The 57,145-nt window shown below is 72.3% G+C and carries 50 protein-coding genes; 26 read left to right on the plus strand and 24 right to left on the minus strand.

The window, feature by feature from the left end; genetic code table 11:
- Positions 1-84: 84 nt before the first annotated feature.
- Positions 85-2,082 carry a beta-L-arabinofuranosidase domain-containing protein gene (locus tag ABZU32_RS00005; protein WP_354914914.1) on the minus strand — a complete coding sequence of 666 codons (1,998 nt, stop codon included), beginning with the start codon at positions 2,080-2,082 and terminating at the stop codon, positions 85-87.
- Between the two features lie 295 nt (positions 2,083-2,377).
- Between ABZU32_RS00005 and ABZU32_RS00010 the strand changes: the two genes are divergently transcribed.
- Complete coding sequence (locus ABZU32_RS00010; protein WP_354914917.1) at positions 2,378-3,427, plus strand: LacI family DNA-binding transcriptional regulator; 1,050 nt, start codon at positions 2,378-2,380, stop codon at positions 3,425-3,427.
- 32 nt (positions 3,428-3,459) lie between these two features.
- On the opposite strand, the gene ABZU32_RS00015 is transcribed toward ABZU32_RS00010, so the two are convergent.
- Both ABZU32_RS00015 and ABZU32_RS00020 read right to left on the minus strand, forming a co-directional pair.
- Positions 3,460-5,070 carry a sulfatase-like hydrolase/transferase gene (locus tag ABZU32_RS00015; protein WP_354914920.1) on the minus strand — a complete coding sequence of 537 codons (1,611 nt, stop codon included), beginning with the start codon at positions 5,068-5,070 and terminating at the stop codon, positions 3,460-3,462.
- A 408-nt stretch (positions 5,071-5,478) separates the two neighbouring features.
- The gene (locus ABZU32_RS00020) at positions 5,479-6,348 is read right to left on the minus strand and encodes a CDP-alcohol phosphatidyltransferase family protein (protein WP_354914923.1); all 870 of its coding nucleotides are present in this window, start codon (positions 6,346-6,348) and stop codon (positions 5,479-5,481) included.
- A 106-nt stretch (positions 6,349-6,454) separates the two neighbouring features.
- Here ABZU32_RS00020 and ABZU32_RS00025 point away from each other — a divergent pair, with 106 nt between their 5' ends.
- From ABZU32_RS00025 to ABZU32_RS00045, 5 genes are read left to right on the plus strand one after another with little or no spacing between them, the layout of a single operon-like run.
- Positions 6,455-7,441 (plus strand): zinc-binding alcohol dehydrogenase, encoded by a 987-nt coding sequence (locus tag ABZU32_RS00025; protein WP_354914926.1) that lies wholly within the window; start codon positions 6,455-6,457, stop codon positions 7,439-7,441.
- Between the two features lie 31 nt (positions 7,442-7,472).
- On the plus strand, positions 7,473-7,871 hold the full coding sequence (locus ABZU32_RS00030; RefSeq protein WP_354914929.1) for a 6-carboxytetrahydropterin synthase: 399 nt from the start codon (positions 7,473-7,475) through the stop codon (positions 7,869-7,871).
- The gene (locus ABZU32_RS00035; RefSeq protein WP_354914932.1) at positions 7,868-8,995 is read left to right on the plus strand and encodes a glycosyltransferase family 4 protein; all 1,128 of its coding nucleotides are present in this window, start codon (positions 7,868-7,870) and stop codon (positions 8,993-8,995) included. The genes ABZU32_RS00030 and ABZU32_RS00035 overlap by 4 nt, the downstream gene beginning before the upstream one ends.
- A complete protein-coding gene (locus ABZU32_RS00040) occupies positions 8,992-10,005 on the plus strand; it encodes a class I SAM-dependent methyltransferase (RefSeq protein ID WP_354914934.1) in 1,014 nt (337 codons plus the stop codon). The genes ABZU32_RS00035 and ABZU32_RS00040 overlap by 4 nt, the downstream gene beginning before the upstream one ends.
- A complete protein-coding gene (locus ABZU32_RS00045; RefSeq protein ID WP_354914937.1) occupies positions 10,005-11,051 on the plus strand; it encodes a lysylphosphatidylglycerol synthase transmembrane domain-containing protein in 1,047 nt (348 codons plus the stop codon). The genes ABZU32_RS00040 and ABZU32_RS00045 overlap by 1 nt, the downstream gene beginning before the upstream one ends.
- Here the strand turns inward: ABZU32_RS00045 and ABZU32_RS00050 are convergent.
- A complete protein-coding gene (locus tag ABZU32_RS00050; RefSeq protein WP_354914939.1) occupies positions 10,965-11,690 on the minus strand; it encodes a creatininase family protein in 726 nt (241 codons plus the stop codon). The two genes, ABZU32_RS00045 and ABZU32_RS00050, sit on opposite strands and share 87 nt — an antisense overlap.
- 84 nt (positions 11,691-11,774) lie before the next feature.
- Between ABZU32_RS00050 and ABZU32_RS00055 the strand changes: the two genes are divergently transcribed.
- From ABZU32_RS00055 to ABZU32_RS00070, 4 genes are all read left to right on the plus strand, one after another.
- Positions 11,775-12,428, plus strand: a complete 654-nt coding sequence (locus tag ABZU32_RS00055; RefSeq protein WP_354914942.1) for a GTP cyclohydrolase II — start codon at positions 11,775-11,777, stop codon at positions 12,426-12,428.
- A gap of 1 nt (position 12,429) precedes the next feature.
- Positions 12,430-13,236: an inositol monophosphatase family protein gene (locus ABZU32_RS00060; RefSeq protein ID WP_354914945.1), complete on the plus strand. Its 807-nt coding sequence runs from the start codon at positions 12,430-12,432 to the stop codon at positions 13,234-13,236.
- Between the two features lie 93 nt (positions 13,237-13,329).
- Positions 13,330-13,848 carry a hypothetical protein gene (locus ABZU32_RS00065; RefSeq protein ID WP_354914948.1) on the plus strand — a complete coding sequence of 173 codons (519 nt, stop codon included), beginning with the start codon at positions 13,330-13,332 and terminating at the stop codon, positions 13,846-13,848.
- 303 nt (positions 13,849-14,151) lie between these two features.
- Positions 14,152-15,582 carry a serine hydrolase gene (locus ABZU32_RS00070; RefSeq protein ID WP_354914950.1) on the plus strand — a complete coding sequence of 477 codons (1,431 nt, stop codon included), beginning with the start codon at positions 14,152-14,154 and terminating at the stop codon, positions 15,580-15,582.
- Between the two features lie 110 nt (positions 15,583-15,692).
- Here ABZU32_RS00070 and ABZU32_RS00075 read toward each other — a convergent pair whose 3' ends face one another.
- On the minus strand, positions 15,693-17,180 hold the full coding sequence (locus tag ABZU32_RS00075; RefSeq protein WP_354914953.1) for a hypothetical protein: 1,488 nt from the start codon (positions 17,178-17,180) through the stop codon (positions 15,693-15,695).
- The gene (locus ABZU32_RS00080; RefSeq protein ID WP_354914956.1) at positions 17,177-17,530 is read right to left on the minus strand and encodes a hypothetical protein; all 354 of its coding nucleotides are present in this window, start codon (positions 17,528-17,530) and stop codon (positions 17,177-17,179) included. Before ABZU32_RS00080 ends, ABZU32_RS00075 begins: the two co-directional genes overlap by 4 nt.
- 157 nt (positions 17,531-17,687) lie before the next feature.
- Here ABZU32_RS00080 and ABZU32_RS00085 point away from each other — a divergent pair, with 157 nt between their 5' ends.
- Entirely contained in the window at positions 17,688-19,562 is a 1,875-nt protein-coding gene (locus tag ABZU32_RS00085; RefSeq protein WP_354915823.1) for an N-6 DNA methylase, read from the plus strand.
- 163 nt (positions 19,563-19,725) lie between these two features.
- Here the strand turns inward: ABZU32_RS00085 and ABZU32_RS00090 are convergent, their stop codons facing one another.
- The 8 genes from ABZU32_RS00090 to ABZU32_RS00125 all read right to left on the minus strand — a co-directional run bounded on the left by ABZU32_RS00090 (position 19,726) and on the right by ABZU32_RS00125 (position 29,866).
- Positions 19,726-20,292, minus strand: coding sequence for a hypothetical protein (locus ABZU32_RS00090; protein WP_354914959.1), 567 nt, complete (start codon positions 20,290-20,292; stop codon positions 19,726-19,728).
- Positions 20,293-20,508: 216 nt separating this feature from the next.
- A complete protein-coding gene (locus ABZU32_RS00095) occupies positions 20,509-21,309 on the minus strand; it encodes an AfsR/SARP family transcriptional regulator (RefSeq protein WP_354914962.1) in 801 nt (266 codons plus the stop codon).
- Positions 21,310-21,639: 330 nt separating this feature from the next.
- A complete protein-coding gene (locus ABZU32_RS00100) occupies positions 21,640-24,255 on the minus strand; it encodes a glycoside hydrolase family 2 TIM barrel-domain containing protein (RefSeq protein WP_354914965.1) in 2,616 nt (871 codons plus the stop codon).
- Between the two features lies 1 nt (position 24,256).
- On the minus strand, positions 24,257-25,144 hold the full coding sequence (locus tag ABZU32_RS00105; RefSeq protein WP_354914968.1) for an ATP-binding cassette domain-containing protein: 888 nt from the start codon (positions 25,142-25,144) through the stop codon (positions 24,257-24,259).
- Positions 25,144-26,091: an ABC transporter ATP-binding protein gene (locus tag ABZU32_RS00110; RefSeq protein WP_354914971.1), complete on the minus strand. Its 948-nt coding sequence runs from the start codon at positions 26,089-26,091 to the stop codon at positions 25,144-25,146. Before ABZU32_RS00110 ends, ABZU32_RS00105 begins: the two co-directional genes overlap by 1 nt.
- Positions 26,088-26,981 carry an ABC transporter permease gene (locus ABZU32_RS00115; RefSeq protein ID WP_354914974.1) on the minus strand — a complete coding sequence of 298 codons (894 nt, stop codon included), beginning with the start codon at positions 26,979-26,981 and terminating at the stop codon, positions 26,088-26,090. Before ABZU32_RS00115 ends, ABZU32_RS00110 begins: the two co-directional genes overlap by 4 nt.
- A 49-nt stretch (positions 26,982-27,030) precedes the next feature.
- Positions 27,031-28,026 carry an ABC transporter permease gene (locus tag ABZU32_RS00120; protein WP_354914977.1) on the minus strand — a complete coding sequence of 332 codons (996 nt, stop codon included), beginning with the start codon at positions 28,024-28,026 and terminating at the stop codon, positions 27,031-27,033.
- A 70-nt stretch (positions 28,027-28,096) separates the two neighbouring features.
- Positions 28,097-29,866: an ABC transporter substrate-binding protein gene (locus tag ABZU32_RS00125; protein WP_354914980.1), complete on the minus strand. Its 1,770-nt coding sequence runs from the start codon at positions 29,864-29,866 to the stop codon at positions 28,097-28,099.
- Between the two features lie 470 nt (positions 29,867-30,336).
- On the opposite strand from ABZU32_RS00125, the gene ABZU32_RS00130 reads away from it, so the two are divergent.
- The 6 genes from ABZU32_RS00130 (at position 30,337) to ABZU32_RS00155 (ending at position 36,512) form a co-directional block, all read left to right on the plus strand.
- The gene (locus ABZU32_RS00130; RefSeq protein WP_354914983.1) at positions 30,337-31,227 is read left to right on the plus strand and encodes a helix-turn-helix transcriptional regulator; all 891 of its coding nucleotides are present in this window, start codon (positions 30,337-30,339) and stop codon (positions 31,225-31,227) included.
- Positions 31,224-31,637: a VOC family protein gene (locus ABZU32_RS00135; RefSeq protein WP_354914986.1), complete on the plus strand. Its 414-nt coding sequence runs from the start codon at positions 31,224-31,226 to the stop codon at positions 31,635-31,637. Before ABZU32_RS00130 ends, ABZU32_RS00135 begins: the two co-directional genes overlap by 4 nt.
- A 52-nt stretch (positions 31,638-31,689) precedes the next feature.
- A complete protein-coding gene (locus tag ABZU32_RS00140; protein WP_354914989.1) occupies positions 31,690-32,634 on the plus strand; it encodes an acyl-ACP desaturase in 945 nt (314 codons plus the stop codon).
- Positions 32,635-32,830: 196 nt separating this feature from the next.
- Positions 32,831-33,133, plus strand: coding sequence for a hypothetical protein (locus tag ABZU32_RS00145; protein ID WP_354914991.1), 303 nt, complete (start codon positions 32,831-32,833; stop codon positions 33,131-33,133).
- A gap of 185 nt (positions 33,134-33,318) precedes the next feature.
- Positions 33,319-34,173 carry a hypothetical protein gene (locus ABZU32_RS00150; RefSeq protein WP_354914994.1) on the plus strand — a complete coding sequence of 285 codons (855 nt, stop codon included), beginning with the start codon at positions 33,319-33,321 and terminating at the stop codon, positions 34,171-34,173.
- A gap of 203 nt (positions 34,174-34,376) precedes the next feature.
- The gene (locus tag ABZU32_RS00155) at positions 34,377-36,512 is read left to right on the plus strand and encodes a tetratricopeptide repeat protein (RefSeq protein ID WP_354914997.1); all 2,136 of its coding nucleotides are present in this window, start codon (positions 34,377-34,379) and stop codon (positions 36,510-36,512) included.
- A gap of 64 nt (positions 36,513-36,576) precedes the next feature.
- Here the strand turns inward: ABZU32_RS00155 and ABZU32_RS00160 are convergent, their stop codons facing one another.
- From ABZU32_RS00160 to ABZU32_RS00170, 3 genes are all read right to left on the minus strand, one after another.
- Entirely contained in the window at positions 36,577-37,680 is a 1,104-nt protein-coding gene (locus ABZU32_RS00160) for a carbohydrate kinase family protein (protein WP_354915000.1), read from the minus strand.
- Complete coding sequence (locus tag ABZU32_RS00165) at positions 37,677-38,333, minus strand: hypothetical protein (RefSeq protein ID WP_354915003.1); 657 nt, start codon at positions 38,331-38,333, stop codon at positions 37,677-37,679. Before ABZU32_RS00165 ends, ABZU32_RS00160 begins: the two co-directional genes overlap by 4 nt.
- A gap of 70 nt (positions 38,334-38,403) precedes the next feature.
- Entirely contained in the window at positions 38,404-39,906 is a 1,503-nt protein-coding gene (locus ABZU32_RS00170) for a hypothetical protein (RefSeq protein ID WP_354915006.1), read from the minus strand.
- Between the two features lie 230 nt (positions 39,907-40,136).
- Between ABZU32_RS00170 and ABZU32_RS00175 the strand changes: the two genes are divergently transcribed.
- Positions 40,137-43,283: a tetratricopeptide repeat protein gene (locus ABZU32_RS00175; protein ID WP_354915009.1), complete on the plus strand. Its 3,147-nt coding sequence runs from the start codon at positions 40,137-40,139 to the stop codon at positions 43,281-43,283.
- Positions 43,284-43,912: 629 nt separating this feature from the next.
- The gene (locus tag ABZU32_RS00180) at positions 43,913-44,626 is read left to right on the plus strand and encodes an SDR family oxidoreductase (RefSeq protein WP_354915012.1); all 714 of its coding nucleotides are present in this window, start codon (positions 43,913-43,915) and stop codon (positions 44,624-44,626) included.
- A gap of 206 nt (positions 44,627-44,832) precedes the next feature.
- Here the strand turns inward: ABZU32_RS00180 and ABZU32_RS00185 are convergent, their stop codons facing one another.
- Together ABZU32_RS00185 and ABZU32_RS00190 are read right to left on the minus strand one after the other, a co-directional pair.
- Positions 44,833-45,453 carry a TetR/AcrR family transcriptional regulator gene (locus ABZU32_RS00185; RefSeq protein WP_354915015.1) on the minus strand — a complete coding sequence of 207 codons (621 nt, stop codon included), beginning with the start codon at positions 45,451-45,453 and terminating at the stop codon, positions 44,833-44,835.
- A gap of 93 nt (positions 45,454-45,546) precedes the next feature.
- Positions 45,547-46,008, minus strand: a complete 462-nt coding sequence (locus tag ABZU32_RS00190; RefSeq protein ID WP_354915017.1) for a nuclear transport factor 2 family protein — start codon at positions 46,006-46,008, stop codon at positions 45,547-45,549.
- 89 nt (positions 46,009-46,097) lie between these two features.
- On the opposite strand from ABZU32_RS00190, the gene ABZU32_RS00195 reads away from it, so the two are divergent.
- The 3 genes from ABZU32_RS00195 (at position 46,098) to ABZU32_RS00205 (ending at position 47,863) form a co-directional block, all read left to right on the plus strand.
- Positions 46,098-46,817: a TetR family transcriptional regulator gene (locus ABZU32_RS00195; protein ID WP_354915826.1), complete on the plus strand. Its 720-nt coding sequence runs from the start codon at positions 46,098-46,100 to the stop codon at positions 46,815-46,817.
- The gene (locus ABZU32_RS00200) at positions 46,792-47,298 is read left to right on the plus strand and encodes a GNAT family N-acetyltransferase (protein ID WP_354915020.1); all 507 of its coding nucleotides are present in this window, start codon (positions 46,792-46,794) and stop codon (positions 47,296-47,298) included. The genes ABZU32_RS00195 and ABZU32_RS00200 overlap by 26 nt, the downstream gene beginning before the upstream one ends.
- 151 nt (positions 47,299-47,449) lie before the next feature.
- Positions 47,450-47,863: a CoA-binding protein gene (locus ABZU32_RS00205; protein WP_354915023.1), complete on the plus strand. Its 414-nt coding sequence runs from the start codon at positions 47,450-47,452 to the stop codon at positions 47,861-47,863.
- Here the strand turns inward: ABZU32_RS00205 and lepB are convergent.
- From lepB to ABZU32_RS00230, 5 genes are all read right to left on the minus strand, one after another.
- Positions 47,799-48,296 carry a signal peptidase I gene (gene lepB, locus ABZU32_RS00210; protein ID WP_354915026.1) on the minus strand — a complete coding sequence of 166 codons (498 nt, stop codon included), beginning with the start codon at positions 48,294-48,296 and terminating at the stop codon, positions 47,799-47,801. The genes ABZU32_RS00205 and lepB overlap by 65 nt on opposite strands.
- A 169-nt stretch (positions 48,297-48,465) precedes the next feature.
- Entirely contained in the window at positions 48,466-50,301 is a 1,836-nt protein-coding gene (locus tag ABZU32_RS00215; protein ID WP_354915028.1) for an ABC transporter ATP-binding protein, read from the minus strand.
- Positions 50,298-50,972 carry a TlpA disulfide reductase family protein gene (locus ABZU32_RS00220; RefSeq protein ID WP_354915031.1) on the minus strand — a complete coding sequence of 225 codons (675 nt, stop codon included), beginning with the start codon at positions 50,970-50,972 and terminating at the stop codon, positions 50,298-50,300. Before ABZU32_RS00220 ends, ABZU32_RS00215 begins: the two co-directional genes overlap by 4 nt.
- A complete protein-coding gene (locus ABZU32_RS00225) occupies positions 50,969-51,151 on the minus strand; it encodes a hypothetical protein (protein ID WP_354915034.1) in 183 nt (60 codons plus the stop codon). Before ABZU32_RS00225 ends, ABZU32_RS00220 begins: the two co-directional genes overlap by 4 nt.
- Positions 51,152-51,223: 72 nt before the next feature.
- Positions 51,224-51,388: a hypothetical protein gene (locus ABZU32_RS00230; RefSeq protein WP_354915037.1), complete on the minus strand. Its 165-nt coding sequence runs from the start codon at positions 51,386-51,388 to the stop codon at positions 51,224-51,226.
- A gap of 163 nt (positions 51,389-51,551) precedes the next feature.
- On the opposite strand from ABZU32_RS00230, the gene ABZU32_RS00235 reads away from it, so the two are divergent.
- From ABZU32_RS00235 to ABZU32_RS00250, 4 genes are all read left to right on the plus strand, one after another.
- Positions 51,552-54,494 (plus strand): BTAD domain-containing putative transcriptional regulator, encoded by a 2,943-nt coding sequence (locus ABZU32_RS00235; RefSeq protein ID WP_354915040.1) that lies wholly within the window; start codon positions 51,552-51,554, stop codon positions 54,492-54,494.
- 66 nt (positions 54,495-54,560) lie between these two features.
- On the plus strand, positions 54,561-55,262 hold the full coding sequence (locus ABZU32_RS00240; protein ID WP_354915043.1) for a hypothetical protein: 702 nt from the start codon (positions 54,561-54,563) through the stop codon (positions 55,260-55,262).
- 16 nt (positions 55,263-55,278) lie between these two features.
- Positions 55,279-55,950 (plus strand): response regulator transcription factor, encoded by a 672-nt coding sequence (locus ABZU32_RS00245; RefSeq protein ID WP_354915046.1) that lies wholly within the window; start codon positions 55,279-55,281, stop codon positions 55,948-55,950.
- A gap of 44 nt (positions 55,951-55,994) precedes the next feature.
- The gene (locus ABZU32_RS00250; RefSeq protein WP_354915049.1) at positions 55,995-57,062 is read left to right on the plus strand and encodes a HAMP domain-containing sensor histidine kinase; all 1,068 of its coding nucleotides are present in this window, start codon (positions 55,995-55,997) and stop codon (positions 57,060-57,062) included.
- The last annotated feature ends 83 nt before the right edge of the window (positions 57,063-57,145 follow it).

The raw sequence follows: 57,145 nt of genomic DNA on the forward strand, positions 1-57,145 counted from the left end.
CCCCAACCCCCCGGGGGGGGGGGCCCCCCGGGGGGGGGGCCGGGGGGGGGGGGGGGGGGGCCCCCCCCCCCCCCACCCCCGCGGTCATCCGGTGGTGGCGAGCGGAATCCAGACCCGCATCGGGCCCTCGGTCCGGTTGCCCCACAGGAAGTACGGCACCGCCGTGAGCGTGAGCGGGGTGTTCGGCCGCTCCCGCGAGGCACCGGAGGTGTAGAGCGGGTCGTGCGCGTCGGCGAGCACGCCGCGTGCGCTGAGCACGACCGGGGCGCCGGGAAGGTCGTCCCGGTCGGCCGCCGTGATGGGCGCGGCGGGGTCCAGCCGCACGTCCTCCAGGACGACGCCGGGTGGCAGGTCAGCCTGCTCCAGGCAGTACACCAGGGGCCCGCGCGCCAGGGTGACGCACCCGCGCACCGCGTCGACCCTCGGATGCGCGCTCACCTGCCGCACGGGCATGTCCAGGTCGAGGACGACCTTCGTTCCCGGCGTCCACACGCGGGTGAGCCGCACGTAGCCGTCGGGTGACGGCGCCCGCACCGTCTCGTCGCCGATGCTCACCGAGTACGCCTCGCACCAGGACGGCACGCGGAGCGCGAGCGTCCAGGGCCCGCTCTGCCCTGCCTCGCCTCCCACCGTCAGCTCGACCCGGCCCTGCCATGGATAGTCGGTGCGCATCGAAAGCCGGACCGGTCGCCCCGCCACGGCGGCGGTGAGGGTGGCCTCGCCGTACAGGTGGACCTGCAGTCCCCCTTCGTCGGCGGTCGCCAGGTATCCGGGCAGCGAGGCCATGAGCCGCGCGATGTTGGGCGGGCAGCAGGCGCACGAGTACCAGGGCAGGCGGCGGGCGGCCTCCTCCTCGCCGGAGCCGACGTGCCCGGTGCGCAGGTGCAGGGGGTTGGAGTAGAAGAAGCGCCTGCCGTCGGCCGACACCGCGGCGGCGACCGCGTTGTACACCGCCCGCTCCATCTCGTCGGCGTAGCGCGCGCGGCCGGTCGCGAGCAGCAGCCGCCAGTTCCACTGGAAGCTCGCGATGGCCGCGCAGGTCTCGGCGTACGCCCGGTCGGGCGGCAGCTCGTACGGGTCGCCGTACGCCTCGTCCCGGTGGCGCGAACCGTGCGCGCCGGTGACGTAGGTCCGCGTGTGGAAGGCGTCGACCCACAGCCGCTCTGCCGCGTCCAGCAGCGGCAGGTCGCCGGTCTCCACCGCCACGTCGACCATGCCGGCCAGCAGGTACAGCTGGCGCACGGCGTGCCCGGCGACCTCGCGCACCTCGCGTACCGGCTGGTGGTCCTGGTGGTAGCGGGGGCCGAACCGGCCACGGCCGAGCAGGCCGTGCCCGCGCAGGTCGAGGAACCGCCGCGCCAGATCCAGGTACGGCCGGTGGCCGGTCAGCCGGTAGAGCTCGGCGAGGGCGGTCTCGATCTCGGGATGACCGCACACCTCCTCCACCCCGTCCGGCCCGAACCGCTCGACCAGCAGGTCGGCGAAGCGGCGGGCGACGGACAGCAGGACGGGGTGGGCGCCGACGCGGCCGCCGGCGACGGCCGCCTGGATGAGGTGGCCCGCGCAGTACAGTTCGTGGGCCCAGTCGGGCCTGCGCCACCGCTCCTCGGGAGCGGCCACCGTGAAGTAGGAGTTCAGGTACCCGTCGGGCTGCTGGGCCCGGGCCAGCAGTGCCACGGTGTCCTCGACGAACGCCTCCAGAGAGGCGTCACCGGGGGAGGTCCCCAGTTCCCACAGGGCGGCCTCCAGCGTCTTGTGGACGTCGGAATCGGCGAACCACATGCCCGTGAAGGGCTGCTCGCCCTCTCCCGCGGCGGCCTGGAGGTTGCCGATGTTGCCGCTGCCGCGCAGGTTGTCCACACAGTGCGGCAGCGTGTCCTCGGCGTTGCGCCGCCGCCAACCGCCCAGCAGTCCCTCGGGGTGCAGCCGGACCTGGTCCACGCCGAGCGGCCGAAGTGCGGCGATGGCCTCCGGCCCGGGGACGGCCGGCCCCGCGGGACCGCCAAGGCCGGACGGGGCCGGTTCCGCGGTCCTGTCCATGCCGGGGCCGGTCTGCGTGTCTGACAGCTTCTGCTCGGTCATTCCGGTCTTTCGTGTGGGGATGCGGAGGTCTCTCGCGCGGCCGCGGGGGCTTCGTCCCCCGGCGAGCGGGCCGTTCGGACCGCCTGGGCCGGTCGCCGGGAACAACCGCAGGTAAGGAGGACAGAACGGGGGGCACAGCCGATGAGGAAACCTAGGAAAACGATTGCCGTCACGTTACCAACGCCGCCGGGGAGGGTCAACAGTACGTTTCACCGCGGTTACATGGGCGTGCAGGGACGCGACAAGTCGCGCTATACAGTGGACAGGGCAACGACCACCGAAAGCGGAGGGAAACGTGGGGAGACTGGAGCGTCACGCCACCATCACCGACGTCGCGGCGCTGGCCGGCGTGTCGGTGGGCACGGCCTCCAAGGCCCTCAACGGGCGCGGATCGCTACGCGAAGAGACCCGCAGGCGCGTCCGGGAAGCGGCCCGGCAGCTCAATTTCGAGGCGAACGCCGGCGCGCGCAACCTGCACTCGGGCCGCACCTACACGGTGGGCATGATCACGACCGACACGATCGGCCGGTTCAGCATCCCCGTCCTGATGGGCGCGGAGGACGCGCTGGGCGCCGGAGAGATGTCGATCTTCCTTTGCGACGGCCGGGGCGACCCGATCCGCGAGCAGTACTACGTCAAGACCCTGCTCAGCCGGCGGGTCGACGGCATCATCGTGACCGGCCGGCGCACCGAGGCACGGGCCCCCATCGGCGTCGGCCTCCCGGTGCCCGTCGTCTACGCCTTCATCAGCTCGGCCGACCCCGACGACTGCTCGGTGGTCCCCGACGAGGCGGGCGGCGCCCGCAAGGCGATCGACCATCTGCTGGCCATAGGGCGTGGCCGCATCGCGCACATCACCGGCCCCGACCACCACAACTCCGCCCGGGTGCGCGCCGCGGCGACGACGCGGCGACTGGCCGAAGAAGGGCTTTCCCTGGTCGCGCCGCCGCTGTTCGGCGGATGGAGCGAGGCGTGGGGAGGGCAGGCCGCCGGCATCCTTCTGGGGAGCGGGACGGAGTTCGACGCCGTCTTCTGCGGCAGCGACCAGATCGCGCGCGGGGTCGGCGACGCCCTGAGGGCCGCGGGGCGCCGCATCCCCGACGACGTCGCGCTCGTCGGGTTCGACAACTGGGACGTCATGATCGAAGGCGCCAAACCCCCGCTGACCAGCGTCGACATGAACCTCCAAGGGCTCGGCCGATCGGCCGCCGAACGGCTCCTCGCCGCCATCAACGGCTCCCCCTCCCCCGGCGTCCACGCCCTTCCCTGCCACCTGGTGGTGCGCGAATCGACAACGGTGCCCCTGCGATCCCCTCAGGCGTCACCGCCCGGCCCGGCGGGTTGAGCGACCGGCCGGCCTGCCCGCGACGAACGCGGTCATCGCGGTGCCGGGGCCGAGGGTCGAGTGGGCTGGGGGTGGGGACCGAAGGCGGTGAGGAAGCGGTCGCGGAAGGCGTCCATCCGCCAGACCGGGGCCGTGGGGCCGGGCCTCAGGCCGTCCTGCCAGCCCCAGCCGGAGACCCGGTCCAGGACGGCCCGGTCGCGGGCGACGATGGTGATCGGCACGTCGCGGCTCGCGTTCTCGCCGGTGACGATCGGGGCGGGCTGGTGGTCGCCGAGGAAGACGAGCACGAGATCGTCGTCGCCATAGGTCTCCACGTAGGAGATGAGGGCGCTCAGCGTGTACTCGATGGAGCGCCGGTACTCGGTGCGCACGCGGGTGGCGTCGCGCCACACGGCGTCCGGCGACTCCCCGGCGGCGGCCATGGGACCGAAGACCGAGCCGTCACCGACGGCGTTCCAGTCGGTGAGGCTGGGGATGGGCGCCCAGGGGGCGTGGCTGGAGACCAGGGGCATCTCCACCATCATCGGGGCGTGGCCCGGCTTCGCGCGTTCGAGCCGCTGGAAGGCCGACAGGGTGTACTGGTCGGGCATGGTGCCCCAGTTAAAGCCGGGGCCGCGATACCCGAGGTTGTGGGAGTCGTACACGCGGTCGTAGCCGTAGAACGCCCCTTCCGGCCAGGCCTTGGTGTTGCCCGGCATGACGGCGACCGTCCGCCAGCCCGCGCGCCGGAACAGGCTTGGCATGGTCAGGCGGTCGCCGGCGACGAGGTCGCCGTGGCGCTGCTGGTTGTTCACCCACAGCCCCGAGAGCAGCGTGGCGTGGGCGAGCCAGCTGCCGCCGCCGTACGTCGGTGAGGTGAGGAAGGCGCTGCGGGAGGCGAACCCGTCCGCGCGCAGCCGGCGGCTCCCCGCGTCGAGGACCGCGTCGACCTGCGGCGCGAACTCCGGGTCCTCGACGGCGTCGCGGCCGTAGCTCTCGATGAAGGAGAAGACGACGTCCTTGCCACGCAGCGCGGTCAGCAGATCCCGGCCGGGGGTGTCGCGGAAGGCGTCGACGGCGGCCTGTGCGGCGAACACCCGCTGGTCGCGCAGACCGGCGCCGATCTGCTGTACATGGTCGTGGACGAGGGCGGCCGCGGGCGCCTCTGGGGTGATCTGCACCCCGAACAGGGAGCAGACGAGCCAGGCGGCCCCGAGCGTCCCGGCGGCGCCGGTCGCCGGGGTGCGGTGCCGGGCCACGACCCGGGCCAGGCGCATGACCGACAGCGTGACGAGGACGAGCACGCCCGCGATGAGGACGGCGACCGCGACGACGGCGGCGACCGCGCCGGCCCCGCCGAACGACGCCGTGAGGAAGTCCACGGCGTTCCCGAGGAAGGCCCAGTCGAGCAGCAGGTCGAAGGGCCGTTGGAGGGTCGCGTAGAAGCCCAGGTCGGCGAACTTCACGATCGTCACCAGGGCGAGGGCCACTCCGGCGAGGGCCGCCGCCACCCGTCTGGGCTTCGGCGGCAGGACGAGCACGAGGGCGACGCCGAGGAGTCCTTCCAGCGGGACGCGGGCGAAGGCCCACGGGGTGAGGTGACCGATCTGGTCGGGGGCGTTGAGGGCGAACAGCACGAGCAGGAAGGCCAAGGCGGTGGTCACCGGCCCGGCGACCGGGTGCCTCCGGGGACGGCCGGCGGGTCCGGCCGCGCCGGCATCGCCTGAGTCGTCCTCCGAAGCGTCCTTCGAGTCGTTCTCCAAGGCGTCCTTCGAGGCGTTCTCCGGAGCATCCTTCGGGACGTCTTTCGAAGCATCCTTCGAGGCGTTCTCCAAGGGGTCCTTCGAGATGTCCTTCAAGGGGTCCTTCGAGACGTCCTCCACGACGTCCTCGGGGGCATCCTTCGCGGGCGTCCCTCTCTGGGACGACCGGCGAAAGCGGATGATGGACGACAATCCGCAGGTCCTTCCATGCCGAGCCCGGTGACGCCGGTCACCGTCGCGGTGCCGGGCGATGCCGCCGGCCCGGGCCGGCGGCATCGTGTACGTATACGGCCCGGGGCCGCCGATGGTTCAGGCGGAACCGACCAGGCTCGGCTCGTCCACCACCGCCTCGCGGGCGATCTCACCCGCCGTGCCCTTGGCCTCGCGGCGTGCCCGCCATCGGCCGAGGTGCCGGTCGTGGTGGGCGGCGGGCCTCGGCTCCCACCTCGATCGCGACCGGCCGGTGTACCGGCTCCGCCACAGCCACCGGACGTCCCGGCCGAACGACCACACCAGCGACGCCAGTGCCAGCCCGGCCAGGCCGGTGGCGACGGGAGGCGGGGCCACCCCGGCGCTCACGATGACCAGGATGATCCCCTGCAGCGCGGCCACGGCCTTGCGGGCGAAGCTCGGTCGCAAAGGCGCCCGCAGCCAGGGCGCCACCCAGGCCGCCGCGACGAAGACGTACCGCATGGCGCCAATCGCGAGCACCCACGCGCCGGTGGACCCGGCCACGTGGACGCTGAGCACCAGGATGAGGAAGGCGTCGGTCTCCATGTCGAAACGCGCCCCGAGCTCGGACACCGTCCCGGTGCGCCGCGCCACGTACCCGTCCACCCCGTCGAGGATCAGTGCGACGGCGGCGAGCGCGACCAGCGAGGCGACCGGCACGTCTCCGCCGGTCAGGCCGGTCGTCACCATCGCCGTGACGCCTCCGGCCAGCTCGGCGCGGGCCAGGGTGACCAGGCCGGCCGGTCCCAGCGAGTGGATCCCGGATCGGCGCATGGAGCGGGTGAGGACGGCCGACAGGATCACGGCACTTGCGACGCCGGCCAGGCAGCCCGCCGGGCTCAGGCCCGCGTCGGCCCAGAGCACGGCCAGCAGGACGACCTGCGTCACCACCCCGGCGGCCGGCCCGCGGACCGGCACCTCCGTCACGCGCCAATCCAGTGTGGTCAACTACGCCTCCCGCTCCATGACCCCGGATACGGGGCGTCCAATAGCATTCGCTGACCCGCTCCGACTAGGAGCGACTCCCCTGCGATGTAGTACGGCGAGGAGGCCGATGCGGCTCAATTCAGATGCTTTCTGGCTCAGATCTCCCGGTGAAGGGGAGATCCGCCCGGTATCGGTGCCGCGCCCCGGTGCCGGTGAGGTGCTGGTTCGCACGCTCTATTCCGGCGTGAGCCGGGGCACGGAGAGCCTCGTCTTCCGCGGCGGTGTGCCCGAGAGCCAGCACCGGCTGATGCGGGCGCCGTTCCAGGAGGGCGATTTCCCCGGGCCGGTCAAGTACGGCTACCTCAACGTGGGAGTGGTCGAGGAGGGGCCACCGGCCTTGCGGGGCCGTACCGTCTTCTGCCTTTATCCACACCAAACCCGCTATGTCGTCCCGGCCGACGCGGTGACCGTGGTGCCGGAGGAGGTGCCGCCGGCGCGGGCGGTGCTGGCCGGCACGGTGGAGACCGCGGTGAACGCGCTGTGGGACGCGGCGCCGCTCATCGGCGACCGGGTCGCCGTCGTCGGAGCGGGCATGGTCGGCTGCTCCGTGGCCGGACTGCTCGCCGGGTTCCCCGGCGTGCAGGTGCAGCTGGTCGATGTGGACCCGGCGCGGGCCGCCGTCGCCGAGGCGCTCGGCGTCCGCTTCGTGACCCCCGAGCAGGCCGCCGAGGGATGCGACATCGTGGTGCACGCCAGCGCGACCGAGGCGGGTCTCGCGCGGTCGTTGCAGCTCGTCGCGGCCGAGGGCACGGTGATCGAGCTGAGCTGGTACGGCGACCGGCGGGTCGGCGTGCAGCTCGGCGAGGCCTTCCACTCCGGGCGCCTGACCATCCGCGGCAGCCAGGTGGGGTCCATCTCCCCCGCGCGGCGTTCCCGGCGGACCTACGCCGACCGGCTGTCGCTGGCTCTGCGTTTCCTCGCCGACCCCGCGTACGACGCGTTGGTCACCGGCGAATGCGCCTTCACGGACCTGCCCGAGGTGATGGCCCGCATCGCTAGTGGCAATCTGCCCGGATTGTGCCATCGAGTCGTGTATGGTCCGGCCGAGGACTGACGGGTAGCCGACCTCCTGGAGGATGAACTCATTGTTCAGTGTCACCGTTCGCGACCACATGATGGTCGCGCACAGCTTCCACGGCGAGGTCTTCGGCCCGGCTCGGCGGTTGCACGGCGCGACGTTCGTCGTGGACGCGACGTTCCGCCGGGCCGAGCTCGACGGCGACAACATCGTGGTCGACATCGCCCTGGCCACCGAGGAGCTCAAGGCCGTGCTCGGCGAGCTGACCTTCCGCAACCTGGACGACGAGCCGGCCTTCGCCGGGACCAACACCACGACCGAATTTCTCGCCAAGGTCATCGCCGACCGGCTCGCCGACCGGGCGCGCGCGGGCCGGCTGGGCGAGGGGGCGCGCGGGCTGGCCGGGATCACCGTCACCCTGCACGAGTCGCACGTCGCCTGGGCGAGCTACGAGCGCGCGCTTTGAGCTCGCCCGTCGCCGCGTCCACCAGCACGGCAGCGCGCTCGGTGCACGTCTTCCTCCCCGGTGACGTGGACGACGCGACCGTGCCCAGCGGCGGCAACACCTATGACCGGCGCGTGTGCCACGGCCTGACCGCCGAGGGCTGGCGGGTCCATGAGGTCGCCGTCGGCGGCGACTGGCCCTCACCCGGCGCGGACGCCCGGACGGAGCTGGGACGGGCGCTCGCCGCGCTCGCCGACGGCGCCGTGGTGCTGATGGACGGGCTGGTGGCGTGCGGCGTCCCCGAGGTCGTCATCCCGCAGGCGCGCCGGTTGCGCCTGGCGGTGCTGGTCCACCTGCCGCTGGCCGCCGAGACCGGCATCGCGCCCGCGGCGGCCGGGGAGCTCGACGCGGGCGAGCGGACGACGCTGCGCGCGGCCACCGCGGTGGTGGCGACCAGCCCGTGGGCCGGGCGCACACTGATCCGCCACCACGGCCTCGACCCGCATCGGGTCCACGTCGCCCCGCCCGGCGCCGACCCCGCGCCGCTCGCGCCCGGCACCGACGGCGCGTCCCGGCTCCTCTGTGTGGCCGCGCTCACCCCGCGCAAGGGACAGGACCTGCTCCTGCGGGCTCTCGGGACGCTGACCGGCCTGCCGTGGAGCTGCGACCTCGTCGGGACCCTGAACCGCCGGCCCGAGTACGTCACGCACCTCCGGGAGCTGATCGCCTCGCTCGGCCTCGAGGATCGGGTACGGCTCGCCGGCCCGCGCACCGGCGAGGCGCTCGCCGCGAGCTATGCCGCCGCCGACCTGGTGGTGCTGGCCTCGCGCGGCGAGACCTACGGCATGGTGGTGACCGAGGCGCTGGCCCGCGGGATCCCCGTCCTGGCGACCGCCGTGGACGCGGTGCCGGAGACCCTGGGCCACGCCCCCGACGGCGGCGTCCCGGGGGTGCTGACGCCCCCGGAGGACCCGGCGGCGCTCGCGGACGCGCTGCGCCGCTGGCTCGGCGCGCCCGCGCTGAGACAACGGATCAAGAGGGCGGCTCGTGACAGACGTGACGTGCTCGACAGGTGGGACGTGACCTCACGACGCCTGGCGGAGGTGCTGGAACGGCTCCGGCGACAGCCCCTGACGGCCGCATGAACGCGCCCCGGTACAGCCCGCGATGGCTGGCACTGCGTGAGGAGGCCGATGCCTCCGCCCGCGCGACCGGCCTGCTCGACCCGCTGCGCGCCTGGCTGGCGGACTCGAGCACGCACGCGGGCTCCGCTACGAGCGCGGACTCAAGTACGAACGCGGACTCGAGCACGAACGCGGACTCGAGCACGAACGCGGACTCGAGCACGAACGCGGACTCGAGCACGAACGCGGACTCGGGCTCCGGCGCGGGCGCGGGCTCCGGCGCGGGCGCGGGCTCGCCGGCCGGCCCGCTGGTCGTCCGTGATCTGGGCTGCGGGACCGGCGCCATGGGGCGCTGGCTGGCCCCCCGGCTGCCCGGCCCGCAGCACTGGATCCTGCACGACCGCGACCCCGCCCTGCTCGCACTCGCCACCGGTGGCGTCAGCGGCCCGGCCTGCGACGGCGGCCCGGTCACGGTGGAGGCCGAGCGGGGTGACCTCACCCGGCTCCGCGCCGGCGAGCTCGCCGGCACCTCCCTGGTGACCGCCTCCGCGTTGCTTGACCTGCTCACCGCCGACGAGGTGGACGGCCTCGCCGAAGCCTGCACCGAAGCTCGGCGCCCCGCGTTGCTGACGCTGTCCGTGGTGGGCCGGGTCGAACTGGACCCGGCCGACCCGCTCGACGCCGACATCGCCGCCGCCTTCAACGCCCACCAGCGCCGGGTCACCGGCGGCCGCCGCCTGCTCGGCCCTGACGCCTCCGCCGTCGCCACGGCGGCCTTCGCGCGACGGGGCGCCACGGTGCTCAGCCGGCCCAGTCCATGGCGGCTCGGCCCCGACCAGCGGGCGCTGACCGCGGAATGGTTGCGCGGCTGGGTCGGCGCCGCCTGTGAGCAGCGGCCGGACCTCGCGGCCGAGGGTCAGGCCTATCTCGCGCGCAGGCTCGATGAGTGCGCGGCCGGCAGGTTGCGCGTCGTGGTCGGGCACGACGACCTGCTCGCGCTCCCGGTACCCGCGAACGGTGAACTCCCTTGATGAGACGGATGTGGCCCTGGCTGCGCATGATCATCGCGGTGGTCATCCTGCTCGTGCTGGTGTGGCGGCTCGGCACCGGCGCGTTCGCCGACGGGCTCCGGCTCATCGACGGCCCGGCGGTGCTGGCCGCACTGACGATCGGACTGCTCACCACCGTGTTCAGCGTCTGGCGGTGGCGCCTGCTGGCGCATCGGCTCGGCCTGCCGTTGCCGGTGCTCACGGCCGTCGCGGACTACTACCGGGCGCTGTTCCTCAACGCGGTGCTCCCGGCCGGTGTGCTCGGCGACGCGCACCGCGCGCTCCGTCATGGCCGGTACGCCGGCGACGTCGGCCGCGGCGTCCGCGCCGTGGTGCTGGAGCGGACCGCCGGCCAGGTGGTCCTGATCGGCGCCGGCGTGACCGCGCTGCTGGTGGAGCCCTCGCTGGCCGCGACGATGGCCCACGCCATCCTGCCCGGTCTCGGGGTCACGGCCGCCCTTCTCGGCGCGCTCGCCGTCGTCGGGGGGCTCGCGGCATGGGCCTGGCGCAGGAGGGACATTCCGCGATGGCGCCGCGCGGCCACGACCGCCCTGTCGGACGCGCGCCGCGGCCTGCTGGCCCGGGACGCCTGGCCAGGAGTGCTGGGACTGTCCGCCCTGATACTGCTCGGGTACGTCGCGATGTTCGTCGTCGCGGCGCGCACCGCGGGCTCGGCCGCGCCGATCGGACGGCTCCTCCCCCTGGCCCTTCTGGCGCTGCTCGTGATGGCCCTGCCGGTCAACGTCGGCGGCTTCGGGCCGCGCGAGGCGTTCTCCGCTCTGGCGTTCGGCACCGTCGGGCTCGGCGCCCAACAGGGGCTCACCACCGCGGTGGTATACGGGGTGCTCGCCTTCGTCGCGAGCCTGCCGGGCGCCGTGGTGCTGCTGCTGCGTCGCGGCACCGGATCGGCCGGCCGCCCGCCGGCCGGGCAGGCGCCGGAGCTAGGCGCCGAGGACTGCGAGGTAGTCGCCGAACGACTCGACCAGGCTCGCGAGAACGGCCTTTCCCTTGCCCGCCGAAGCCAATGACGGCCTGCCGATGACCCCCGACTCCGTGTACGCCGCCATGCCGAGGGTGAGCAGATGCTGACGATCGTCCGCCAGCCGGTCGCCGGTTTCATAACCGGGCCTGACCAGCCGCGGATGAGCGTGCAGCAGGATGGAGGTCTCCAGCTCCCCCGCGTGCATGTCGCTCCAGGCGGAGGTCTCCAAACCCGCCGCGGCCCACGCCGCCTCCCAGTCGGCGGCGCCCGGGAACACCGCCATCCGCTGCCCGGACCCGGCGGCCTCCTGGACGACGTTGCCCAGCACGTAGTTTCCGCCATGGCCGTTGACCAGCACCAGCCTGGTGATGCCCGACCGCTGGAGCGAGCCCGCCATGTCGCGGACCACGGCGTACAGCGTCGCGGCGGAGATGCTGACCGTTCCCGGCCAGGCGGCGTTCTCGTGCTCGTGGGAACAGGAGACGGTGACCGGCGGCAGGAGCAGCACCGGATGGGCGGCCGCGAGCTCACCGGCGATCGTGCACGCGACGATCGTGTCGGTGGCCAGTGGGAGATAGGGCCCATGCTGCTCGAAGCTGCCGATGGGCAGCAGCGCCACCTCGGCGCCCCGATCCCGTATCTCGGTGGTGGTGGCCAGCGGCAGAAGGTACGCGGAGTCGTCCATAGGCCGCCAGCCTGCGCCACCGATCGCGATCTCACAACAGCCGGAGCCGCCGAATGTCGGCCGTCGAGAAACGAGGAGAGAGAAATGCCTGACCTCAGCATCTCGGGCGAGGACGTCGCCGAGGCCGATCTGGTGACCCGCCGGGGCACCTTCCGCTCGGTCGCGTTCCGGGACCCGCTCGACGGGCACGAACATCTCGCCCTGGTTTTCGGCGAGACGAGGATGCGGGAGAACGTCCTGGTCCGGGTGCATTCGGAATGCGTGACGGGCGACATCTTCGACGCGATGCGGTGCGAGTGCGGCGACCAGCTCAACGCCGCGCTCGACGCGATCGTCCAGGCCGGAAGCGGGGTCCTTGTGTACCTGCGCGGGCACGAGGGCCGCGGCATCGGCCTGGTCGCCAAGGTGCGCACCCACGTCTTGCAGGACGACGACGGCCTGGACACCGTCGACTCGGCCACCGCGCTGGACCTGCCGGTCGACACCCGCGACTTCGGCGCCGCGGCCCGGGTGCTGAAGTACCTGCAGGTCCGGTCGATCCGGTTGATGTCCAACAACTCCGACAAGATCCACGCGCTCGAGTCACACGGCATCGAGGTGTCCGCCCGCGTGCCGCTCCTCATGCAGGTGAACGACCACAACCTGCGCTACCTGATAGCCAAACGCGATCGGCTCGGACACCACCTGCCGCACCTCGACGCGTTCCCGCACGGCCGGCTCGGCACCGCCGGTGCCTGACATGACCGACCACCTCGAACTGCTGCCCATCGCCAGGGAGGCCGTGGCGACGGCGCACCGGATCATCCGGTCCCGGATGCCGCTCTCGGTCATGGCGAAGGGCGAGCGCGACATGGTGACCGACGTCGACCTCGCCGTCGAGGACGCGGTGCGCGGCTTCCTGGCGCGCGAGACCCCGGAGATCGGGATCGTCGGCGAAGAACGCGGACGTACCGGCTCTGACGGTGACGCACTGTGGTGGGCCCTCGACCCGGTGGACGGCACGGCGAACTTCGCCCGTGGCATCCCGCTGTGCGCGGTGTCCCTGGCCCTCGTCAAGGGCGAGAACAGCGTGCTGGCCGCGATCGACCTGCCGTTCCTCGGCGTCCGCTACACCGCCGCCGCCGGCCACGGGGCGTACATGGGAGACGAGCGCATCCGCGCCTCGGAGACGCGGGACCTGTCCGAGGCGATGATCTCGATCGGCGACTTCGCCGTCGGCCCGGACGCGGAGCCGAAGAACCGCCTCCGGGTGGCGCTGCTCGCGCAGCTCGGCGGGCAGGCGCAGCGGATCCGGATGATCGGCACCGCGGCCATCGACCTGGCGTGGGTGGCCCAGGGGAAACTCGACGCGACCATCATCCTGGCCAACCAGCCCTGGGACACGATGGCGGGCGTCCTCCTCGTCCGCGAGGCCGGCGGCCTGGTGCTCGACCAGGACGACACCCCCCACACCGCCGCTTCAGCCACCACCATCGCCCTATCCCCCGGCCTCCGCGAACCCATCATGACCACCCTCCGCCACGCCCACACCGCCACCCAGCGATAGACGAGACCGCCCCCGCACTTGCCCCTGATCGCGCTCCATCCTCGATCGAACAACCTCGATCGCCATCACCCTGAGCAACGTTATGTTGACGCAGTGCTTACCGCCTATATAGACGAGACCCTGCGGCGCCGCCCGGACGATGACAGCATCTATGCGATGGCCGCCGTGATCATGGATTCCGCCGACCATGACGACATCCGGACGACCCTCGAATCCCTCCGTCTGAGCAAACGCCACCGTCTGCACTGGCGCGACGAGTCCCCGCCGCACCGGCTTCATATCGCCGAGACGGTGGCCAAGCTCCCCTTGCAAAGCATCGTGACCGTACGCATCCACGACAAGAACGTCCGGCATGAGCGCGCGAGGCGACTCTGTATGGAACATCTGCTCTACGAACTCGACACGGCGGGCGTCGCAACGGTCCCTGGAGAGCCGCTACACCGACGACCGGCTCGACCGGAGCCTCCTCACCAGCCTGCGCCGGTCGCGTCGCGTTTCGCTGACCATGAGAGTGAGCTGGGAGTCACCCAGCGACGAGCCGTTGCTCTGGGCGGCGGACGCCGTCGTGGGGGCCACGACCTGGTGGCTAGACGGAGAGCCACGATACTTTGACGCCCTCGCCGATCAGATCCGCGTGATCTGCCTGGAGTGACCTGACAGCGCGAAGGCCGGGCACCCGATATCCCTCGGTAGTCCCCGCCTCACTTCCGCACTCCCAGAGGCGCGGCTGACCTCAATATGACTCACCTCGCGTGATGAGGCAAGCGCGCTGAGCCACAGCGCGACGTCCTCGGCGGCGACTTCGAACCCGAGCGCGGCGTAGGCCTCGCGACTGCTATACGACAAGGGCCGCGGCGGGTGATCGCCCATAGCGATGTCTCGTACCTTGATCGGGTGTTTTGTTAGGGTTCCTCAATGCCTGCTCAGCGTGCCCTGCTGCCGCGGTCGACGCCGGCCGCGGCGGGGGTGTCGTCCCGCGGGGTCGCCGCGCTGCTGGATCGGCTCGACGAGCGATCCGTCGAGTGTCACTCGATCATGGTCGTGCGCCATGGTCTTGTCGTCGCCGAAGGCTGGTGGGCGCCGTACTCAGCGGAACGTCCGCACCTGCTCTACTCGCTGACCAAGTCGTTCACCTCGATCGCTGTGGGGCTCGCGATCGGCGACGGGCTGCTCTCGCTGGACGACCGGGTGGTGGACGTGCTGCCCGACCACGTTCCGGCCGGCATCTCGGAACAGGGACGCCGCCTCACCGTTCACCACCTGCTGTCCATGACGACCGGGCGCCGCACGGACAGCCTTGCCGAGGCATGGCGACTCGAACCGGGCGACCTGGTGAAGGGCTTCCTGCGCGTGCCGTTTCCCGAGCCCGAGGGAACGGGGCACGCCTACGACAATGCGACCACCTTCGTCCTGGCCCGGATGGTGGAACGGGTCACCGGCCGCGACCTGCCGGAACTGCTCGACGAGCGCCTCTTCACCCCGATGGGCATCGACCACGCCGAATGGGACCGGGTGGCGAGCGGCGCCGCCTTCGGCTTCCACGGACTGCACCTCACCACCGAGGCCGTCGCCGCCTTCGGGGAACTGCTGCTGCGCGGAGGCCTCTGGGGCGACCGGCGGCTCGTCTCCCGCGAATGGGTGGAACTCGCGACCAGACGGCACATCGACACCCTTCCCGCTGAGGACGGATCGGGGGACGCCGACTACCTGCGCGGCTACGGCTACCAGTTCTGGAGGTCGCGTCACGGGTACCACGGTGACGGTTCCTTCGGCCAGTTGTGCGTGGTCGTCCCGTCCCACGACCTCGTGGTCGCCGTGACCGGCGCCAACAGGCAGGCGCAGACGGTTCTCGACGCGGTATGGGAGTGCCTGCTGCCCGGCATGGACCAGGCGGGCGGCACTAGGGACGACGAGATCCTCGCCGATCGGCTGCGGCGGCTGTCGCTCGCGCCGGTACCGGGTTCGGCCGCGCCGGAGCGTTCCGTCAAGGCGAGCATCGACGCCGCCGCCGAGGGTTCGGCTCTGCCCGACGGGACCACGGTGATCGTCGATCCCGTGGACGGTGGGTGGCTCGTGCGATTCGGGTCGTCACTCGACATCGAGGTCGGCCACGGCGAATGGCGGGAGAGTTCACCGCTCGGCCGCCCCGTCGTCGCGGCCGGCGCCTGGCAGGGCACCACGTTCGTCGCCGACCTCTACGTCATCACGACCCCGCACCGCGTGCGGCTGGTGGTCGACGCCGACGCGGCGACAGCGGTGGCCACGTGGAACATCGTGCCCCTGACCACCCCCAGCCTGGCGTCCCACCTGCGATCACCACTGATGACCCGGCCCGACGTCGCGTAGGCGAGGTCAGCCGGACTCGCAGGCGCCGGCCGCGTGATGTCTCGCCACTCGGCGTCGGTCACGTCCATGCCCCCACGTCGCGCAGTCGTACGCCAGTCCGCCGCCTCGGTTCAGAAGAGGCGGGTGAGGGTGACGTCTTCTCCGACGATCTTCTGGGCGAGGAGGAGTTCCACCTCGGAGGCGTCCGCGGGGCTGGGGCCGACGATCACGTCGGCCGCCGCGAACAGGGAGTGCAGCCCGTCCGCGCCCTCCCTGCTGATGCAGGGCACGCCCGCCGGCTCGGCGTCGGTGTAGACCACCTTGGCGATCGACCGGCCGCCGGAGTCCTCGAACCCGTGGGCCACCGCCCACCCGTGGTCGGCGGACGTGCCCATGTCCAGCGCCGAGTTGCCGAGGAAGGTCACCCTGAGCTGCGGCGCCACCCAGCGCCCGGCGTCGCGCAGGTAGCCGGACGGCGACAGATAGGCCCAAGGATCGCCGAGAAAGGCGTCCACCATGAGGCGCCGGGCGTGGACGAACTCCTGGTAGCCGTCCAGGATTCCGGTCACCCAGTCGGCGAGGCCGGGCTGCACGCGGTCGGTGGACGCGCGGAACGACGCGAGGGAACGCTCGTCGCGGTCCAATGACTCGCGCAGGGCATCGAGGGTGGGCGGCTGCCCGGTCAACTCGTCCCACCGGGCGAACGCGCGGGTCGTGTCCCCGTCCCCGAAGAACGCGCGGGGGCCGGTCGCGTGCATCGCCTTGGTGAGCAGCGCGAACCGGATCAGAGGATCGGCCTGGTCCTGCGCCGCGACCGGGTCGCCCAGCAGCACCCAGCCGGTGAACATCGCCATGAGATCGGACATCGGGGACGCACCGGCGTAGGCGAAGGCGTTGCCCAGGTATCGCAGGGCCACACCGTACCGGTTGCCGGCCGCCGTCATGAGGGCGAGGAAGCGCTCCGCGACGTCCGGCCCGAGGGAGTCGGACGCGTCCTGCGCCTGGACGAGGAACGCCGAGGCCTCCTTCAGGTGCGCCGCCGTGAAGCCGCTCCCCGCCAGAGGAGTCTCGACGAGCCGGGCGCGGTACCCCTCGCACACGGTGATGAGATGCGCCAGGCTGGTCGCATCCGTCGGCATGACGTTCGTCTTCGTGTAGATGGAGTAGTCGGGCTTGTCGGGCAGATACGGCAGATCCATCGGTAACCGGAGCGGCACTCCCATGTCGGCGAGCATGGCCGCCCAGTCCTCGCGCTCACCCGGTGCCATGCGGCACCACGTGGTGATCGGCACGGGCAAGGCGTCCGCGCGGTCCCAGATGCCGTTCTCGCGCAGGTTGACGAGTAGCTGGATCACGTTCAGGCCCAGTACCACGCGCGTGCGCATGTGCCGTGCCCCTGCCGGAGACAGCAGGAAGTCATGGAAGTGCCGCATCTCGTGGGAGAGCACGGACGTGCTCGCGACGGCGTCCAGGAAGGCCCGATCGTCCAGCTCGGACAACCGCCCCGGCACGTCGGGCCCGAGCGCGTAACGCCGCAACCGGTCCCACCTTTCGGCCGAACCCGCCGTGAGCGCGATGCCGGGGAATCGCGGGTCGAAGTCGCCGAAGACCGTGCTCACGGCTCGACCATGCCGGTCACCAGCCGGAACGCCGCCTTGATCTCCTCCTGGGTCAGGTCGCTCTTCGCCTCGATCGTCACCTTGCGCAGGGGTCCCTCGAAGACCAGTTTCTGCGTCTTGCCCGACCGCATGCGCTCCCACAGCCGGGTGATGATCGGCCCCTCGATGAACAGCGCCGAGACCAGAGCGACGATCGACTCCACCGTGCCCAGGTCCAGGGCCAGTCGGCCCGGGTCGGCCACGGGCGCCCGGTCGACCACGGTCTCCCCCGCACCGGTCAGCTCTTCGGCCAGAAACGACGCGGTCTCCTCATCGGCCAGAATCCGAACCCTGCGCTTCGACCCGCTCATGCCCACCATCCATTAGTCGTGTCGCTGGAGTATCGCGCCCGCACACCCGCGCGGTCACGCGGGAGCGTGAATGGCATACACGTGTTTCCGACCCGTAACCTTGTAGGCAGAGGCTCTTGGGCTACGTTGGCTTCCACACAGGGAGACCGGCGTGCCGATGCGCCGGGTGCGGAAGACCGGGAGGCCGGCGATCAGCGGGGACGAGGCGACGATCACCTCGGCCGACATCGCGCGGATGGCGGGTGTCGGCCGGGCGGCCGTGAGCAACTGGCGGCGGCGGTACGAGGACTTTCCCGAGCCGGTCGGCGGGACGGCGACCAGTCCGACCTTCTCCCTCAAAGCCGTCGAGGCGTGGCTGCTCGGCCAGGGCAAGGTCGAGGAACTGCCACTGCGCGAGCGGGTCTGGCAGCACATCAGGATGGCGGCCGACGATCTGCGCCTCGGAGAGGTGGTCGCGGAGGCGACCGAACTGCTGCACGGTCAGGGAAAGGCGCGGCTGGTCCCCCGGCCGGCCTGGAAACTGATCAAGCAGTACGCCGAGGAGCAGGGCGCCGCGGAGGTGGTCCGGTTTCTGGTCGACCGCTTCGCCGACGTCCAGTCGCGGCGACTGGCCGAGACGCCCGCCGAGGTGGCTGCTTTCATGGCCGAGCTGACCGGCCCTGACGTCAGGACGGTCCTGGACCCGGCCTGCGGACTGGGGACGCTCCTGGCCGTGACGACCCAGGCGGAGCGGGCGCACGGGCAGGAGTACGAAGAGGCGCTCGCGCGGCTGGCGCAGGCGCGCCTGGCCCTGTCCGAGGTGGACGGCAGCGTGAAGACCGGTGACTCTCTTCGCCAGGACGCCTGGCCGGGCCTCGTCGTGGACGCGGTGGTGTGCCATCCGCCGTTCAACGAGCGCAACTGGGGCTACGAGGAGCTGGCGAGCGACCCGCGCTGGGAGTACGGCCTGCCGCCCAAGTCGGAGTCCGAACTGGCCTGGGTGCAGCACGCGCTGGCGCATCTGCGGCCCGGGGGCGTGGCGGTGCTGCTCATGCCGGAGATCGCCGCGAACCGGCGATCCGGTCGCCGGATCCGCAGCAACCTGCTTCGCCGCGGCGCCCTGCGGGCGGTGATCGGCCTCCCGCCGAAGATCGCACCCGGCACCGGCCTGCCCGTGCACGTCTGGGTGCTGCGCAAGCCCGCCGGCGATGACCGCACGCCGTCGCGTGTGCTGATGGCGATGGCCGAGCCGGCCACGTTCGGCGCGACAGCGGACCGGTGGCGGGAGTTCTGCAGCGATCCCGATCTGGCTGTCGACGTGCCCGGCGAGAGCCGTACCGTCCCGATCATCGACCTGGTCGACGAGGACGTCGACATCAGCCCGGCCCGGCACGTCGGCGTGGCGGACGGGGAGCCGGGCGACTATCTCGCGATCCGGGCCGATTTCCTGGGCCGGCTGGAACGCCTCGCGGCGCTGGTGCCCGAGGCGGTTCCCGGCCACGCGCGCGAGATGCCGATGGTCGCGCTGTCCGAGCTCGAACGCACCGGCGCCCTTTCCATCCTCCAGTCCGGCCGCTACGACGCCGAAGGCGCCGGTCATCTGGTGCTCGAAGGCGGCCAGGTCTTCACCGGCGGGCAGCCGATGACGCGCGCGCACCCGGAGGACAGGGTCCTGATCAAGCCGGGTGACGTGGTGGTCGCGACCCGCGACCGGGAGATCGCGACCAGGGTGGCAGAGGTGCCGGGGCTCCTCCTCGGCCCGCGTCTCACGCTGCTGAGACCCCACCCTGATCGCCTGGATCCCTATTTCCTCGCCGGGTTCATCCGCACGTTGTCGGCCGGCGGCGGTGCCACGCAGTCAGGCGTCAGCCGCTTCGACCCCCGTCGCGCCCACATCCCCCGGCTCCCCCTCGACGACCAGCACCGATACGGCCACCTCTGGCGCGACCTGTTCCTCTTCGAGGCCGAGCTGCGTGCGACCGGCGAACACGGTTTCATGACGGCGTCCTCTCTCGCCATGGGCCTCATCACTGGAACGCTGAATCCTCCGTGAGCTCAGCATCGTCATGTGGTCACGTACGGAGAACTCCGGTTCCGAGATGGCCGGATGTGGTCGGTCTCAATCGGCACGACTCTGACCGCAGTGGATCCCGGCCGCCAGATGGCGGCCGGGATCATGTTGCCAACCGATCACTATGCCTTGTTGCGCGAGCCGCTCAGCAGCTGATGTCTACCGCGTCGACGATGTTGTTGTAGGCGGAGGGGAGATTGCCCGCCGTCCAGGGAAATATGGTGCCCATGTAGGTCCAGGTACCGGTCCAGTTGTACAGGTCAAGGTAGCTCGCACTGTTGTTGTCGACAGACGTGAGACGATCGTTGATCACAGGGTTGAACTGGCTCGTGCTGCCGAAGTTCCACCAGCCACAACCGGGCGCCCGCCACAAGAACGCGGCGCCGTTCGAGCCGTCGTAGTAGCTGGAGCGATACTTGGGGCTGCCATAGGCGCCACCGGCGAGGGATGCGATTCCTGCCTTGGGGGCGCCCCCCTGCTCGCTCGTCGCTCCTCCCGAGTTGGTGAGCTCGATGCGCACTCGATGCGCGGGAGGCGCGGGGAGATCGGCCGACGAGTCCGCCCGCGCCGTAGTGGGACCGGGGCCGATCACCGTCGGACCAGGGCCGATGTCGGTGCTGGAGTCGGCCATCGCCTGGCTCGGGCCGGTGGCGGCCACGATCACGGTGACGATGCCGGCCAGCAGTCCGGCCATGATTTTTGATCTGGACATGTCTCTCCTCTGTATCTGTGGCTGTATCGCTCGGCGGGGGAGAAGTGCGCGCGAGAGTTTCGCGAATCCCGTTGCCTGACCAAGGCCACTGATGCGATGTCGTGAGCACCGCTCGGCGCCTGAACGGTGACCGCTGTCCTGGACAGGATGACGACCACGGCTTGACGCGGACTTGCCACGACCGCTGCTCATCCCGGCGGCTCGCCGCGAGCGGGATCAGGCGCCCAGAGCGTGAGAGCGTGAAGGCGCGAGGTGGAGGGAGTCGTCCCCGCGGATCATCCGGTCGTGCAGGTCCTGGAGTTCTCTCGTCGGATCGAGGCCCAGTTCCCGCCCGAACCGCCGGCGGGCCGTCCGGTACGCCGCCAGCGCGTCCGGCTGACGGCCGTCGCGGTACAACGCGAGCAGGTACGCCCGGATCAGTGCCTCCCTGAAAGGATGGCGCCGCACCAGGTCGGCGAGCTCCGGGAGGAGCTCGCGATGCCGGCCGCACTCCAGTTCGGCGTCGACCCACGACTCGGTCGCCGACAACCGAAGCTCCTCAAGGCCGGTGCCCACCCGGTCCCGCAGCCGGTCCGTAGCGGCATCGGCGAGCAACGGCCCACGCCAGTACGACAGCGCGCCCCTCAGCAGCCGAGACCGCTCTTTGGGGCCCGCCGCACGACGGGACCGTCCCACCAGGTCATGGAATCGATGGACGTCCACCGCGTTGAAGTGGGTCTCGGCCAGGTATCCGTCACCCCGGCGCAGCAGCCGGAACCCCCGGGAGCCGGCCCGGTCGGGATCGAGCGTCCCCCGGAGCCTGGCGACGTGACTGTGCAGGCTCCCCCGGGCCTGGTCCGGCGGCTCGCCGTCCCAGAGCAGTTCCAGCAGCCGGTCCACCGGCACGACCCGCCCCGTTTCCAGCAGCAACAGGCCCAGCAGGCAGCGTTGGGCGCGTCGGCGCAGAGTGATCGGGCCGTCGTCGTCCCACACCTCGACCGGACCCAGTAATCGGAAGTACCAACCCCCGTGATGCATGATCTCCCTCTCTCGTCCGTGTCCGAAGCACGTCCCCGTGACCATGAGGCCCCCTTCGAGAACGGGCCGGTGAAGCCCCCGAACGCCGGCGTCCTGGTCGCGGGCTCGGGAGCACCATGGAGAGCCGGGCCCGGCGAGACGGACCTGGCCCATCTCGCTGCCCTCTACGCCGGCGGAGGGCCGGCCGCGCTGGTGATCCAGTGGCTTGCCATGCCGCGAACGCTAGGTGCTAGACCGCGGTCTAGGTCAACGGAGTATTCACGTGCGGCGGCCTCCCGGTGTGATGGCAGGCGTGGGAGGCCGCGATGTGTCGCACGGGACTCCGGCGTCTCACCCTGCGGCGGGCTCGTTCAGGCAGCGCAGGACGGGCGGGGTGGTCAGGGCGGCAGGGTCGAGGGCGCGCGTGGTGGTGACGTGGAAGGTCGCCGTTTCGCCGGGGAGGAGGGTGAGGAGCATGTCGTCGACCTCGGCGGCCGGGTCGAGGCGGTCGGGGAACAGGGCCAGCTCGCGGACGATCGTCCGTGCGGTCACGGTGACCCGGTAGCCGCCGGGGGCCGGTTCGGCGCGGGCGTCGAAGTCGGCCGCGGGGAAGGCGACGGCCGCGTCCTCGGCGAAGAACGCGAGCGTCCGCCGGTCGTCCAGGCGGGCGGCGAGCACCTCGGCGGCCGGGTCGCCGGGTGTGGCCAGGGGGCGGGGCAGCTCTACTCTGACCACCGAGCGGGGCTCGGCGGCCACCTGGAAGGTCTCCTTGGCCAGCGGCTCACCCCCGAGCGCGTACCGGATCACCGACAGGTCGCCGCGCCAGGGCGCGTCTGAGTCGTTGACCGCCACGACGGCGCCGTCCCGGATCTCCAGGATGCGGTCGGCGTAGACGCGGCGCAGGGCGTACCAGAGGGGCTTGCGCCGGGCGTCGCCGTCGACGGCCGACCAGGAGGTGACCGGCCAGCAGTCGTTGAGCTGCCACATGATGGTGCCGGAACAGTACGGTGCCAGCGTGCGGAACCAGCCGATGCCGAAGGCGACGGCGCGGGCCTGGTTGACCTGGGTCAGGTAGTGCCAGTCGTCGAACCTCTCCGGCCGGGTCAGGTAGTGCCACTCCTCGGCACCCTCCGGCCGGGGCACGTATGGGCCGTTGTCGGCACCCTCCGGCCGGGGCGCGTGCGTTCCGCCGTCGGCATCCTCGGGGTTGGTCAGGTGGTGTCCGTCGGCGAAGGCCCGCGGGCGGGGCAGGTGGTCGGCGAGGCCGCGCAGGAGTTTGGTGTTGCCGTCTATGGCCTTCTGGTGGTGCAGGACCAGCGGGGCGTCGGCCGACAGTTCGCCGCTGACCGCGCGGCGCAGCGTCGCGTAGGCCGGCGGGCCCTGGAAGCCGAACTCGGCGGCGAACCGGGGCCGGTACTCGGCGTACCGGGTGTAGTCCTCGCGGTTCCAGACGTCCCAGATGTGGATCGTGCCATGTGCGGGGTCGTTGGGCGGCAGGTCCGGGGCGCCGGAGTACGGGCTGCCGGGCCAGTACGGGCGGGTCGGGTCCAGTTCGGCGACGATCGAGGGCAGCAGGTCGTGGTAGAAGCCGGCGCCCCAGCTGCGGCCGCTGAGCCGGTCGCGCCACCCCCAGTCGGCGTGGCCTTCCAGGTTCTCGTTGTTGCCGCACCACAGCACGAGGCTCGGGTGCGGGGCGAGCCGGGAGACGTTCTCGCGCGCCTCGGCCGCCACCTCGGACCGGAACGGCTCCTCCTCCGGGTAGGCGGCGCAGGCGAACGGGAAGTCCTGCCACACCAGCAGGCCGAGGGAGTCGGCGAGGTCGTAGAAGTCCTCGCTCTCGTACAGGCCGCCGCCCCAGACGCGCAGCAGGTTGACGTTCATCTCGACGGCCTGGCCGAGGCGGGCGGCCAGGCGGTCGCGGGTGACGCGGGCGGGGAAGCAGTCGTCGGGGATCCAGTTGACGCCTCGGACGAACACCGGCCGGCCGTTCACCGAGATGGCGAACGCGTCGCGGTCCAACTCGACCGAGCGGAAGCCGATGCGCCGGTGCCACCGCTCTTCACCCATGCTGACGGTGAGGTCGTACCTGGTCTGGCCGCCGTGGCCGCGCGGCCACCACAGCTCGGGGTCGGGCACCTCCAGCCGCAGCACCGCCTCCCGGGCGCCCGGGGCCAGAAGCGCCCGAGCCTGGATTCCGGCCACCTCGGCGGTGATCTCGTACGGCTCCTCGGTGGTGCGCTCGGCCCGTACGCGGACCTCGACGTGGCCGGTGCAGCCGTCGGTGGTGACCAGCGGACGCACCTCGGCCAGCCGGGCGCCCGACCAGCTCGACAGGCCGATCGGCCGCCAGATGCCGGCGGTGACCACCGTCGGCCCCCAGTCCCAGCCGAAGTTGCAGGCCATCTTGCGGATGAACTGGTAGGGCTCGTCGTAGGCGCCGGGCCGGTCGCCGAGGGCCGCCCTCTGCGCCTCGGCGTAGGCGTAGGCGGAGGCGAAGCGCACGCTGAGGGTGTTGTCCCCCTCGCGCAGCAGGTGGCGCACCGGGAAGCGGTAGGACCGGTGCTGGTTGGCGGTGCGGCCCACCTCGACGCCGTTGAGCACGACCGTGGCCACCGTGTCCAGGCCGGCGCAGACCAGGTCGGTGCGCTCGTGCTCGTCCGGGGCCCAGGCGAAGGAGGTCTCGTACACCCATTCGGTGCGGCCGATCCACGACAGCCGGGTCTCGTTGTCGTCGAGGTAGGGGTCCTCGATCAGCCCTGCCGCGAGCAGGTCGGTGTGCACGCACCCGGGAACCGCGGCCGGCACCCCGGAGATCGGGACACCCGTGCCCGGCAGGCCCGAGACGGGGCCACCGGCGCCCAGCTCGTCCGAGTTCGGGACACCGTTGCCCGGCACGCCCGAGATCGGGACGTCCGCGTCGGCGGCGGTGAGGGTCCAGCCGTCGTGCAGTGCACGATAGGCGCTCAAACTAGCTCTCCTTAGGGCAGTCGCCCAGCCTGGCGCAGGCGACGAGGTGGTCCTCCCCGGCGGCGTACAACCGCCCGGAGGCGCCGTGCTTGTGATAGAGGCAGGCCTCGACCGGCTCGGCATCCTCCCACGGGGCGTGCAGCCGCGGCACCGCCGACAGCAGCTGACGGGTGTAGGGGTGCAGCGGGCGGGTGAAGACGGCCTCGGTCGGGCCGGTCTCCACCACCTCGCCGTGCCGCAGCACGACGGTCCGCTCGGCCAGATAGTGGCCGAGGGACAGGTCGTGGGTGATGTAGAGCACGCCGAGGCCGCGCTCCTTGAGGTCGGCGAGCACGTTGAGCACGTCGATGCGGGTGGAGGCGTCCAGCATGCTGGTGATCTCGTCGGCCACCAGCAGCCGGATGTCCAGCAGCAGGGCGCGGGCGATGAGCAGGCGCTGCAACTGGCCGCCGCTGAGCTGGTGGGGGAACCTGCCGAGCACCTGGCCGGGGTCGAGCCGCACGTCCCGCAGCGCGGCGTCCAGGCGGTCGGTCCAGTCGGCGTCGGGCACGCCGGGGAAGTACGCCTCGCGGATCATGGCGAAGACCCGGTCGGCCTTGAAGACGGGGTTGAACGTGCTGAACGGGTCCTGGAAGACGCCCTGCACGTTGCGGTAGTACGCCTTGCCGGGCTTGACCGGGGCGCCGTCGAAGGTGATCGTCCCGCCGGTGACCGGGGTCAGGCCGAGGATCATGCGGCCCAGTGTGCTCTTGCCGCTGCCGCTCTGCCCGATCAGCGACACCACCTCGCCCTGGCGGACCTCGAAGGTGACCCGGTCGACGGCGGTCAGCGTCGTGCCGCCGAACGCGCCGACCTTGAACACCTTGGTCACGTTGTCCAGTTCCAGCATCAGGCGTCCGCCTTCCAGCACGCGACGACGTGGCCGGGCTCGACCTCGCGCGCCGGCGGCTCCTGGACGCACCGGTCGAAGGCGAGCGGGCACCGGTCGCGGAACCGGCACCCGGCCAGCGGGTCGAGCAGGGAGGGCGGGCCGCCCGGGATGCCGGTCAGCCGCCGCTCGGTGTGCCGGACGCCCACCTCGGGCAGCGAGTCGATCAGCAGCTTGGTGTAGGGGTGCCGGGGCGACTCGACGATCGTCTTGGCCGGCGCCTTCTCCGCGAGCTTCCCGGCGTACATCACCATGATCGTGTCGGCGATCTGGTAGGTGAGCGAGATGTCGTGGGTGATGAACACCATGCTCTTCACCACCCCGCCGTCGCGGAAGCCGGCCAGCGCGGTGGCCACCGCCTTCTGCGTCGAGACGTCGAGGGCGGAGGTGATCTCGTCGGCGATCAGCAGCGAGGGGTCCAGCAGCGTCGAGATGACCATCACCATCCGCTGCTTCATGCCGCCGGACAGCTCGATCGGGTAGCGGCGCAACACCTCGCGCGACAGGCCCACCAGCTCCAGGCGGCCCTCCAGCTTGGCCTGGTCGAGCGCGACGCCGCGCGACCTGAGCAGCTCGCCGACCATCTTCCCGATCTTGCGGGTCGGGTTCATCGCGCTCATCGAGTACTGCGGGACGAGCGAGACCTTGTGGAAGCGGAACGGGTTCATCCGCCGGTCGTCGCCGATGGGCAGCTTCTCGCCGTCCAGCTCGACCTCGCCGCCGATGTGGCGCATCCGGCCGTCCAGCCGGATGAGGCTCTTGCCGAGGGTCGTCTTGCCGCAGCCCGACTCCCCCGCGACGCCCAGGATCTCGCCGTCCCCCACCTCGAAGGAGACCCCGTCGAGCGCCCGCACGTCGCCCTTCAGCGTCGTGTAGTGCACCCTCAGGTCGCTGACGCGCAGGCTCATGTCCGCCTCAGTTTCGGGTTGAAGACCTCGTCGAGGCCCACGTTGGCAACGTACAACGCGCCGACGATGGCGGTGATGGCGGCGCCGGGCGGGACGAACCACCACCACAGGCCGAGTTGCATGGCGCTCCACTGGCCGGCGTTCTGCAACATCAGGCCCAGCGAGACGCCCTCGGTCGGCCCGAGGCCGATGAAGTCGAGCGAGGAGGCGATCAGGATGGAGTTGCCGAACAGCAGGATGAAGGTCAGCAGAAGGTAGGAGCTCATGTTCGGCCCGATCTCCCTGGTGATGATCTTCCAGGTGTTCGCGCCGCTCAGCCGGGCGAGGTCGACGAAGTCCCGGCCGCGCAGCGAGAAGGTCTGCGCGCGGATGGCGCGGGCCGCCCAGGGCCAGGAGGTCAGGCCGATGAACAGCGCCTGGGCGCCGACGCTGCGGATGCCCAGGTAGGCGTTGACGATCAGCAGCACGGCCAGCGCGGGCAGCACCAGGATGATGTTGGTGATCATGTTGAGCACCTCGTCGACCATCCCGCCGCGGTAGCCGGCCACGAAGCCGACCACCATGCCGACGATCGCCGCCACCCCGCCGCCGAGGACGCCGACCAGGAAGGTCGTGCGCAGGCCGTGGACGAACTGGGCGAAGACGTCCTGGCCGAAGGTCGTGGTGCCGAACCAGTACTGCGCGGACGGCGGGTCCATCGGCCGGCCGACGTACTCGTTGGGCGCGCCGCTCACCAGCAGCGGGCCGACGATGCCGGCCAGCAGGAACACCAGCACGACGGAGACGCCGACGATCAGTTTGGGGTTGCGCAGGGCGAAGTACAGCGCCTCGCGGCGGGCGCTGCCCGAGGCGGGCGTCCTGCGGGTGGAGATCTCCTGCAGAGCGGTCATGCCGACGCACCCGCCGTTCCCGTAGGTGTCCGCGTCTCGCGTGGTCCGGTCATGCCGACGCACCCGCCATTCCCGTGCGCGTCCGTGGGTCGACCAGCACGTAGACGATGTCGATGACGAAGTTGGCGACCAGCACGCCGAGCACGATGAACAGGAAGATGCCCTGCAGCAGGAAGAAGTCCTGGTTCTGGATCGCCTTGAGGATGAGGCTGCCGAGGCCCGGATAGGAGAACACGATCTCGGTGACCAGCGCGCCGGCCACCAGCACGCCGAGCTGGAGCGCCAGCCCGGTGATCTGCGGGAGGACGGCGTTGCGGAACGCGTACTTGCGGATCAGCCGCTGCGGCGCGCCGAGCGCGGACAGGTAGGTGGAGTAGTCCGACTCCAGCTCGTAAATGATCATGTTGCGCATCCCGATGGCCCAGCCTCCGAGTGCGACCAGGAAGAGCGAGAAGAACGGCAGCACCCAGTGGTGCAGCAGGTCGAGCAGGAAGTCCAGCGACCAGTTCGGCCGGATGGAGAAGCTGTAGCCCCCGGCGACCGGGAAGAGGCCGGCGACGACGCCGAGCCCCCAGGCCAGCAGCACGGCCAGCCACATGTACGGGGTGGCGGTCAGCACGTAGCCGATCGGCAGCACGGTGTTGTCCAGCAGCTTGCGCCGGGCCGCGTACGCGCCGACGCGGTTGCCGACGAAGTAGCTGAGCAGCACCGAGGGGATCATCAGGCCCAGGGTGTAGGGCACGGCTCCCATGATGACGGTGCCGACCGGCGTGGGGAACACCCAGATGCTGGTGCCGAAGTCGCCGCGGAACAGGGCGCCCCAGAAGTTCAGGTACTGCCGCCACAGCGGCTGGTCGAACCCGAACAAGCTGGAGTAGTACGCGCGCATGGCCTCCACGGCCTGCGGCTGGGACACGTTGGCCCGGGCCAGCATGCTCGCGACCGGGTCGCCGGGCATGAAACGCGGGATCATCCAGTTGACCGTGACGGCGACGACGAACGTCAGCCCGTAGATCAGTAGTTTCCGGCCGAAGTAACGACGCACGAGATGCCTCCCGGGCAGGCCCCTCCCCCTCGCGCGCGGGCGGGAGGGGGAGGGGCGGCGGCTTGCGAGGTCAGGAGCCCGCGGGCTGGAGCTGGGTCAGCGTCTCGAAGCCGCCGAGCTCCCACCAGTTGCGCCAGGTGACGGCCGGGGTCTTCGGCGCACCCTGGGCCGAGGAGGGCCAGTTCTTCCACACGGCCGTGCTGGTCTGCGACCACAGGCCGTTGTACCAGAGCGGAATGGCCGGAAGTTCGTCCAGGTGGATCTTCTCGATCTCCGACAGGATCGACTTCATGCCCTCGACGTCGTCGGTCTTGACCTGGTCGAGCTTCTGCACCAGATCCCAGGCCTTCTTGTTCTCGTAGCGGCCGAAGTTGACGGTGTTCTGCACCTTGTTCACCGGCAGCTGGAACACGTACTGGTAGTAGGTGAACGGACTGTTGGACAGTTGCCGCTCGTTGTTGATGACCAGGTCGAAATCGCCCTTGCCGCGCTTTTCCACCAGGGCGTTGAAGTCGGGGAAGTCCGGGGTGATGTTGATTCCGGCGTCCTTGGCGCTACCGGCGATCGACCGGGACGCCTCCATCCAGTCCGTCCAGCCGGACGGCACGATGAGGCTCAGGCTGATCTTGGAGCCGTCCTTGTTCTCCACGAACCCGTCGCCGTCGCCGTCCTTGTAGCCGGCGTCGGCGAGCAGCTTCTTGGCCTTGGCCTTGTCGAAGGAGAAGCCCGCGCCGCCGGTCAGGGTCTTGTCGATGTACTGGTCCCACTGCGGCAGCAGCCCGGTCGGATCGGAGGCCTTGACCAGGTTGCCGTAGACGCCTTCCACGATCTTCTTGGTGTCGATCGAGGCGGCCAGCGCCCTGCGGAACGCCGGATCGTCCATCGGCTTCTTCTTGGTGTTGGGCACCAGCCAGGCGGTGTTGGCCGACAGCATGTACGGCGGCTCGTTGTAATAGGTGGTGATGCCGAACTTGCCGCCCTGCACGAGGTTGGCGATACCGGGCAGGAAGTTGTTGCTGAGGTCCAGGCCCTTCTGCAGCAGCAGGCCCATCGCGACCTCGTTGCTGCCGTTGACGATGTCGACGATGTACTTGGGCTTGGGCTCCATCTTCAGCGCCGTCTTGCCCCACCAGTCGTCACGGCGCTGGAGCACGACGCGGTCCTGGTCCTTGCTGAGGAACTTGTAGGCGCCGGTGCCGACGGCGTCGTCGTTCACACCGTTCAGCACGTCCTCCTCCGAGAGCTTGCTCCAGATGTGCTGGGGGACGATGGCGCGGCCGTAGAGGTTGAAGTCCCACTCCTGGTAGTTGGCGGTGGAGAAAGTGAACTTCACCGTCTGGTCGTCGACCGCCTCGGCCTTCTTCAGCCACTCCCACAACTGGTGGTACGGGCTGGTCTCCATCTTGCCGAGTTCGTAGGTGAACGCGACGTCCTTGGCGGTGAACGGCGTGCCGTCGGACCACTTGACGCCCGGGCGGAGCTTCAGCGTGTAGGTCGTGTCGTCGGTCCAGGAGCCGCTCTCGGCCAGCCAGGGGGTGAGCTTGAGGGTGGTGGTGTCGAAGTGGAACAGGGTCTCGTAGACCAGGCCCTTGGTGCCGGCGGCGTGGTCCCACTCGCGGATCGGGTTGTAGTTCGCCGGCGGTCCCCACTGCACGCCGCTGGTGTACAGGGTTTCGTTGCGCGGAAGCGAGTTGGGGTCGGCGGCGGCGCCGGTCGCCGGGGCGCCGCCCGCCTGGGAGCTCTGGGAGGCGGAAGGGGAGCCTCCGCCGGTGCACCCGGCGGCGGCCAGCACACCCGCCGTCGCCAGGATCGGGAGCAGGGTCCGTAACCGGTTTCGCATCACATCTCTCCTTCCTCCGCACGTCCGGCGGAGGTCCGCGGTTCGCCAAGCCCCGATGGAATCGGCCCGTGAGGCGAACCCCACTGGCTGTGGGAGCGCTCCCAGACCGGGCCGGCGGAGATGCGCTCGATGTTTCCGTGACCGGCCAGGATTCCTGCCTCACCCGCACACGCGCCCCTGACCAGGCGCTGTGCGGCCGGCCGAGCCGCCATACTGAACCGGATAAGTAGGCCCGAACGTAAATTCCGGATGTCCGTTCTGTCAATACTCGTGACGCGTTCGAAACCGTGCGCGCCATCGGAACGGCGGAGATCGCGGCCGGCGGGGGATTCGAGGTGCGCACCGCCGTATCCGGGGCGTGGTGGTCGACGGTGTTCCGCACCTTGTTCACCGGCAGTGGAGAGGGCGTCGCGGGTGCGCACGGCGTCCGTCCTGCGTACGGTGGTCGGGGGCGGCGGGAGGAGGCGGTCATGGAGATGGTGGAGGGCAGGCCCGCTCCCGCGTTGCGCCCCCTGATCGGCCACTACCACGGCTACCGGGAGCTCGACGGGACGCCGGGCCGTCATCGGGGGCTGCCGTCCCCGTATCTGACGCTCATCGTGACCCTGGACGAGCCGCTGGTCGTCGAGGCCCATCCCGACCCCGCCCAGTCGCCGGGCCGGTACGAGACGCTGGTCGGCGGCCTGCACACCACGCCCGCCCTGATCGCCAATGGGGTCAGGCAGGCCGGCGTTCAGGTCGCGCTGAGCCCGCTCGGCGCGCGCGCCCTGTTCGGCCTGCCCGCGGGCGCGCTGCGCAACCTGGACGTGGACGCCGCCATGGTCCTCGGCCACGCGGCCCACGAGTTGCACGAGCGCCTGAACGCCGCGCCGAGCTGGGAGCGGCGTTTCGCGATCCTGGACGAGCTGCTGCTGCGCCGGGCCGACCTCGGGCGCGACGTCCCGGCCGAGGTCGCACGGGCCTTCCGGCTGCTGATGTCCACCGGCGGGGCGATGACGGTCGCCGAGCTGGCGCGGGAGGTCGGCTGGAGCGCCCGCCACCTGTCCGCCCGGTTCGCCACGGAGACCGGGCTCGGTCCCAAGGCCGCCGCCCGGGTCATCCGCTTCGACCGGGCGCGCCGCCAACTCCAGCGGATGGGTGCGGCGCGGGGCTCGGCCGGCTCGGCACAAGGTCCGGACAGGGCGGGGGCGGGTCTCGCCGGGCTGGCGGAGGTGGCGGTCGAGTACGGGTACTACGACCAGGCGCATCTGGCCCGGGAGTTCCGGGAGCTGGCGGGATGTCCGCCGAGCAGGTGGCTGGCGGAGGAGTTCCGATTCGTCCAAGCCTCCGGCGCGGCTCCCGCGCCAGACTCGACGGCATGACCCAGACACCACCTCCCCAGGTATGGCCCACGCTGCGCGCCCGTGACGCCCGGCGGCTCATCGCCTTCCTCGTCGAGGCGTTCGGCTTCGAGGAGACCGTCGTGTACGGCGACGGCGAACGCGTCGACCACGCCCAGCTCGACTGGCCGCTCGGCGGCGGCGTCATGCTGGGCTCCGACCGCGAGCGCGGCGAGGACAACCCCTGGTGGCTGCCGCCGGGCACCTTCGGCGCGTACGTCGTGACCGACGAGCTCGACGCGCTGTACGCCCGGGCCACGGCGGCGGGGGCCGAGACGCTCTACGCGCCCCGCGACACCGACTACGGCTCCCGCGACTTCGCCGTTCGCGACCCCGAGGGCAACCTGTGGTCTTTCGGCACCTACCGCGGCGAACCGCGCAAAGGCTCGTAACTTACGCTAGCGTAAGTTACGGTCCGGTAAGCCAAACGGGGGGGAACGTCCTGTGCGCGAGTTCACTGACACCGAGTTGCTGTTCGAGCTGGAGCCGGTGGTCGCCGGCGAGCTGGACCGGCACCTCAAGGTGGCCAAGGAGTGGTTCCCCCACGAGTACATCCCCTGGTCCAGGGGCCGCGACTACGACGGCATCTTCGGGGGCGAGGCCTGGGCCGACACCCACTCGGCCATCCCGGAGGAGGCCCGGGTCTCCCTGGTCGTCAACCTGCTGACCGAGGACAACCTGCCGAGCTACCACCACGAGATCGCCACCACGTTCGGCCGGGACGCGGCCTGGGGCACGTGGGTGCACCGGTGGACCGCCGAGGAGGGCCGGCACGGCGTCGCCATCCGCGACTACCTGACGGTCACCCGGGCCGTCGACCCGGTCGCCCTCGAACGCGCCCGCATGGTGCACATGGGCGAGGGGTTCGCCAACTCCTACGAGGGCGTGCTGCACTCGCTGGCCTACGTCTCCTTCCAGGAGCTGGCGACCCGCGTGTCCCACCGCAACACCGGCAAGGTCTCGCTGGACCCGGACTGCGAGCGCCTGCTCTCCCGCATCGCCGCGGACGAGAACCTGCACATGCTCTTCTACCGCAACCTGCTCGGCGCGGCGTTCGAGCTGGCCCCGAGCCAGACGATGCGCGCGGTCACCGACGTGGTGACCACCTTCCAGATGCCCGGCGCCGGCATCGAGGGCTTCACCCGCAAGGCCATGACCATCGCCAACGCGGGCATCTACGACCTGCGCCTGCATCTGGACGACGTCCTGCTGCCCGTGTTGCGCCAGTGGTCGGTCTTCGATCTCACCGGCCTGTCCCCGGAGGGCGAGAAGGCCCGTGAGGAGCTGTCGGAGTTCCTCGGCCGCCTGGAGGTCTCCGCCACCCGCTTCACCGACCGCCGCGACTCCCGCCGTGCCCGCCTCGCCGCCACCGCGACGAGCCCCGAGTAGCCGTATGAGGGCGTCGGCCGGTCGAATCACCGACGATCCCGGTCCTGGCCTTTGCCCGCGCGACGTGATCGTCCGCGGTTCCGTGACTAGCGTGATCAGGAGTGGACGTCGTTCCGGCGACCCTTGCGCAGCCGGTTCGGCGCTCCGTGAGTCCAGGCACCACGCCGGGCTCGATCACCTGACACGGAGGTCTCCGATGCTCAAGACCGCTCTCGCCGCCGCCTCGCTGGCGGCGTTCGGCCTCGCCGTTCCGGCCGCCGCCCTCGCCCAGTCCGCCGGCGCGGACGCCATGACCGCGGCGGCCGGCTCCCCGGCCCACCCGTGCCCCCAGGCTCCCTACGGCCGGTACGCCAACGGGTGCTACTACGGCCAGCCGCAGGGTGTCCACCACTGGCACCACGGCCACCACCACTGGCACCACGGGCATCCCTACGGTCACCACCACTGGCACCCCGGGCACCCGTATCCCTCCGGTCCGGGCTACACCCCGCGGGGGTAGGCCCCCGACGAGCCGGTGGCCGCGCCGGGCACGCGCGCGCCGGTCGACGCCCGCCTCCACGGCCGCGACCGCGGCGGACCGGCCATGGAGGCGAGGCCGCTCCCCGCTATTGTCGGCGGCCGACGCTATTGTCGGCGACCGACGGTTTTCCGATGGACGCCTAGCGGCACTGGAGCGACTGATCCGTGAGCGAGTACCAGTACTACGAGTTCGTGGCGATCGACCGCCCGCTGACCGACGACGAGCGAGCGGAGGTGCATTCCATCTCCCCCGATGCCCGGGTCACCTCGACGACCTTCGCCGACGACGACACCTCCGGAGAGTTCGGCGGAGACCCGGCGCTGATGATGGAGCGGTACTACGACGCCCACGTGTACGTCGCCGACTGGGGCGCCGCCCAGGTGATGCTGCGCATCCCCGGCAAGCTGCTCGGCATCGACGCCGTGGAGCCCTACCTCCTCGACGAGCGGGTCGAGGCGTGGGTCGCGGGTGAGCACCTCATCCTCGACTTCCGGAGCGAGGACGAGGACGCCGACCCGATCGAGGCCCCCGACCGCCTGCTCCCGGCCATGGCCGGCCTCCGCGCCGAACTCGCCTCCGGCGACCTGCGGCCGCTGTACCTGGCCTGGCTGGCCGCCATCGGCGCCTGGGAGCGCGACGAGGACGCCTTCGACGAGGAGATGGAGGACGAGCAGGAACCCCCCGTCCCCCCGGGCATGGCCTCGCTCACCCCGGCCCAGCGGGCCCTGGCCGACTTCCTGCGCCTGGACGCCGACCTGCTCGCGACCGCCGCGACGGCGAGCCCCGAGCCGCCGTCCGGCCGGGACGACCCGCTGACCGCGTGGCTCGAAGGGCTGCCGGAGCAGGACAAGAACGCCCTTCTCCTGCGCGCCGTGCGCGGCGACGCCGACCGTGTGCGCATGGAGGTGCTCCACCGCTTCCGCGAGGGGACGCCGCTCCGTGCCGATGCCCAGCAGGACGTGCCCCGCCGCACCGTCGCCCAGCTCCTGGACGCCTCCGCGGCGCGGCGCTCCGGGTAGGGCCGACGCGGCGGCCGCGGGACGTCCGTCGCCGCTGTCCCTCGAGACCGATCGTGCGATCGGCCTTGACGGGGTGTTCGGGCGCGAGCAAGCATGGAAGTCCGGTTTCGTGCCGACAGGGAGACGGTCATCCGCTGGCTTCGGAGTTCTCACCGGTCATCACGGTGCTCCATTTTTTCAGCCGATTTACCGAAATCCCCGTTATGCCGGGTCTTCTGGATGCCGGCGGCGTCATGAACGGCGGTCCCGGCGACGACGAGGTGCGTGACGGTCACGTCAACGACGTCAGCGGGTCGCTCACGGGTCCGCTCGTCCAGGCCCGCGAGATCCACGGCGGCATCCGGGTCCACCACGGGTTCGAGCCGCTTCCCCCGCCCTTCCAGCTCCCCCCGGCCGGCATTCTGGTCGACCGGGAGGAGTCGCTGGCCGCTCTCGACTCGGTCCGCATGGACGACCAGGCGGCCGGGTCGCCCAGGGTCGCCGTGCTCAGTGGCCCGGCGGGCATCGGGAAGACGGCCGTGGCGCTGCACTGGGCGCACCGCGAGCGTCAGGCGTTCCCCGACGGCCAGCTGTACGCCGACCTGCGCGGGCACGCGGCGGGCGAGCCTGTCGAGCCGGCGGAGGTGCTCGGCCGGTTCATCCGGGCGTTCGGCATCTCCCCCGAACGCATCCCGGCCGACGCCGCCGAACGTGCGGCGCTCTACCAGTCCCTCGTCAGCGGACGCCGCATCGTCGTCGTCCTGGACGACGTGCTCTCCGCCGCCCAGGTCGGTCCACTGTTGCCCGCCTCGGCGGCGGGCATGGCCGTCGTCACCAGCAGGTGGCGGCTGGCCGGGCTGCTGATGCGCGGCGGCCGTGGCATCCGGCTCGAGCGCCTCAGCGCCGAGGGGGCGCTGGACCTGCTGCGGCGGACCCTCGGCGAGGACCGCGCCGCACGGGAGCCGGACGCGGTCCGCGAGCTGGCCGAGCTGTGCTCGGGTTTCCCGCTCGCGCTGTGCGTGGCGGGGGCGCGGCTCGCGGCCCGGCCGGGCTGGGATCTGGCCGAGATGGCGGACGCGCTGCGCCACGAGAGGCGGCGCCTGAACGCGCTGTCGGTGGAGGAGGACATCACGATCCGGGCCACCTTGACGCTGTCCTACCGCGGCCTCAGCCCGCCGGAGGCCGCCCGCGTCTACCGGCTGCTGGGGCTGTTCCCCGGCCCGACGTTCGACAGCCGGGCCGCCGCCGCCACGGTGGGGCTCCCGCGTGCGCGCACCCGCCACCTGCTCGGGGTGCTGGTGGACGCGAACCTGCTGGACGACGTCCCCGGCGGGCACTACCGGTTCCACGACCTGACCTTGCTCCACGCGCGGGAGACGGCCGAGGAGGTCGACGTCCCGGCCGTGCGCGAGGAGACCGTTCGGCGGGCGCTGGACTGGTTCCTGCACGCCACCTTCGCCGCGAGCGGCGCCGTCCTGCCGTACCGGCGCCTGTCCGCGCCGGAGCCGGCCTACCCGCCGGCGGAGCCCCTGGCCTTCACCGGCCGCGACGAGGCCCTGGACTGGCTGGAGAACGAGTTCGCCAACGTGCGGGCCGCCGCGCGCGCGGCCTTCGAGCTGGGAGCGTTCCAGACGGCGTGGCGGATGGTCGACGCGATCTGGCCGTTGTTCCTCTACCGGGGCCACCACGCCGAGCGGCTCGCGGTGGACCGGCTCGGGCTGGAGGCGGCCCGGGCCTGCTCCGACGTCCACGCCGAGGCGAAGATGCTCAACCGCACGGGGCTGGCGCTGCGCGACCTCGGCCGGCTGGAGGAGGCGGCCGAGGACTTCCGCGAAGCGCTGCGCATCTGGCGGCGGCTCGGCGACGCGCAGCGCGTCGCGGGCGGCCTGCGGCGGCTCGGGCTGGTGGAGCGGGACCTGGGTCACCTCGACCGGGCCCTCACCTTGTTCGGCGAGGCCCTGGAACGCCACCGCTCGCTGGACGAGTCCCGCAAGGCGGCTCTCACGCTGTGCGACATCGGCCAGACGCTGATCATCGAGGGACGGGCGGCGGAGGCGGTCGCGCCGCTGACCGAGGCCCTGCACCTGCTGACGGCCCAGGCCGACCCGCACAACGAGGCGCGTGCGCTCATCCTGCTGGGGCGCGCCGAGGCCGCGGACGGAGGCGCCGCGGCCCGTCTGCTGACCCGAGGTCTGCGCCTCATGCGCGACATCGGCTCGGCCACCGGTGAGCTCCAGGCGCTGCGGGCCCTGGGCGACCTCGCGCTCGCGGAGGGACGGACCGACGACGCGCGCCGCTACCGGGAAGAGGCCCGGCAGGTCGCCGAACGCACCGGCACAGCACCGGACCCGGCCGGGTGACCGGACCGCGCTCCGCCGTCCGGACCGCACCTCGGCCAAGGCCGGTCCGCGCGGCCCCGGCGGATCAGTCCCAGCGCCCATCGTCCCAGCGCCCATCGTCCCGGCGCCCGTCGTCCCAGCGCCCGGTCGTGGCGCGGGGTGCGTGCGCCCGTGCCAGTTCCGCCAGTTCGGCGCCGGTCAGACCGGCCGCGACCGGCAGCCGATGGCCGATCTTCCAGCCCGCGTACGCCACGGCCGTCCGCAGGGCGCGTGACGGGTCGCGCGTGCGCAGCCAGACGCGCAGGAACGCCGCGAACAGCGCGTCGCCCGCCCCCGAGGTGTTGACCACCTCCCCCGGCACGACCGCCTCGACCCGGAACAGTCGCCCGTCGCGGGTGCCCAGCACCGCCCCCCGCGCCCCGAGGCCCACGCACGCGAGCCGGCACCCCGGGTAACGTCCGAAGAGGCGCCGCAGCCAGGTCTCGGGCGGGCAGGGAAGTCGCTCGTGGCTGCAGAACACGATGTCGGCGGCCTGGAGCCAGGGCCGGTTGTACTCATCGGCCAGGTCCGTGATGAGGTGCGCGTCCACCGCGATGGGCACGCCGAGGCGGGCCGCCCGGCCGACCAGCGGGCGGACGAACTTGGCGTTGGTCAGGACGAGCAGATCGGCCTCACCCGCCGCCGCTCGCACCTGCGCGAAGGGATAGCGCACGTCGTTCACCGGCGCGAGGTGCGGCAGGCCCATGCGGCTGCCGTCCGGCGCCACCAGGGCGACTCCCATGGACGACTCCTCGCCGTCCACCACGCCGGGGCCGAGCAGTCCACGCCGGTCCAGTTCCGCGCGTATCCCGACGCCGGCGGCGTCGCAGCCGACGACCGTGCAGAGGCGGACGTCCTCCCCCAGCGCGCGCAGGACCTGGGCGATGTGGCCGGCCGCGCCGGAGACCCCGGCGGCCGTCCATCGGGGCGTGCACTTGGAGGCGTAGGCCAGCGGGAACTCCGGCACCCCGACCGACAGATAGAAGCTCACCGCGCCCGCGACCACGATGCGCCGCGGCGCCTGTTCACCTCGCGGCCCGGCCGTGCCGCTCCGCGGCGCGGCCTCGTCCGCCGGTTCGGCCCGCGTGCGCCGCCGCGCCACCGCGTCCCCCGCCGCGTCCCCCGCCGCGTCCCTCGCCCTGGCCGTCACCTCGCCCTCCGCGCGTACGCGGAAGCGGCGGCGGTGAGCGTGATCTGGGCCCGGCCCGCGACCTCCAGCGAACCCGGCTCCCCGGCCCGCGACCCGGCGTACCGGCCGTGCACCACCGAGGCCGTGGTCAGGCAGCTCAGCGGCAGGCCGGCGACCAGCCATCCGTACAGGAACGATCCGTAGACGGCGGGCCCGGGAGCGGCGCCGTCCGACGCCTGACCGGCCGCCTCGGTGATCCCGACCAGCCGCCCGTCCCGCAGGCCGGCGAGGCAGCCGCGTCGCCGCCGGCCGGTCGCGACCTCGCACCCCGGGTACCGGTCGAGGATGCGCGTCACCCGGTGCGCGGCGAACGGACCCACCCGCCGCCTCGCCCCCACCACCACGTCGGCGACGTTGTTCCAGCCTTCTCCCGCACCGTCGTCGAGGTGGACGACGACATGGACTCCCTCGGTGACGAGCGTGCCCCGCGGCATCGCGCGTAAGCTCCGCGAGCCGGTGAACAGCATCAGATGGGGGTCGCGAAGCGGGCCCTCGCGCGGGAGCACCAGCACCGCCGGCGCCCGTGGCTCCGCCACCGGGGCCGGGCACGCACGACTCATCCGGAACGCCTCCTGCAGCCGGAACAGATGGACACCGACCAGCTTCTCCAGCACGAACGCCTCCCTGGACTGACGAATGACCGCCCCCACCGCTCGCGTCCGGTGAAGGTGAGGTGCCCGCGGGCTAGGCACGCCGCCGGCCGCGCGTCCACCAGCGCGTCGCGGGGTCCGCCTCGACGGGCCGGGCGCCGATGCCACCGGGACGATCCGCGCAGTGCGCGCACCCGGAGGGCCGGTCGCCGGGCGAGCGGCCCTCCCACGGGTCACGGACCTGCCAGGGCCACCTGCCCAGGAGGTACGGCACCGCCGCCGGCGACGGCGCGGTGATGGCCGCGGGCTGCCGCAGGTCCAGCAGCCGGTACATCAGCCGGCGCATGTTGCGGTCGAAGTGCCCGGGCTCGGAGGTGATGCGCGCGACCACGCCGTCGTACCGGCCGCCGCGCGTCTCCTCCACCGCCGCCGCCAGTTGCCCGTGTAGCGGCCGGTCCAGGGACAGCCGGGGCGCGACGGCGGCCAGTTCGCCGGCCGGGGAGGCCGGGTCGATGCCGGCGTCGGAGAACTCCGCGAGCAGCACCGGGACGCCCGCGACGGTCCCGTACGCCGTCGCCGACCCGTGGTCGCCGATGATCACGTCCGCCGCGGCGATCACCCCGCGCCAGTCCGCGTCGGGCGGCACCAGCCCGAGTCCCTGCCGCAGGCCGTCAGCGAGCCAGGTGCGCACCTGCCGGCTTCCGTGCCCGTACCAGACGTTCGGGTGCAGGAGCCCCACGACACGGAACCGGCAGGACGGCAGTTCGGCGGCCAGCCGGGACAGCAGCTCGGACCTGCGCCCGAACAGGGACGCCGTCCCCCAGGTCGAGGTGACCACGACGAGGGTGTGGCCCGGGCCGACGGCAAGGGCCCGGCGGTAGGCGTCACGATGCGGCAGGCTGGCTCTCAGCCGGTCGAACGACGGGTCGCCGACCACGGTGGCCGCGGGGACCGCCTCCGGGCAGGAACGGCCCAGCGTCCCGAGGTCGGCCTCGTGCGGCAGGACGATCGCGGCCGGGACGACGGCGCCGTCGTACATCAGACGCTGGCGGTCCAGCCCGTACACGACGGACCCGCCATGAGCCGCGGGCGCTTCACCCCCGTAGACGACGGACCCGCCGTCGGCGGCCGATCCGTCGACCCCGTACACGACGGACCCGCCATCGGCCGCGGGTCCGCCCGTCGCGCACGAGACGGTGCCGCCGCCGATGGCGCGCAGGCCGGGGCGGCCGCGTACCCGCTTGGTGAAGCCCGCGCCGTGCGGCATGACGACCAGCGGGGCGTGGAGTTCGTGGATCGCCCCCAGGCTCGCGGCGAGCGCGAGGTCGAACCGCTGGCGGGTCGCCTGCTCCCACGGGACGCGCAGCGCGCCCAAGCCGTCGAGGAACTCGGCCGCCCCGTCGCCGAACACGTCGGGCGCCGTCGTGTACACCACCTGAACTCGCAGGTCCGGCTCGATGAGCCGCACGGCCTCGAGTAGCCGCTGCCCCGAGGTCACCGTGTGCACGACCGCGAGGACCGCCTTGCAGTTCGGACGGGTCACCCACCTGTCGGCGTCGAGCCCGATCGGAACCCGCCGCCATTGCTGACCAGACATCGGTTCGCGTCTCCCCCTCGCCGGCCACCGGAATCGGGCGAGGCCCCTCGCCCTCGGCCACAGATTCGGTGACGGGCCCTGCGGAAATCCTTGCGGCGGCCCTGCGTTTTACAGGCGGAGTCACTTCCCGGCAAGAGACACTTTTACCGATCGCGGCGCATCACTGGATCGATCGGCTCGGGGGTGATATTAATCCGGACGGAGGGGCGGTGTCCCGAGAAGGGACTCGAATGGAATTTCGCATTCTCGGCCCGGTGGAGCTGTGCGTCCGAGAGCGGCGCCACGATCTCGGCTGGGCCAAGGAACGGCTGGTCATGGCGGCCCTTATGCTGACCCCAGGGCGTCCGGTCCCGATCCGCTCGCTCATCGCGAAGCTGTGGGACGGCGACCCGCCGCCGAAGGCGGCGGCACATTTACAGAGCAGCGTCTCGCGGTTGAAGAAGCGGTTGCGGGAAATCGGCGCCGCCGCGGACGGCACGACCGGCGGCGCCCGCCTTCATCGCGTTTCCGGATCATACATATTGGAAACGGACGCCGAAAACATTGATTACCACCGGTTCCTCAGACTGCGGACCCAAGCTCGGGCGTCGGCGGAAACGGGGGATATCGAGGAGGCCCTGCGGCTGTACCGCGACGCGCAGAGCCTGTGGCGCGGGGAACCGCTGGCGGGCCTGCAGGGGAGCTGGGCGGACAACACCCGCAGGCACCTCGAGGAGGAGATGATCGGCGGCACCGTCGAGCGGATCACGCTGGAACTCGGCCGGGGGGACCATTCCCGGCTCATCCCGGAGCTGTCGGACCTGGTGACCCGCTTCCCGCTGGACGAGACGCTCGTCGGGCTTCTCATGCGCGCGCTGTACGCGAGCGGCCGTCAGGCCGACGCGCTGTCGGCCTACCGGCAGGCACGCGAACGGCTCCACGACCAGCTCGCCGCCGAACCGGCGGCGGGCTTACGCGACCTGCACCAGCGCATCCTCCGCCACGATCCCGCGCTCGCCGTACGGTCTCGTGCCGGGCGCGCCCAGGAACACGCCCCGCCCAACGACCTGCCGCGCGACCTGCGCACCTTCACGGGACGAGCGGCCGAACTGGCGTCCCTGACCTCCGAGCGCGTGCTCGGCGGGACGGCGGTACCCGTGCTGGCCGTCGACGGCATGCCGGGCGTCGGCAAGACCACGTTCGCGGTCCACCTGGCGCACCGCCTGGCCGCCAGGTATCCCGACGGGCGGGTCTACCTCGACCTGCACGGCCACAGCGCCCGCCACCAGCCACTGGACCCCGCCGCCGCCCTCGACCGCCTCCTGCGGCACCTCGGCGTGCCGGGCGACATCCCCGAGGACCTGGACGCACGGGCCGCGAAATGGCGCAAGGAACTGGCCGGGCGCCGGATCCTCGTCGTCCTGGACGACGCCACGGGACACCAGCAGGTCCGTCCCCTGCTGCCCGGCGAGCCCGGGTGCCTGGTCATCGTCACCAGCCGTCGCCGGCTGTCCGGCCTGGAGGGCGTCGAGCCGCTGTCCTTGGACGTCCTGCCGCCCGAGGACGCCGCCGAACTCTTCCGCCGCGCCGCAGGCTCCCACCGTCCCGCCGAACCCGAGAGCGTCGCCGCCGTGACCCGCCTGTGCGGCCACCTGCCGCTGGCGATCCAGATGGTCGGCAGCAGACTGCGCCACCACCCCGCCTGGACGGTCGCCGACCTGGCCGACCGGCTGAGCAGGGAAGGCCGGCGGCTGGCCGAGATCAGGGCCGAGAACCGGGAGATCACCGCGGCGTTCCGGCTGTCCTACGAGGGGCTGAGCGAGTTCCAGCGGCGGGGCTTCACCCGTCTCGGCTTCCATCCGGGGACCGAGATCACCGCCCACTGCGCGGCGGTGCTGCTGGAATGCCCGCTCGCCGACGCGGAGCGATTCCTGGAGGACCTGCTCGAATACCACCTGCTGGCCGAACCGCGCCCCGGCCGCCACCGCCTGCACGAGCTCATCCGCGACTACGCGGTGTCCCTGGCGGCGCAGGAGCCACCGGACGTGCGCGCCGGGGCGGTCCGGCGTGTCCTGGACCACCACCTCTTCCTGGCCGACCGCGCGGACCGCCTGCTGTACCAGCACCGCACCCGCATCCCCGTCGACCTGGAGGCGCCCCCGCGCACCTTCCCGGACATCGCGACCGCCGACCAGGCCAGGCGGTGGCTGACCACCGAGCTGGACGACCTCCTCCGCCTGACCCGCTACGCCGCCGACCACGGCCACCCCCGCCACGCCGCCATGTACGCCCACGTGCTGAGCGGCTACCTGTACTCCTGGGGTCACTGGGATGAGGCCGTGGCCATCCACCGGAACGCCATCGACGCCTGGCGACGGCTGGGAGACGAGCGTGGCGTAGCGCGGGCCATGACCGATCTCAGCGAGGCGCTCGGCCGTACGGGCCGTCTCGATGAGTCTCTCCGCCTGGCCAGCCGGGCTTTGCGCATTCAGACCGGCCGCGAGGACAGGCAGGGATCCGCGGAGCTCCTCGACCAGATCGGCCTGGCGCATTGGCACCGCGCCGACTTCGACGTGGCGCTGGGCCACTTCGAGCGTGCCCTCGCCCTGAAACGGGACGGCGGCGACCGCTACAGCCAGGCGGTCAGCCTGAACCACATCGCGGGCGTCGCGGAAGCCAAGGGCGACTACCGCACGGCGGCCGACCGGTTGCGCGAGGTCCTCACCTTGCACGAGGAGGACGGCGACCTCCGGGGCCGCCAGGTGGTGCTGAACAACATCGGCGAGGTGAAATCGCGCCTCGGTGACCACCAGGCCGCCTTGCGCCACTACGAGCAGGCCGCCTCCCTGGCGATCGAGACGGCGCCCAAGGACAGGGCCATCCTGGCGCACAACATGGCCGGCGCCCTACGGCACCTCGGCAGGCACTTCGAGGCGCTGGACCGCTACCAGGAGGCCTTGCGCGTGTACCGCGATCTGAGCGACCGGCGTTCTGTGGCACAGACCCTGAACAGCATCGGTTCATGCCATACGAGCATCGGCCAGGTAGAGCAGGCGCTCGCGCATCATCGCACGGCGCTGCAGATCTCGACCGAGCTTCTGGAGCGGCAGCAACAGGCGCGCGCACTCCGGGGCCTCGGCGACGCCTCCCAGAGAGCAGGGCGCCATCACGACGCGCTCGACTTCTATGGCAGGGCGCTGGACACGGCGCAGTCCATCGGTGATGCCCGAGAGGTGGCCGAGATCCTCCACCAGACGGGCAGCACCCATGAACACCTCGGCGACCTGACCCGCGCCGAGCGGCTGTGGCGGCGAGCGGCGGAATCGTACGAGCGTCTCGGCCTGGACGAGGCCCGCGCCCTCCGGAAGCGCATCGACCAGGGCCGACAAGCCCCCTGACTCCCGACATTTCACGCCAAACTCCGCACCCTTCACTTGGCACGCGTAGCTGCTGCTAGCCTCGCTTTGCTCCTCAACTACGGGCCTTACTCTCTCATCCCCGTAGATCCCAAGATGACCTTACAAACCGGGCTGCAAACCACTAGGTTTGAGTCGGCCCGGACAGGACTATCTTGCTGGGCCTTAAATAGTGCACCGTCTAAAGGTTGAAAATGAAACCAGCTCGAGTGCTCCAGTGGGTCGCGCTTTCGTCGGCCTTCATCTGGATGACCCACGTGATGGCGGCGATTCCTGGCACGCCCGCCGCATAACGCGTCAGCCGGGTGGCATGGAACCCGGGGGGCACGACGCCCTCCCCGTTCCGTGCCACCCGTCACATCTCCGAGCGACGGCATGAGCACTGGCCCAAGGGTGCGAACGTCGCCGTCCTGGTCTCCGCCGCGCCGCACCGTGCTCCGGCCATGACCGCACCGGCCTCGGGACGCCTTGACACGTCGCGGCAAGACACCTACGTTCATAGTAGACCGTTCGTCTAGCGCGCCGGCCTGCCTTGATGGCATCGGCCGGATTCATCGACATCTATAGATGACCGGTCTACTAAGCACCCATCCAGCCAGAAGAAGGTCATCATGAGCAGCCACGGGCAGAAGGTCGCCGTCATCACCGGAGCGTCCCAGGGCATCGGCGCGGGCCTGGTCGCCGCCTACCGCAAGCTCGGTTACGCGGTCGTCGCCACCTCGCGCGGCATCGCCCCCTCCGGAGACCCGGACGTCCTCACCGTGCAGGGCGACATCGCCGACCCCGCCACCGGAGAGCGCGTCATCGCCGCGGGCGTCGCGCGGTTCGGCCGCATCGACACCCTGGTCAACAACGCCGGGTTCTTCGTCGCCAAGCCCTTCACCGAGTACACCGAGGAGGACTTCTCCGCGCTGGTCGCGGTGAACCTCGGCGGGTTCTTCCGCACCACCCAGCATGCCCTGCCGCACATGCTGCGCCAGGGTGGCGGGCACGTCGTCCAGATCACCACCAGCCTGGTCGACCAGCCGAACTCCAGCCTGGCGTCGGCCCTGGCCTCGCTGACCAAGGGCGGGCTGCAGTCCGCCACCAAGGCCCTGGCCATCGAGTACGCGACGCGCGGAGTCCGCGTCAACGCCGTCTCCCCCGGCATCATCAAGACGCCCATGCACGCCGAGGCGACCCACGGGTTCCTGTCCGGCCTGCACCCCGTGGGCCGGATGGGAGAGATCGACGACATCACCGACGCCGTCATCTACCTGGAGAACGCGCCGTTCGTCACCGGTGAGATCCTGCACGTCGACGGCGGCCAGAACGCCGGCCACTGAGCGCACCCGCTCCCCCCGGGAGCGGCCACGGGCGCGCGGACCACACCCGGCCCACCGGAGCGGCCGGACGGGTGTGGCCGCGCGCCCGCGCGCTTCACGGGGACGCTCCGGCAGACCCCACCCGCCGGTCACGAGCGGGCCGTGCTCCGGCAGACCCCACCCGCCGGTCACGAGCGGGCCGTGCTGCGGCAGATGCCACTCGCCGATCACGAGCGGGCCGGCGCCTCCTGCCGGGGACGGGCGCCCAGCAGCGCCAGGCAGTTCGCCCACAGCGCGTCCAGGCGGCCGGTGTTGTTGAAGAGCTTCGCGAACAGCACCTGCCCCTCCAACTGGGCCACCAGAGACCGGGCGGCGTCACGGGTGTCCGGGACGTCGACCTCGCCGCGCTCGCCGGCCTGCGCGACCACCGCCTCCACCATGTCGACCTGCGCGTCGAAGATCTCCTGCAGCCGGACGCGGATCGTCTCGGCCTGGTTGCTCAGCTCCAGGGTCAGGTTGCCGAACAGGCATCCGGACACGGTGCCGCAGGTCTGCTGGCCGGCGCGCTGGGCGGCCTCGGTGATCTCGAACAGCCGGCGCAGCCGATCGAGCGGCTCCCCGTCCCCGTCGAGGACGGCGGACCAGTCACGACGCTGGCGGCTCCAGTGCTCGTCGATGACGGCCAGCGCGAGGGCTTCCTTGGACTCGAAGAAGTAGTAGAAACTGCCCTTGGGCACCCCGGCGGCCTTGCAGATCTCGGCCACGCCCAGGGCGGAGTAGCCGCGTGACTCGATGAGCGACTGGGCGGCGGCGAGGATCCTGTCCCGCGCATCACTGGTGCGTCCCATGTTCCCAGTGTACGGCCGGTCGGCTCTTCGTAGTAGACCAGTTGACTACTTCATTCCTCCCCCAGAAGAGCCCGGACGTGACCGGCCGTCAGCTCAGCTCGCCGCCGGAGCGTCCATGGCGGCCACCATGTCCTTCAGGCGGCCTATGGCGTGGAAGGTGCCGAAGACGTCCATGTAGTCGCGCATCTCGACGATCTCGCCGCCGCGCACGCGGAACATGAGCAGCCCGGACGCCTCGAACGGCCGCCCGTCGGGTCCGACCGTCCCCGTGCCGCGCCACTCCGCCACGATCACCTCCGGGTCGGCGGCCTCGTGCACGACCACGTCGCCGACCTCCGCCAGCCGGACCGGGCTCGCGTCCCACGCGTTGTGGTAGCCGGTGCGCACCTCCTCGCGGCCGTGGAAGCGGGCGGGGAACCCCGGCGCCCGGAAGGGGAACTCGTGGACCGCGTCCACCGCGTACAGGCCGGCGAGATCGTCGGCCGATCCGGCCACCATGGCCTGCTGGTACAGGGCGAGCACGTCGCGGGGGGTGCGGTCGGACCGGGTCGTCATCGGCTGACTCCATTCGCTCTACAACCGTTGAGTCAACGACTGTAGAGCGAAACGGCGACATCGGTCAACACCGGTAGAGTCAAGCGGTGATGGACACGCCGACCAGCCGTGCCGAGCGCCGGCGCCGCTCCGAGGAGCGCATCCTCGCCGCCGCGCGCACCGTGTTCGCCGAGCGCGGCTTCGAGCGCGCCACCATCCGGGCGATCGCGTCCATGGCCGGAGTGGACCCCGCGCTGGTCATGCAGTACTTCGGCTCCAAACAGGAGCTGTTCGACCAGGCCGTGCGCATCCCCGCGATCCCGCCGCTGGACGGCGCCCTGGACGAGCTGGTCGAGGAGCTGCTGGCGAGGATCGGCATGAAGATCGGGCCGATTCCGCAGGCGTCGCTGGCCATGATGCGTTCCATGCTGACCCACCCCGAGGCCGCCGCGGGCGTGCGCGCCCGGCTCGACGAGCAGGTGGAGCAGCTCGGCCGCGCGATATCGGCGCAGGACCCCGAGCTGCGCGCCGCCCTGATGATCAGCACGATGCTCGGGGTGACCATCGCCCACCAACTGCTCGATCTCACCGCCCTGCGGGAGGTCTCCCCCACCCGCATCGCCGCCATCGCCCGCCCCGCCCTGATGGCCCTGACCCACCCCGACGCGAGCCTCGAGACGAACTCCGGCGCGTACCCCGACACGAACTCCGGCGCGGAGCGCGACGCGAACGCCGGCGCGGCCTCTGAAGCGAGCACCGGCGCCCCGGTGAGGACGCCTGGGGCCACCGACCACTGGGACGGACATGGCGAGCACCCGGCTGACCTCTGACCGGCTTCGGCTCGACCCGCTGGCGCCGGGCGACGCCGACGAGATGGTCGAGGTGCTGGCCGGCGAGGATCTCTACACCTTCATCGGCGGCTCCGCGCCCACCCTTCCGCAACTGCGCGCCCAGTACGCCCGGCAGGTCGCCGGCGGCTCTCCCGACGGTCTGCAGGAATGGCACAACTGGATCATCCGCCGGCAGGCCGACGGCCGCGCGGTCGGCTACGTCCAGGCGACGATCATGGACGACGGGCGGCGGGCCGAGATCGCCTGGGTCGTCGGTTCCCTCTGGCAGGGGCAGGGGTACGCCTCCGAGGCCGCTCGGGCCATGGTGGCCTGGCTCGGCTCCCGCGGGGTCGTCCGCGTGCAGGCGCACATCCATCCCCAACACGCCGCCTCCGCCGCCGTCGCCCACCGCGCCGGGCTCGCTCCCACCTCCCACTTCGACGACGGGGAACAGCTCTGGCAGCACGACGCCCCGCCGTGAGCGCCGCCGGTGGCCGACTCGTGCGGAACCAGGCTCTGAGGCCACAACGCCGACGCCATCGGGGATCCGGTCCACCTGCGCCTTCTCCGGGACGGGAAGCGGAGGCCGGTTCCCGGCGTTGACGCACGACGTGGACGATCGTTTCGCGGATGTGGATGTCATCAGAAGGCTGCTCGGCGAGTCCGGGACGTGGGCGTTCGTCGGTCTCGGCGACGACCCGTCGCGGACGGCCTACGAGCAGGCGCGGCTGCTCCAGACCAGGGGCAAGCGGATCTTCCCGGTCCACCCGGCGGCCAGGACCGTGCTGGGTGAGCAGGGATACGCGTCACTGGCCGAGGTGCCGGTCAAGGTGGACGTCGTCGGGGTGTACCGGCGGTCGGAGTTCGCCGGGCAGGCGGTGGACGAGGCGATCGCGGCGGGCGCCGGAGCGGTCTGGCTGCCGCTCGGCGTGGTCGACGAGGCCGCCGCCCAGCGGGCCCTCGACGCCGGGCTCGACGTCGTCATGAACCGCTGCCCGGGAGTGGAGTGGGCCCTGCGCCGAGGCGGCGGATCGCCACGCCGATGAAGCGGTCGCCGGACACCAGTCCGTAGTGCCGCGAGTCCCAGCTGGTGGCGCGATTGTCGCCCAGGACGACGAGCGATCCGGGCGGCACCACCGTGCCGGCCATGTGGTGGACGTCGGGCTGCTCCCATTCGTCGCGCACCCGTTCGCCCGGCACGGCCACGGCCCGTTTGATGAGGAGCGCGCCGTCCCGTCCGGGTACGGGGTCTTCGTCGTGCGCCGTGGCGGAAGAGCCGGAAGGCGCGGAGTAGCGGAAGACGACGACCTGGCCGGCGCGGACGCGTCTGGTCCTGCGGACGAGCAGGCGGTCGCCGGGGCGCAGCGTCGGTTCCATGCTCGTGCCGTGGACGGTCGTGGCCAGGAAGCCGCGCCGCACCCAGAGCGCCGCCAGGCCGACGGCCGGCAGCACCACGGCGAGACAGAGGGCGAGCGTCATGGCGCCTCCTCACCTCCGGCGGCGACAGAAGCCGGTGTCATCGGCGCCTCCCGTGACCGGCGGCCCGGACCGCGCGCCTCCCGCAACTGGCGGACCCGATCGCGCGCCTTCCGTGACCGGCGGGCCCGACCGCGCGCCTCCCCGTGTCCGGCGGGCGGGAGCGCGGGCCTCACCAGGTCCCCTGGTAGCCGGTGGCCTGGAGGCGGAACAGGCGGGCGTAGCCGCCGTCGGCGGCCAGCAGCACGTCGTGGGAGCCGTGTTCGGTGATCCGCCCGTCTTCCAGGACCGCGATGTAGTCCGCGTCGCGGACGGCGCTGAGCCGATGGGAGATCAGCAGGCTGGTGCGGCCCTCTCGGTAGGCACGCATGCGGGTGTGGATCTCGTGCTCGGCCTCCGGGTCCAGGCCGGAGCTCGGTTCGTCGAGGATCATCAGGTCCCTGCCGTCCCGTACGAACGCGCGCGCCAGCGCGAGGCGCTGCCACTGCCCGCCGGAGGGGACGACGCCGGTCGCCGGGCCGTCCTCGTCCTCGCCCATCATGAAGGTGCGCGTGAGGGGCGTGTCGTATCCGCGAGGCAGCCCGGCGAGCGTGTCGTGCAGCCCGGCGCGCGCGGCCGCCTCCCTGACGCGCCTCGGGTCGTCCCGCGCGCTCAGGTCGCCGAGGCCGATGTTGTCGCGGGCCGTCATGTCGTAGTTCATGTGGTCCTGGAACACGGCGCTGATCCGCTCGCGCAGGGCGACCGGAGGAATGTCGCGCAGGTCCGTTCCGTCCCACAGGATCCGGCCTCGGGTCGGGTCGTACATCCGGCACAGCAGCTTGACCAGCGTGCTCTTTCCCGCGCCGTTCAGCCCGACGAGCGCGACGGCGCACCCGTGCGGGATGGTCAGGTTCACCCCGCGCAGGACCCAGGGATGGTCGTCGCTGTACCGGAACCACACGTCCCGAAGCTCCACGCCCTTCCGCAGCCCCGGCGCCCGCCCCCGTTCGGCGCGCGGCAGGTCCGGTTCGGCCGTGACGACGGCGACGTAATGGGCGAAGGCGAGCAGCCGCGCCTGCCAGCCGGAGATGGACGAGCTCAGCGCGCCCAGGGCGGACTGCACACCGGTGACGGCCGCGAGGAACATGGCGATGTCGCCGATGCCGAGTTCGCCGCGCCGCGCGGCGCCGACCGCCCACCACAGGCCGATCCCGCCCACTATGGCGCTCACCGCCGTCAGGCCCGCCTGGGTGCGCAGCTCGCGCAGGTCCATGCGCCGGATCGCCGCGTTCGCCGACCGGCGTTCGTCGGTCATCCGGGCGCGCAGGAACGCGCCGATGCCGAACAGGCGGATCTCGGTGGCCGCGGCGACTCCGGTGAGCAACTGGCTGTAGAAGAACTCCCGCCGGTAGTACCTTTCGACGCTCCACTCCGTGCCCGCCCGGCTCCGGGAGAGATACAGCTCGGCGACGAGCGCGGGCAGGGCCGCCAGGACCACCACGGCGGTCATCACCGGGCTGAGGACCAGCATGGACGCCACGAAGCCGACGAGGGAGAGCGCGCCGCCCAGGCCGTTGCCGATGCCGTCCACCAGTTCGGCGATGCGCCCGGTCGCCCCCTGGGCCAGTCTGAGCCGGTCCTGGAACGCCGGGTCCTCGAAGGCGCGCAGGCCGACCTGGCGTTCGGTCGCCGCGAACAGCCGCTCGGTGGCGGCCAGGTTGGCGGACCGGCCGACGTGCGCCCTCAGGTAGCGCAGCGCCACCGGCAGGGCGGCGGCCCCCAGCCCGGTGGCGATCAGCCCGAGTGCCGGCCCGGCGACCGCGCCGTACGGGGTCGCCAGCCCGTCGAGCACCAGCTTGGTCAGCCAGGCGGCGGCGACCGGAGCGGCGGCCGCGAGGAGGGTGAGCAGCAGGACGCCCGTCACGTCGGCGGGCGCCGACCGCCAGATGAGCGAGAGGGCCTGGGCGACGGAGGCCCGCAGTCGCCCCGCGCCGATGTGCTGCGGGTCGGCGTCCGGGGCGGCGCTCACCTGCGCCCCTTGCCCGCGAGCCCGGCGACGTCCGCCGCGGCGGGGACATCACGGACGCCCGCCGCGCCGGCCAGGTCAGGAACGTCCGCGGCACCGGCCAGCTCACCAGCGGCTTCGGGGACGTCCGCCGCGCCTGCGCGGGGAGTCGCGCCGTCGTCGCGCCGACTCGGGAGGGGCAGTTCCTCCATCCGGGTGCCCACGGCGGCGATCCGGTGGTCCTCGCCGATCAGGTACAGCATGGGGGTCCAGGTGTTCTGGAACGCGCGCGCCACCGGCCCGCCGTCGCGCTCGGCCACGACGACCCGGGCGACCGGGCCGAGGGCCCGCAGCGCCGCCTCGTCGGCACCGCCGAGCACCGCCAGCACGTTCTCGCGGCCGAGCTCTCGCGCACGTTCGACGAACCTCGGCAGCAGCTTGTGGCAGGGCTCGCACCCGGAGGAGAAGAACCCCACCAGCCCGGTCAGCGTCGCGGAGGACACCGGTTCGCCGTCCGTCGTCACGGCGGTGAACGTCCCGACGGCGGCGCCCGGCCCCAGCGCGGACGGCGCCCCGGCGGGCCCGCCCGTCAGCGTGGCCTGCGCCCGCATCCGGCGCAGGATGCCGATCGTGAGCACCAGGTTCAGCAGGCACAGCGTGCCGAGCAGCACCACGGCGGCGGCCAGGTAGGTCATCGGGAACTCCTCGCGAACAGGTCGACGACGTCGTCGAACAAGATGATCAGGACCGCTCCGACGAGGCCCGCCTCGGCCGCCACCGCCAGGCCGGCCGGCGCCGGGGAGCCCTGGGGCGCCGGCAGGCCGAGCACGGTGACGGCCATCAGCGCGTCGTTGCGGACGAGGTGACGAGGCACGGCGGGCGCGCCGAGGCGCCGGCCGGGCGGTGGCGTGGGGCCGCCACCGCCCGGCGTCGTCGCGGCGACCGGTCAGCAGGGGCCGACGTAGGTCCAGTGGCAGCCGGTCTGGGCGCAGCACTCGCGCCACCACAGGCCCGGGTGGCCGGCGGCGTTGCAGACGTCGCGGTAGTCGCAGGCGGAAACGGTGGCCTTCGGGACGATCCGGTCGATCATTCGGTCGATGAGACGGCTCATGCTCTCTCCTTCGCGTTCTGGACCGGATCGCCGATCACGCTGCTCGGACGTTCCGGTCCGTACCTCGCCCCGTGAACCCGTTGACACGGGGTGATCACCGGGTTCAGCATCGGCCAAGAAAGTGGCCAAAACCCTGCAACTTTCTCAATCACCAGGTCAGTGCGTGAGCAGGCGAAACCGGGGCTACGGGGGGATCGACGTGGAGTTACGGATGCTGGGCCCGCTGGAGTTATGGTCGGGGAGCGGGCCGGTGGATCTCGGACCTCCGCGGCAGCGGACCGTCTGGGCGGCGGTGGCGGTGGACGCGCCACGGCCTGTGCCGATGGAGACCATGGTCGACCGGGTGTGGGGCGAGGCTCCGCCTGAGCGGGCCCGCCACGCGCTGCACGTCTACCTCGCCCGCATCCGGCGGGTGCTGGAACAGGTGAGCCTCGGCGGGGACGGGCCGGCCAGGCTCGGGCGCCGCAGCGGCGGCTACGCGCTGGAGGTCGATCCCGACAACATCGACGTGCACCGCTTCCGGCGCCTGGTCGGACAGGCCAGAGACGGGCGGTGCACGGGGACCGAGGAGGCGGGGCTGCTGCGGCAGGCCCTCGGCCTGTGGCGGGGCACTCCCCTGGGCGGCATCGACGGCGACTGGGCGGACCGCGTACGGCAGGCGTGGCACCAGCAGCACCTGGACGCGGCGGTGCGCTGGGCGCAGGCGGAACTGGCCCTGGGCGAGGCGGCCGCGGTCATCGGCCCGCTCGCCGACCTGCTGCTGGAGAACCCTCTGGCGGAACCGCTGGTCACCGCGCTGATGCGCGCCCTGCACGCCACCGGGCGCGTCCCGGAGGCCCTGGACTGTTACGCCGCCTTCCGGCGGCGGCTGGCCGACCAGCTCGGCCTGGATCCGGGGGACGAACTGCGGGAGCTGCACCGGGCGATCCTGCACGGGAACGCCGGCGAGGCGCGTGCGGCGCCCGCGCCGGCGCAACCCGCCGGGGCCGGCGCCGCTCTACCGGCGACGCCCGCAAGCGCCGCGAGTGCGGGTGGTCCGGGGAGCCCCGCGAGTCCGGGCGGTCCGGCGGCGGACCTCAGGTCCACCCCACCGGCGCAACTGCCCCTGGACGTTCGCGGGTTCACCGGGCGCGGCGCCGAGCTCGCCGCGCTCGACGCGGTGCTCACCCACGCCGCCGACCAGCCGACCGCGGTCCTCATCGCGACGCTGTCGGGGACGGCGGGCGTGGGCAAGACGGCGCTGGCGGTGCACTGGGCGCACCGGGTCGCCGCCCGGTTCCCCGACGGCCAGCTCTACGTCAACCTGCGCGGGTTCGGCCCCGACGGGACGGTGATGACGCCGGCCGAGGCGCTCGGCGGGTTCCTGCACGCCCTGGCCGTGCCGGTCGCGAGCCTGCCGCCCGACGTGGACGCGCAGACCGCGCTGTACCGCAGCCTGCTCGCCCGGCGGCGCATGCTGGTGGTGCTGGACAACGCCCGCGACGCCGAGCAGGTGCGGCCGCTGCTGCCCGGGGCGCCAGGCAGCCTGGTGCTGGTGACCAGCCGCGCCCAGCTCACCAGCCTGGTCGCCGTCGAAGGCGCCCATCCGCTCGCCGTGGACCCGCCGGACGCCGCCGAGGCGCGGCGGCTGCTCGCGCGCCGCCTGGGCCCCGAACGCGCCGCCGCAGAACCCGAGGCGATGGACGACATCATCACCTGGTGCGCGCGGCTGCCGCTGGCGCTGGCGATCGTGGCCGCGCGGGCCGCCGGGCGTCCGGCCTTCCCGCTGGCCGTGTTCGCCGACGAGCTGCGCGACGAGCGCGGGCGGCTCGACCAGCTCAGCGCCGGTGACGAGGCCGGCGAGGTCCGGGCGGTGCTGTCCTGGTCGTACCGCACGCTGAGCCCCGCCGCGGCGCGCATGTTCCGCCTGCTCGGGCTGAGCGCGGGGGCCGACATCGCCACGGCGGCCGCGGCGAGCCTCGCCGGCCTCACCCCGGGCAAGGCGCGCGACCTGCTGGCCGAACTGGCCCTGGCGGGGCTGGCCGTCGAGCACCGGCCGGGCCGGTTCACCTCGCACGACCTGCTCCGCGCGTACAGCGCCGAACTCGCCCGGCAGGACGACGCTCCCGAGGGGTACGCGGCGACGCGGCGGCTGCTCGACCATTACCTGCACACCGCCCAGGCGGCGGCCATGTCGCTCAACCCGCACCGCGACCCGGTGGTGGTGGCCGAGCCCGGACCGGGGGTGACCCGCGGCGAGGTGCCGGACGCCGAGCGGGCGGCGCGATGGTTCACCGCCGAGCACCAGAACCTGCTCGCGGCCGTGCGGCACGCCTACCGGTCGGGCCTTGACGTCCATGCCTGGCAACTCGCCTGGACCGTGGCGGAGTTCCTGGAGCGCCGCGGGCACTGGACCGACCGCATGGCCGTCCAGGGCGTGGCGCTGGAGGCGACCAGGCGTCTGGGCGACCGGTCCGGCCAGATCCGCGTGCTCCGCGTGCTTGGCACCGCCTGCGCGCAGCTCGGCCGGTTCGGCGAGGCGCGGGCCCACCTCGGGGAGGCGCTGGAGCTGGCCGCGAGCCACGGCGACGACGGCGTCCGTGCCAACGTGCACATCAGCCTGGCGCTGGCCCTGGAGGGGCAGGGCGACTACCGCACGGCGCTGGAGCACGCCTCGCAGGCCCTGCTGCTGTTCCGGTCGGCCGGCCACGTCACCGGGCAGGCCAACGCGCTCAACATGATCTGCTGGTGCCGCACCCGGCTGGGCGACTACGCCGAAGCGCTCGCCGCGGGCGAACAGGGTCTCGTCCTGCAGCGGCAGATCGGTTCGCGGTACGGCCAGGCGGGCACGCTGGACAGCATCGGCTACGCCCGCCACCACCTCGGCCACCACGACCAGGCGGTCGACTGCTTCGAGCAGGCCCTCGCCCTGTTCAGGGAGCTCGGCGCCCGCTCGTTCCAGGCCGCCGCCCTGACCCACCTCGGCGACACGCACGCCGCGGCGGGCGACCCCGGCCGGGCGCGCGAGCGGTGGCGCTCCGCGCTGACGATCCTCGACGAGCTCAACGACGCCGACGCCGCGGCACTGCGCGAACGCATCCGCCACTTCGGCAGCGAGACCGCCTGAGCGGCGCCGGGGGCCTGCCGGGTCCGTTCACATCAGGTTCGCAGGGACGTCCGTACGGTCGCTCGCATGAACAAGTCGTGTGTCACATCACTGGCGGTCGCGGTGGTGGCCCTGTGCGTGGCGTGTGGCGCTCATCTGAGCATGCCGGCAGGCGGATCCGCCACGCCCGCCGCGACCGGCGCCGGTCGGACGGGCGCGGCGGGCGCGGCGGCTATGGTCGGAACCTACGCGCTGGACACGGGAGGTTCGTTCGACGTGAGCGCGACCGGCGGGCGGCTCGTGATCTCGGCGAGGGGCGCGGACGCCGTCGCGGCGCTGTTCCCGCCCCGAGGTGTTCCCGCCGCCGAGCTCCGGGCGAACGAGCGGCGCGTGCTGGCGCTGCTCAACGGGCGTACGGAGCAAGGGCGCGAAGAGCGCGCGAGCATCGAGCGGGCGTTCGGGCCGATCAGCGGTCTCACGCTCGGCGGAACGGCCGCCATCGGCGGTGACGTGCGCACTTATGTCGCCGTCACCGCGAGGGACAAGGTGCTGACCGGCTGGTACTCGGTGAACGAGGAGGGCGGCGTCCGGGCGGCGGAGTTCCCCGCCGGGCCACCGGCGCTGACGCTGGCCCCGTCCGGCGACGGTCGCCACCACCCGGACGATCCCACCGGCGCCGCCCCGCGGGTGACCGTGGGGGTCGAGGCGGGTCGCCTCACCGTCTCCGGACCGGCAGGGGTCACCAGCGCCCGCCCCACCAGGGCGGCGACCCCGCCGGCGGCCGGGTGACCTGGAGGGACCGGTCATGCGCATCCTGCTGCTGGAAGACGACTCCGACCTCGCGGAGGTCGTCGCTCTCGGCCTGCGCAACGAGTCGTACGCCGTCGACGTCGTCGGCACCTGCGTCGGCGCCGAGGAGGCGCTCGGGACGACGGAGTACGACGTCGCCTGCCTGGACCTCGGCCTGCCCGACGGCGACGGCCTGACCCTGGTCCGCCGCCTGGCGGGAGACCCGGGCCTGCACCGGCCCGGACGCCTGCTCATCCTCACCGCGCGCGACGCCGTCGCCGACCGGGTCGCCGGGCTCGACGCCGGGGCCGACGACTACCTCGTCAAGCCGTTCCACTTCGCCGAGCTGGTCGCCCGGCTCCGCGCTCTGGCGCGCCGTGGCGACCAGCACGGCTCGACGCTGCGCGTGGGCGAGCTGGCCCTGGACCTCACCGCGCACCGCGCGTGGCGGTCCGGAGCCGAGCTGCGCCTGACCGCCCGGGAGTTCTCCTTGCTGCGGTACTTCATGCGCCACCCCGGCCAGGTGCTGTCGGCGGAGGACCTGCTGGAGCATGTGTGGGACGCCAACGCCGACCCGTTCACCTCCTCGGTCCGGGTGATCCTCAGCCGGCTGCGCAGGAAGCTGGGCGAGCCGCCGCCCATCGTGACGATCACCGGCGCCGGCTACCGGCTGACGGATCCGGCATGACCCGCGCGCGCGGATCGCCGCGCCCACCGGCTGACGGACCCCGCGTGACCCGCGCGCGCGGATCGCTGCGGGTGCGGCTGGCGGCCCTGGGATTCCTGGCGATCTACGTGCCGGTGCTGCTGCTGTTCGGCGTGATCCTGCTGACCGACGACGAGACGGCCGCCCACGCGGTCAACGGCGTCGAGACGATCAGGAACACCTCCGTCCACCACTCCGCCTGGGTCACCTGGACGATCGTCACTCTCGGCCCGGCCGCCGCCGGCCTGGCCTGGTGGTGGGCGGGACGGGCGGTGCGTCCCATCGCGCGCGTGCGCGAGGTCGCCGAGGACATCGAAGGCACCGAGGGCACCGACCTCGGCCTGCGCATCGGGCTGGACCACGGCCCGGCCGAGGTCGTGGCGCTCGCGGCGAGTTTCGACGCGATGCTCGACCGGCTGCAGCTCGCCGCCGAGACGCAACGGCGGCTCGTCGAGGAGACCAGCCACGAACTGCGCACGCCGCTGTCGGTGCTGATGACCAGCACCGAGGTCCTCCTGGCCCACCCGGCCCCCACCGTCGAGGTGTACCGGCAGGGCCTCGAACGGTCCAGGAAGGCGATCGCCCGGCTGGAGACGACGATCGGCGAGCTCCTGGTCGAGGCCCGCGGAAGGGCACGGGTCATCGAACGGCGCCCCGCCGACCTGACGGCCATCGTCCGGGACGTCCTGGACGAGGCGCGGGTGCCGGCGGCGGCGAAGGGCATCTCCCTGGAGCTGACCGGCCCGCCGTCCGCCGCGTGCTCGGTCGACGGACCCACCGTGCGACGGGCGGTCGCGAACCTGGTGGACAACGCGGTCAGATACGCCCCCGCCGGCTCGGCCGTCGAAGTGGACGTCGCGCTCACCGGGCCGATGGCCGTGGTCACCGTCACCGACCACGGTCCGGGCATCCCCGCCGACCAGCGAGAGCGCGTCTTCGAACGCTTCTGGCGCGGCCGCGGCGACCTTCCCGGCACCGGCCTCGGCCTTCCCATCGCCCTCCAGATCGCCCAAGCCCACGGCGGCGCCCTCACCGTCCGCTCCCCCACCCCTTCGGGCGACGGCAGCGCCTTCCGCCTGACCCTCCACCGCTGAACCCGGCCGGATCTCCAGGCGCCGTTCCCCCGCGACGGTGCGGAGGGTCCGGCGGCCTTCCGCCGAGGCGGCGCGAGACTCCG

The sequence above is a fragment of the Sphaerisporangium sp. NPDC005288 genome (assembly GCF_040607475.1).
Classification (GTDB): domain Bacteria; phylum Actinomycetota; class Actinomycetes; order Streptosporangiales; family Streptosporangiaceae; genus Sphaerisporangium; species Sphaerisporangium rhizosphaerae.

Excerpts from the sequence above, each read along its gene's own strand:
- ABZU32_RS00005 (WP_354914914.1), bottom strand. The coding sequence starts at position 2,082 with ATGACCGAGCAGAAGCTGTCAGACACGCAGACCGGCCCCGGCATGGAC.
- ABZU32_RS00025 (WP_354914926.1), top strand. The coding sequence starts at position 6,455 with ATGCGGCTCAATTCAGATGCTTTCTGGCTCAGATCTCCCGGTGAAGGG.
- ABZU32_RS00040 (WP_354914934.1), top strand. The coding sequence starts at position 8,992 with ATGAACGCGCCCCGGTACAGCCCGCGATGGCTGGCACTGCGTGAGGAG.
- ABZU32_RS00045 (WP_354914937.1), top strand. The coding sequence starts at position 10,005 with ATGAGACGGATGTGGCCCTGGCTGCGCATGATCATCGCGGTGGTCATC.
- ABZU32_RS00050 (WP_354914939.1), bottom strand. The coding sequence starts at position 11,690 with ATGGACGACTCCGCGTACCTTCTGCCGCTGGCCACCACCACCGAGATA.
- ABZU32_RS00055 (WP_354914942.1), top strand. The coding sequence starts at position 11,775 with ATGCCTGACCTCAGCATCTCGGGCGAGGACGTCGCCGAGGCCGATCTG.
- ABZU32_RS00060 (WP_354914945.1), top strand. The coding sequence starts at position 12,430 with ATGACCGACCACCTCGAACTGCTGCCCATCGCCAGGGAGGCCGTGGCG.
- ABZU32_RS00070 (WP_354914950.1), top strand. The coding sequence starts at position 14,152 with ATGCCTGCTCAGCGTGCCCTGCTGCCGCGGTCGACGCCGGCCGCGGCG.
- ABZU32_RS00080 (WP_354914956.1), bottom strand. The coding sequence starts at position 17,530 with ATGAGCGGGTCGAAGCGCAGGGTTCGGATTCTGGCCGATGAGGAGACC.
- ABZU32_RS00085 (WP_354915823.1), top strand. The coding sequence starts at position 17,688 with ATGCGCCGGGTGCGGAAGACCGGGAGGCCGGCGATCAGCGGGGACGAG.
- ABZU32_RS00090 (WP_354914959.1), bottom strand. The coding sequence starts at position 20,292 with ATGTCCAGATCAAAAATCATGGCCGGACTGCTGGCCGGCATCGTCACC.
- ABZU32_RS00095 (WP_354914962.1), bottom strand. The coding sequence starts at position 21,309 with ATGCATCACGGGGGTTGGTACTTCCGATTACTGGGTCCGGTCGAGGTG.
- ABZU32_RS00105 (WP_354914968.1), bottom strand. The coding sequence starts at position 25,144 with ATGCTGGAACTGGACAACGTGACCAAGGTGTTCAAGGTCGGCGCGTTC.
- ABZU32_RS00110 (WP_354914971.1), bottom strand. The coding sequence starts at position 26,091 with ATGAGCCTGCGCGTCAGCGACCTGAGGGTGCACTACACGACGCTGAAG.
- ABZU32_RS00115 (WP_354914974.1), bottom strand. The coding sequence starts at position 26,981 with ATGACCGCTCTGCAGGAGATCTCCACCCGCAGGACGCCCGCCTCGGGC.
- ABZU32_RS00125 (WP_354914980.1), bottom strand. The coding sequence starts at position 29,866 with ATGCGAAACCGGTTACGGACCCTGCTCCCGATCCTGGCGACGGCGGGT.
- ABZU32_RS00130 (WP_354914983.1), top strand. The coding sequence starts at position 30,337 with ATGGAGATGGTGGAGGGCAGGCCCGCTCCCGCGTTGCGCCCCCTGATC.
- ABZU32_RS00135 (WP_354914986.1), top strand. The coding sequence starts at position 31,224 with ATGACCCAGACACCACCTCCCCAGGTATGGCCCACGCTGCGCGCCCGT.
- ABZU32_RS00145 (WP_354914991.1), top strand. The coding sequence starts at position 32,831 with ATGCTCAAGACCGCTCTCGCCGCCGCCTCGCTGGCGGCGTTCGGCCTC.
- ABZU32_RS00155 (WP_354914997.1), top strand. The coding sequence starts at position 34,377 with ATGCCGGGTCTTCTGGATGCCGGCGGCGTCATGAACGGCGGTCCCGGC.
- ABZU32_RS00170 (WP_354915006.1), bottom strand. The coding sequence starts at position 39,906 with ATGTCTGGTCAGCAATGGCGGCGGGTTCCGATCGGGCTCGACGCCGAC.
- ABZU32_RS00175 (WP_354915009.1), top strand. The coding sequence starts at position 40,137 with ATGGAATTTCGCATTCTCGGCCCGGTGGAGCTGTGCGTCCGAGAGCGG.
- ABZU32_RS00180 (WP_354915012.1), top strand. The coding sequence starts at position 43,913 with ATGAGCAGCCACGGGCAGAAGGTCGCCGTCATCACCGGAGCGTCCCAG.
- ABZU32_RS00185 (WP_354915015.1), bottom strand. The coding sequence starts at position 45,453 with ATGGGACGCACCAGTGATGCGCGGGACAGGATCCTCGCCGCCGCCCAG.
- ABZU32_RS00190 (WP_354915017.1), bottom strand. The coding sequence starts at position 46,008 with ATGACGACCCGGTCCGACCGCACCCCCCGCGACGTGCTCGCCCTGTAC.
- ABZU32_RS00195 (WP_354915826.1), top strand. The coding sequence starts at position 46,098 with ATGGACACGCCGACCAGCCGTGCCGAGCGCCGGCGCCGCTCCGAGGAG.
- ABZU32_RS00200 (WP_354915020.1), top strand. The coding sequence starts at position 46,792 with ATGGCGAGCACCCGGCTGACCTCTGACCGGCTTCGGCTCGACCCGCTG.
- lepB (WP_354915026.1), bottom strand. The coding sequence starts at position 48,296 with ATGACGCTCGCCCTCTGTCTCGCCGTGGTGCTGCCGGCCGTCGGCCTG.
- ABZU32_RS00220 (WP_354915031.1), bottom strand. The coding sequence starts at position 50,972 with ATGACCTACCTGGCCGCCGCCGTGGTGCTGCTCGGCACGCTGTGCCTG.
- ABZU32_RS00230 (WP_354915037.1), bottom strand. The coding sequence starts at position 51,388 with ATGAGCCGTCTCATCGACCGAATGATCGACCGGATCGTCCCGAAGGCC.
- ABZU32_RS00240 (WP_354915043.1), top strand. The coding sequence starts at position 54,561 with ATGAACAAGTCGTGTGTCACATCACTGGCGGTCGCGGTGGTGGCCCTG.
- ABZU32_RS00245 (WP_354915046.1), top strand. The coding sequence starts at position 55,279 with ATGCGCATCCTGCTGCTGGAAGACGACTCCGACCTCGCGGAGGTCGTC.